This window comes from Streptomyces sp. NPDC001407 (assembly GCF_042895325.1).
Taxonomy (GTDB): Bacteria; Actinomycetota; Actinomycetes; order Streptomycetales; family Streptomycetaceae; genus Streptomyces.
Genome location: NZ_JBIAWF010000010.1, coordinates 1 through 56,824 on the forward strand (window position 1 = coordinate 1; position 56,824 = coordinate 56,824).

At 71.7% G+C, this 56,824-nt stretch carries 49 protein-coding genes, 1 tRNA gene and 1 pseudogene (1 of these 51 cut by a window edge); 27 read left to right on the plus strand and 24 right to left on the minus strand.

Translation table 11 applies throughout. The features are described 5' to 3' along the window. Positions 1-172: 172 nt before the first annotated feature. Positions 173-481: a hypothetical protein gene (locus ACFY1P_RS15580; RefSeq protein WP_361534071.1), complete on the minus strand. Its 309-nt coding sequence runs from the start codon at positions 479-481 to the stop codon at positions 173-175. A 1,035-nt stretch (positions 482-1,516) separates the two neighbouring features. On the opposite strand from ACFY1P_RS15580, the gene ACFY1P_RS15585 reads away from it, so the two are divergent. Then, a complete protein-coding gene (locus tag ACFY1P_RS15585) occupies positions 1,517-2,293 on the plus strand; it encodes an alpha/beta hydrolase (RefSeq protein ID WP_361534074.1) in 777 nt (258 codons plus the stop codon). A gap of 30 nt (positions 2,294-2,323) precedes the next feature. Here ACFY1P_RS15585 and ACFY1P_RS15590 read toward each other — a convergent pair whose 3' ends face one another. Then, positions 2,324-3,706, minus strand: a complete 1,383-nt coding sequence (locus ACFY1P_RS15590; RefSeq protein WP_390750864.1) for a DUF2993 domain-containing protein — start codon at positions 3,704-3,706, stop codon at positions 2,324-2,326. Positions 3,707-3,931: 225 nt separating this feature from the next. Between ACFY1P_RS15590 and ACFY1P_RS15595 the strand changes: the two genes are divergently transcribed. Next, on the plus strand, positions 3,932-4,606 hold the full coding sequence (locus ACFY1P_RS15595) for a hypothetical protein (RefSeq protein WP_361534080.1): 675 nt from the start codon (positions 3,932-3,934) through the stop codon (positions 4,604-4,606). A 152-nt stretch (positions 4,607-4,758) separates the two neighbouring features. On the opposite strand, the gene ACFY1P_RS15600 is transcribed toward ACFY1P_RS15595, so the two are convergent. Then, positions 4,759-5,610: an oxidoreductase gene (locus ACFY1P_RS15600; protein WP_361534083.1), complete on the minus strand. Its 852-nt coding sequence runs from the start codon at positions 5,608-5,610 to the stop codon at positions 4,759-4,761. 205 nt (positions 5,611-5,815) lie between these two features. Between ACFY1P_RS15600 and ACFY1P_RS15605 the strand changes: the two genes are divergently transcribed. After that, positions 5,816-6,682: a helix-turn-helix transcriptional regulator gene (locus tag ACFY1P_RS15605; protein ID WP_361534086.1), complete on the plus strand. Its 867-nt coding sequence runs from the start codon at positions 5,816-5,818 to the stop codon at positions 6,680-6,682. Positions 6,683-7,404: 722 nt separating this feature from the next. On the opposite strand, the gene ACFY1P_RS15610 is transcribed toward ACFY1P_RS15605, so the two are convergent. Further along, entirely contained in the window at positions 7,405-8,181 is a 777-nt protein-coding gene (locus tag ACFY1P_RS15610) for a hypothetical protein (RefSeq protein ID WP_390750865.1), read from the minus strand. Between the two features lie 729 nt (positions 8,182-8,910). Between ACFY1P_RS15610 and ACFY1P_RS15615 the strand changes: the two are divergent. Continuing rightward, positions 8,911-9,075, plus strand: a pseudogene (locus tag ACFY1P_RS15615) (UTRA domain-containing protein); the annotation flags it as partial. On the opposite strand, the gene ACFY1P_RS15620 reads toward ACFY1P_RS15615, so the two are convergent. The 4 genes from ACFY1P_RS15620 to ACFY1P_RS15635 form a co-directional block, all read right to left on the minus strand. After that, a complete protein-coding gene (locus ACFY1P_RS15620; RefSeq protein ID WP_390750866.1) occupies positions 9,065-9,826 on the minus strand; it encodes a glycosyltransferase family 2 protein in 762 nt (253 codons plus the stop codon). The pseudogene ACFY1P_RS15615 and the gene ACFY1P_RS15620 overlap by 11 nt on opposite strands. 5 nt (positions 9,827-9,831) lie before the next feature. Beyond that, positions 9,832-10,620, minus strand: a complete 789-nt coding sequence (locus tag ACFY1P_RS15625) for a GntR family transcriptional regulator (protein ID WP_390750867.1) — start codon at positions 10,618-10,620, stop codon at positions 9,832-9,834. Positions 10,621-10,916: 296 nt separating this feature from the next. Continuing rightward, positions 10,917-11,003, minus strand: a tRNA-Ser gene (locus ACFY1P_RS15630). A 71-nt stretch (positions 11,004-11,074) separates the two neighbouring features. Continuing rightward, positions 11,075-12,700 (minus strand): S1C family serine protease, encoded by a 1,626-nt coding sequence (locus tag ACFY1P_RS15635; RefSeq protein WP_390750868.1) that lies wholly within the window; start codon positions 12,698-12,700, stop codon positions 11,075-11,077. Positions 12,701-12,940: 240 nt separating this feature from the next. On the opposite strand from ACFY1P_RS15635, the gene ACFY1P_RS15640 reads away from it, so the two are divergent. From ACFY1P_RS15640 to ACFY1P_RS15650, 3 genes are all read left to right on the plus strand, one after another. Next, entirely contained in the window at positions 12,941-13,765 is an 825-nt protein-coding gene (locus tag ACFY1P_RS15640) for a glycerophosphodiester phosphodiesterase (RefSeq protein ID WP_390750869.1), read from the plus strand. Between the two features lie 181 nt (positions 13,766-13,946). Beyond that, positions 13,947-14,420 (plus strand): ATP-binding protein, encoded by a 474-nt coding sequence (locus ACFY1P_RS15645; RefSeq protein WP_361519537.1) that lies wholly within the window; start codon positions 13,947-13,949, stop codon positions 14,418-14,420. 441 nt (positions 14,421-14,861) lie between these two features. Continuing rightward, positions 14,862-15,830 carry a DUF5926 family protein gene (locus ACFY1P_RS15650; RefSeq protein ID WP_361519219.1) on the plus strand — a complete coding sequence of 323 codons (969 nt, stop codon included), beginning with the start codon at positions 14,862-14,864 and terminating at the stop codon, positions 15,828-15,830. Positions 15,831-16,400: 570 nt separating this feature from the next. Here ACFY1P_RS15650 and ACFY1P_RS15655 read toward each other — a convergent pair. Together ACFY1P_RS15655 and ACFY1P_RS15660 are read right to left on the minus strand one after the other, a co-directional pair. Further along, positions 16,401-16,997, minus strand: coding sequence for a hypothetical protein (locus ACFY1P_RS15655; protein ID WP_361519222.1), 597 nt, complete (start codon positions 16,995-16,997; stop codon positions 16,401-16,403). A gap of 357 nt (positions 16,998-17,354) precedes the next feature. Then, the gene (locus ACFY1P_RS15660; RefSeq protein WP_361519225.1) at positions 17,355-18,086 is read right to left on the minus strand and encodes a bifunctional DNA primase/polymerase; all 732 of its coding nucleotides are present in this window, start codon (positions 18,084-18,086) and stop codon (positions 17,355-17,357) included. 834 nt (positions 18,087-18,920) lie between these two features. Here ACFY1P_RS15660 and ACFY1P_RS15665 point away from each other — a divergent pair. Further along, positions 18,921-20,453 carry a PP2C family protein-serine/threonine phosphatase gene (locus ACFY1P_RS15665; protein ID WP_390750870.1) on the plus strand — a complete coding sequence of 511 codons (1,533 nt, stop codon included), beginning with the start codon at positions 18,921-18,923 and terminating at the stop codon, positions 20,451-20,453. A gap of 135 nt (positions 20,454-20,588) precedes the next feature. Next, the gene (locus ACFY1P_RS15670) at positions 20,589-22,049 is read left to right on the plus strand and encodes an aminopeptidase P family protein (protein WP_390750871.1); all 1,461 of its coding nucleotides are present in this window, start codon (positions 20,589-20,591) and stop codon (positions 22,047-22,049) included. 135 nt (positions 22,050-22,184) lie between these two features. Here ACFY1P_RS15670 and ACFY1P_RS15675 read toward each other — a convergent pair whose 3' ends face one another. Beyond that, positions 22,185-22,946, minus strand: a complete 762-nt coding sequence (locus tag ACFY1P_RS15675; protein WP_361519234.1) for an SDR family oxidoreductase — start codon at positions 22,944-22,946, stop codon at positions 22,185-22,187. A 99-nt stretch (positions 22,947-23,045) separates the two neighbouring features. After that, entirely contained in the window at positions 23,046-23,522 is a 477-nt protein-coding gene (locus ACFY1P_RS15680) for an ATP-binding protein (protein WP_390750872.1), read from the minus strand. A 212-nt stretch (positions 23,523-23,734) separates the two neighbouring features. On the opposite strand from ACFY1P_RS15680, the gene ACFY1P_RS15685 reads away from it, so the two are divergent. From ACFY1P_RS15685 to ACFY1P_RS15725, 9 genes are all read left to right on the plus strand, one after another. Beyond that, a complete protein-coding gene (locus ACFY1P_RS15685; RefSeq protein WP_361519240.1) occupies positions 23,735-24,529 on the plus strand; it encodes a hypothetical protein in 795 nt (264 codons plus the stop codon). A gap of 171 nt (positions 24,530-24,700) precedes the next feature. Further along, positions 24,701-25,429, plus strand: a complete 729-nt coding sequence (locus tag ACFY1P_RS15690; RefSeq protein ID WP_361519242.1) for a YcnI family protein — start codon at positions 24,701-24,703, stop codon at positions 25,427-25,429. 165 nt (positions 25,430-25,594) lie between these two features. Next, positions 25,595-26,248, plus strand: coding sequence for an SCO family protein (locus ACFY1P_RS15695; protein ID WP_390750873.1), 654 nt, complete (start codon positions 25,595-25,597; stop codon positions 26,246-26,248). Then, complete coding sequence (locus ACFY1P_RS15700) at positions 26,248-26,724, plus strand: copper chaperone PCu(A)C (RefSeq protein ID WP_361519248.1); 477 nt, start codon at positions 26,248-26,250, stop codon at positions 26,722-26,724. The genes ACFY1P_RS15695 and ACFY1P_RS15700 overlap by 1 nt, the downstream gene beginning before the upstream one ends. Before the next feature lie 6 nt (positions 26,725-26,730). After that, the gene (locus tag ACFY1P_RS15705; RefSeq protein WP_361519251.1) at positions 26,731-28,596 is read left to right on the plus strand and encodes a FixH family protein; all 1,866 of its coding nucleotides are present in this window, start codon (positions 26,731-26,733) and stop codon (positions 28,594-28,596) included. Next, positions 28,596-29,834, plus strand: coding sequence for an iron uptake transporter deferrochelatase/peroxidase subunit (efeB, locus tag ACFY1P_RS15710; RefSeq protein ID WP_361519254.1), 1,239 nt, complete (start codon positions 28,596-28,598; stop codon positions 29,832-29,834). Before ACFY1P_RS15705 ends, efeB begins: the two co-directional genes overlap by 1 nt. 104 nt (positions 29,835-29,938) lie before the next feature. Beyond that, entirely contained in the window at positions 29,939-30,883 is a 945-nt protein-coding gene (gene pheA, locus ACFY1P_RS15715) for a prephenate dehydratase (RefSeq protein WP_361519539.1), read from the plus strand. A gap of 630 nt (positions 30,884-31,513) precedes the next feature. After that, entirely contained in the window at positions 31,514-32,791 is a 1,278-nt protein-coding gene (gene serS, locus ACFY1P_RS15720; protein WP_361519257.1) for a serine--tRNA ligase, read from the plus strand. A 112-nt stretch (positions 32,792-32,903) separates the two neighbouring features. After that, positions 32,904-33,710: an HAD family hydrolase gene (locus tag ACFY1P_RS15725; protein WP_390750874.1), complete on the plus strand. Its 807-nt coding sequence runs from the start codon at positions 32,904-32,906 to the stop codon at positions 33,708-33,710. Here ACFY1P_RS15725 and ACFY1P_RS15730 read toward each other — a convergent pair. Further along, positions 33,703-34,380: a rhomboid-like protein gene (locus ACFY1P_RS15730; RefSeq protein ID WP_390750977.1), complete on the minus strand. Its 678-nt coding sequence runs from the start codon at positions 34,378-34,380 to the stop codon at positions 33,703-33,705. The two genes, ACFY1P_RS15725 and ACFY1P_RS15730, sit on opposite strands and share 8 nt — an antisense overlap. A gap of 119 nt (positions 34,381-34,499) precedes the next feature. Here ACFY1P_RS15730 and ACFY1P_RS15735 point away from each other — a divergent pair, with 119 nt between their 5' ends. From ACFY1P_RS15735 to ACFY1P_RS15745, 3 genes are all read left to right on the plus strand, one after another. Beyond that, positions 34,500-35,210: a FadR/GntR family transcriptional regulator gene (locus tag ACFY1P_RS15735; protein WP_361519263.1), complete on the plus strand. Its 711-nt coding sequence runs from the start codon at positions 34,500-34,502 to the stop codon at positions 35,208-35,210. Positions 35,211-35,264: 54 nt separating this feature from the next. Further along, positions 35,265-36,551: a CynX/NimT family MFS transporter gene (locus ACFY1P_RS15740; RefSeq protein ID WP_390750875.1), complete on the plus strand. Its 1,287-nt coding sequence runs from the start codon at positions 35,265-35,267 to the stop codon at positions 36,549-36,551. A gap of 61 nt (positions 36,552-36,612) precedes the next feature. Further along, positions 36,613-37,569: an aminoglycoside phosphotransferase family protein gene (locus tag ACFY1P_RS15745; RefSeq protein ID WP_390750876.1), complete on the plus strand. Its 957-nt coding sequence runs from the start codon at positions 36,613-36,615 to the stop codon at positions 37,567-37,569. Positions 37,570-37,692: 123 nt separating this feature from the next. Here ACFY1P_RS15745 and ACFY1P_RS15750 read toward each other — a convergent pair whose 3' ends face one another. The 4 genes from ACFY1P_RS15750 to ACFY1P_RS15765 are packed head-to-tail and all read right to left on the minus strand — an operon-like array spanning position 37,693 to position 41,256. After that, entirely contained in the window at positions 37,693-38,412 is a 720-nt protein-coding gene (locus ACFY1P_RS15750; RefSeq protein ID WP_390750877.1) for an ABC transporter permease, read from the minus strand. A 16-nt stretch (positions 38,413-38,428) separates the two neighbouring features. Continuing rightward, positions 38,429-39,340, minus strand: a complete 912-nt coding sequence (locus ACFY1P_RS15755) for an ABC transporter ATP-binding protein (RefSeq protein ID WP_361519274.1) — start codon at positions 39,338-39,340, stop codon at positions 38,429-38,431. Positions 39,341-39,389: 49 nt separating this feature from the next. Further along, positions 39,390-40,289 carry an ABC transporter permease subunit gene (locus tag ACFY1P_RS15760; RefSeq protein ID WP_361519276.1) on the minus strand — a complete coding sequence of 300 codons (900 nt, stop codon included), beginning with the start codon at positions 40,287-40,289 and terminating at the stop codon, positions 39,390-39,392. Further along, positions 40,279-41,256: an ABC transporter ATP-binding protein gene (locus ACFY1P_RS15765; RefSeq protein WP_390750978.1), complete on the minus strand. Its 978-nt coding sequence runs from the start codon at positions 41,254-41,256 to the stop codon at positions 40,279-40,281. Before ACFY1P_RS15765 ends, ACFY1P_RS15760 begins: the two co-directional genes overlap by 11 nt. Before the next feature lie 273 nt (positions 41,257-41,529). On the opposite strand from ACFY1P_RS15765, the gene ACFY1P_RS15770 reads away from it, so the two are divergent. The 4 genes from ACFY1P_RS15770 to ACFY1P_RS15785 all read left to right on the plus strand — a co-directional run bounded on the left by ACFY1P_RS15770 (position 41,530) and on the right by ACFY1P_RS15785 (position 46,423). Continuing rightward, positions 41,530-42,378: a M24 family metallopeptidase gene (locus ACFY1P_RS15770; protein ID WP_361519282.1), complete on the plus strand. Its 849-nt coding sequence runs from the start codon at positions 41,530-41,532 to the stop codon at positions 42,376-42,378. Beyond that, positions 42,375-44,195 carry an SDR family oxidoreductase gene (locus tag ACFY1P_RS15775; protein ID WP_390750878.1) on the plus strand — a complete coding sequence of 607 codons (1,821 nt, stop codon included), beginning with the start codon at positions 42,375-42,377 and terminating at the stop codon, positions 44,193-44,195. The genes ACFY1P_RS15770 and ACFY1P_RS15775 overlap by 4 nt, the downstream gene beginning before the upstream one ends. Positions 44,196-44,219: 24 nt before the next feature. Then, on the plus strand, positions 44,220-45,134 hold the full coding sequence (locus ACFY1P_RS15780) for a metal-dependent hydrolase (protein ID WP_390750879.1): 915 nt from the start codon (positions 44,220-44,222) through the stop codon (positions 45,132-45,134). An 83-nt stretch (positions 45,135-45,217) separates the two neighbouring features. After that, positions 45,218-46,423, plus strand: a complete 1,206-nt coding sequence (locus ACFY1P_RS15785) for a MerR family transcriptional regulator (RefSeq protein WP_390750979.1) — start codon at positions 45,218-45,220, stop codon at positions 46,421-46,423. 49 nt (positions 46,424-46,472) lie between these two features. Here ACFY1P_RS15785 and ACFY1P_RS15790 read toward each other — a convergent pair whose 3' ends face one another. Further along, positions 46,473-47,030, minus strand: a complete 558-nt coding sequence (locus tag ACFY1P_RS15790) for a hypothetical protein (RefSeq protein ID WP_361519293.1) — start codon at positions 47,028-47,030, stop codon at positions 46,473-46,475. Between the two features lie 123 nt (positions 47,031-47,153). Here ACFY1P_RS15790 and ACFY1P_RS15795 point away from each other — a divergent pair, with 123 nt between their 5' ends. After that, positions 47,154-47,684 carry a PadR family transcriptional regulator gene (locus ACFY1P_RS15795; protein ID WP_390750880.1) on the plus strand — a complete coding sequence of 177 codons (531 nt, stop codon included), beginning with the start codon at positions 47,154-47,156 and terminating at the stop codon, positions 47,682-47,684. A gap of 18 nt (positions 47,685-47,702) precedes the next feature. On the opposite strand, the gene ACFY1P_RS15800 is transcribed toward ACFY1P_RS15795, so the two are convergent. The 3 genes from ACFY1P_RS15800 to ACFY1P_RS15810 form a co-directional block, all read right to left on the minus strand. Further along, on the minus strand, positions 47,703-48,290 hold the full coding sequence (locus ACFY1P_RS15800; RefSeq protein ID WP_390750881.1) for a hypothetical protein: 588 nt from the start codon (positions 48,288-48,290) through the stop codon (positions 47,703-47,705). 123 nt (positions 48,291-48,413) lie between these two features. Then, entirely contained in the window at positions 48,414-49,316 is a 903-nt protein-coding gene (htpX, locus tag ACFY1P_RS15805; protein ID WP_361519302.1) for a zinc metalloprotease HtpX, read from the minus strand. A 140-nt stretch (positions 49,317-49,456) separates the two neighbouring features. Beyond that, positions 49,457-50,356 (minus strand): LLM class flavin-dependent oxidoreductase, encoded by a 900-nt coding sequence (locus ACFY1P_RS15810; protein WP_361519305.1) that lies wholly within the window; start codon positions 50,354-50,356, stop codon positions 49,457-49,459. Positions 50,357-50,507: 151 nt separating this feature from the next. On the opposite strand from ACFY1P_RS15810, the gene ACFY1P_RS15815 reads away from it, so the two are divergent. Continuing rightward, complete coding sequence (locus tag ACFY1P_RS15815; protein ID WP_361519307.1) at positions 50,508-51,377, plus strand: Cof-type HAD-IIB family hydrolase; 870 nt, start codon at positions 50,508-50,510, stop codon at positions 51,375-51,377. Between the two features lie 35 nt (positions 51,378-51,412). On the opposite strand, the gene ACFY1P_RS15820 is transcribed toward ACFY1P_RS15815, so the two are convergent. The 3 genes from ACFY1P_RS15820 to cydD all read right to left on the minus strand — a co-directional run. Beyond that, a complete protein-coding gene (locus ACFY1P_RS15820) occupies positions 51,413-52,540 on the minus strand; it encodes a peptidoglycan DD-metalloendopeptidase family protein (protein ID WP_390750882.1) in 1,128 nt (375 codons plus the stop codon). Positions 52,541-52,645: 105 nt separating this feature from the next. Next, on the minus strand, positions 52,646-54,334 hold the full coding sequence (locus ACFY1P_RS15825) for a GAF domain-containing protein (RefSeq protein WP_361519313.1): 1,689 nt from the start codon (positions 54,332-54,334) through the stop codon (positions 52,646-52,648). A gap of 182 nt (positions 54,335-54,516) precedes the next feature. Beyond that, a protein-coding gene (cydD, locus tag ACFY1P_RS15830; RefSeq protein ID WP_390750883.1) for a thiol reductant ABC exporter subunit CydD crosses the window boundary here: on the minus strand, positions 54,517-56,824 show its 3' portion. It continues 1,280 nt past the right edge of the window; only the last 2,308 of its 3,588 coding nucleotides appear in the window; the start codon falls outside the window, past its right edge — the gene reads right to left on this strand; the stop codon is at positions 54,517-54,519.

Genomic DNA, 56,824 nt, shown 5'->3' on the forward strand with positions numbered 1-56,824 from the left:
CGGTGTTGACCGCACGCTCCTCACTAAAACCGGGGCGGGCCCGGGGGGGGGGCGGGGGGGCCCCCCCCGCGCGCCCGGCCGGGGGGCGCCCCGGGGGGGGGCCCCCCCCGCGACCATCACCAGACCCTGTCCACTCTCACCCGCCGGTCACGGGTGTCGCCCTCTCCAGGGGCTACCAGAGGTTCGTGAAGGTCACGGAGACGTTGTCCTGGCGGATGGCGGTGTCGTGGGAGTTGTTGACGCTCGCCGTGGCGGCCTGGTTCGAGGCACCGGAACCCGTGGCCTGCTGGAGGCCCGTCGTGGAGTTTCCGTTGTTGGTGTGCCCGACACCGCTGCCCACGATCGCGGCAGCGGCCACGTTGGATCCCCGGTTCGCCAGCTGACCGCCGTCGTCGGCCGAGGCGATGCCGGTGAACAGCAGTGCGGCCATCGGGAGAGCGGCAACAGCGGCGAGGACGCGAGCAGTGCGGGTGCTTGCCATGTCAATTCCTCCAGAACGCAGAACGGAACTACTGCTTAGTGCCGGGCAGTTGGCCTGCCGCCCGGCGGTGTCGCCGACGTCGCTGATGAAGATGTGCCCACCGAATCCCCGGCGAACCACCCGCCCCTTCTCATTCCCTCGCAAGCATGACCGCTCCCGAATAAACCCTGACACTCCACTCGGCGTGCGCCCGGCGCTTCCCGGGGGGCTCTTCCGACGCTTCTAGCCGTTGCGCCCCATAGGGAGAACCGTTCCGGCTTTTTTTCGGGCGGGTTCGGTCGGTTGGGGTCGGATTCGGGTGCGTTGCCGCCTGCGGCGGGGCGGCCGTTGTCTTGTGCGGGTTCCGCTGGGTGCGGGGGCGGTTTTTGGGTGCGGGTTGTGTGCGCCTGCGGCGGGACGGTTTTTGGGTGCGGGTTGTGTGCGCCTGCGGCGGGACGGTTTTTGGGTGCGGGTTGTGTGCGCCTGCGGCGGGACGCCCTGCGGGCGTGGCCTCAAGCGCCGGCCAGGCTTGGGTGGTGGTGGGTGCGGGGGCGGCGCCTCCGGGCTGGGAACCTGGAACGCGGTGCGGGCACCGTCCTGCGTATTGGGTGCCCTGATACACGCACCGCGTTCCAGAACCCCACCCTCCGACCCCACCCCCTCCCGCAGGTGGGCAAGTGCGGGCCCGTCCGGCTTCGGGGTACGCATTCAGCCCGTTGGGGCACCTCTGGGGGCACCCCCGGACGGCATCTGGGGGAGGCAACGGACGTGCAGGTCGGGGTCTGGGGCAGCGCCCCCCACGCGGCGGAGCCGCACATCAGACGCAGCCGGGAAGGGGCGGGGTGGGGGAACAAAGCCCGCCGCAGGCGGCGAACCGACCCGCAGCCGGGGGCCCGGGGCGCGTGCCCCCACGCGGCGGGGCCGCACATCAGACGCAGCGGGAAGGGGCGGGGTGGGGGAAGAGCCCGCCGCAGGCGACAGCAACCCGCACCTGACACCCGCAAGCCCACCCCGCAAGGGTGGTGATCTCGGGTGCGCCCCCACCAGACTGAGGTCATGGAACTCATGGCGCCGGTAGACGGCGGCGAAGTATGGGCAGAAGACACCGGCGGCCACGGCCTCCCCTTGGTCCTGCTGCACCCCGGAGTCGGGGACTCCGCCTTCTGGGATCCGATCCTGCCGCGCCTCACACAGCGGCACCGCGTGATCCGATACGACGCACGCGGCTACGGCCGCTCACCGAAGCCCACCACGGCCTTCTCCCTCGCCGGGGACCTCACCGCGGTGCTCGACCACTTCGCGCTGGACCGGGCGGTCCTGGCAGGCTCCAGCATGGGCGGCTCGGCCGCGCTGAACGTCGCGCTGGACTCCCCCGCGCGGATCGCGGGCCTCGCCCTGGTGGGCCCGGGCGTCACCGGATACGAAGGGCTGGTCTCCCCGGATCTCATGGCCCGGATCGAGGTTCTGGCCAAGGCCGGGGACATGGACGGACTGATCGCCTTCAGCCTGCGCACCTGGGGCGCACTGGGCAAGGACGGCGACCCGCAGGCAGTGGCCCAGCTCCGCTCGGCGATCCCGGCGTGGTTCTCCAACTTCCCCCTTCTCACCCGGGACGCCCCCGCTTTCGACCGCCTCGGCGAACTCCGCGTCCCCTGCGTCCTGGCCCTCGGCGAGCACGACCAGCCCGAAGTCGTCCGCTGCAACGAGGAAATGGCGGAACGCATCCCCGGCTGCCGCCTCGTAAGGCTCACGGAATCGGACCACTACGCGCCCCTGCGCGAACCGGAAAAGGTTGCCGACCTGATCATGGAACTCTGCGCCGGCCTGACCTGACCGCTGCCGACGGGCCTGCCCCGGTCCGGGCTATCCGTTCTTGCCGACCGCCAGTTCCATTCCGGAAAGGCTCACGCGGATACCGTCCTTCTCGACCTTCACGCCGCGCAGCTGAAGCAGCCGCGCCTCCTTCGGCAGGGAGAAGGAGAACGACAGGCGGTCGGAGAGCTCCGGCGGCCGCATATGGATCAGCCCATTGATCAGCTTCGGATCGATGCCGATTTTCGAGAGCAACCACGGCCGGTCGACGACGACATCGACGAGATTGACATGGGTGAGCTGCTCGACGAACTTCGGCGCCCCCGTCAGCTCGTGCAGCTTCTCCTCGTCCCGCAGCGCCTCCGCGACGACATCCGCCGGCACCCCGAGCCGTTCGACCACCGCGGGCACCGAGAGCAGCGCCTTCACGCGGGCCGCGTCCCGGCTGATGCGTTCGGCCGTCTCGCGGTGCAGGGTCAGGCCGCGGCCCCGCCCCGGGCGGTAAGTGGCGATGCCGGGCACGTCGAGGCTCATGCCGTCGACGTCGGTGGACAGCTCCCGGTTGTCGACGAGCCGGAGCTGCGCCTCCGCCCGTACGCGCAATTCCTGCCCGGCGATCACGAGCTTGCCGTCCGCGCTGACGGAATTTTCGTCACGACGGCTGAATTTCACCTGGGAAGCGGCGAGTTCGCGGTTCATGTCGTCGAAGGACATCACGACTTCGCCGTCCAGATTCCCGACGACCGCGCCACGGATGTCGGACGGCAGATCGCCGGTCAGCCGGATGTCGTGCGCACTCGCCCGGACCTTCGCGAGCGACACCCGGTCCGCGGCGACATGCGGCACGGTGACGTCCACCCGCTCCAGGCGCTTGTCGAGCACCTGCGTGAGGAAGGGAAACCCGTGGATGTCCACCTGCGGGGCGGCCACCAGATGAAGCTGGTCCTGGAGCGTCCGCTGCGCCTTCTTCTCGGCGTACATCGCCGCGCACCGGTCCGCCAGCACGAGAAATCCGGTGCAGACGAGAAGCGCGAACAGCAGCTTCAGCGCGCGCGGCACGGCCGCGAACGGCCCCCGGCGCCGCCGCCGGCTCCGCTTGGCACGCCGCCCTTTCCCGGCCCGGCGGTGATCGGGCGGCGACCACGGCTCGTCACGTTCGATCCGCAGCGGAAGGACGGTTTGCGCAGATGTCGGGCAATCCCCCGGCACGCCCTCCGGTATCGGCATCTCCTGGGTCACTTCGCCGAGAAGCGGGTCGGGGTCGGCGAGCGCGGCGAGTTCGTCGTACGGATTACGAGGGCGAGGTTGCATGCGTATGGGGGTTCGCATCGCCTTATCCCACCATGCGCGAGCCCCCGACACGCAAGTGAGTTCTGTTAGCGCGTCGTAAAAACGAGGCAACGCGGCATGGACCTTTGGGTGAATACCCGTCATCCGATGGCCTCTTGCGGCTGCCGCGTGCCCGTGCAACCGGCGGCGGCCCCGGAAAGGGATGCCTTGTCACGACACCGTCGTGTAAATCGGAGATCCTGCCGGGTGATCTGCGACACATGAAGAAGCGATCGCTCACGAGAGGTCGTTTTTGCGCCAACCGTCCGCCTGTTACTCCGGGTACGGTCCCCTCGCATTCATCGATCCACAGCAACGGGGAATCACACGATGAACGGAATCGACACCGTCAAGGCCGCTCGGAGACTCGGCGGGCTCATCGCCGTCGGGGCGCTCGCCCTGACCGGGTGCGGCCCCGACGGCAGTCCCGCCCACCCCGCTTCCTCCGCGTCGGCCGCCAGGCCGAGCACCTCCGGCGGCGACAGCGCGACGAGCGGGCCGAACTGGCCGAACAGCGCGCCCACCGGGACGGCCGACGGCGGAGGCGGGGCGGACGCGAAGTCCGGACAGCAGCTCAAGCTCGGGGAGGCGTCCAAAGTCCCTTTCACCTATGGGAAGTCGAAGGGCGAGATCTCTTTGACCGTCACCGCGATCGAGCAGGGCGACGCCGCCGACCTGGCCTCGCTGAACCTCGGCGACCAGGTCAAGGGCAAGGTTCCTTATTACATCCGCTATTCGGTCACGAACGCCGGTACCAGCGACCTTTCCTACAGCGCCGTGAACCACATGAAGGGCCATCTGCCCGACGGCACCGAGGCCCAGGACCTCATGGTCATCGGCGACTTCGACAAGTGCAAAGGCGATTCCCTCCCGAGCGGCTTCACCGCGGGCAAGACCGCCCAGGGCTGCGCGGTGGCCCTCGCCCCGACGGCCTCGGTGAAGGTCACCTCGGCCGAATACTGGGGCGAGCCGTTCACCCTGGGCAAGGGCATCACCTGGAAGTGACCGGGGAGCGATCCTGATGACCGGGCCCGCCCCGTAATTCCCTGCGGGCCGGGCCCATTTACCGCCCCGGTCGGTGGACTCTCAGGAGGACATGAGGAGCCCCCCGATTCCTCTCCTGATGAGGGCACTCCAGCTGCCCGAATCATCCGCCGTCAGGCGGACCGGCTGACGTTGTCGAAGTCGGTGGAGGCCGACAGCTCGGCCCATGCCTGCATGTCGCGCTCGAAGGCGTCCCGACCGGCCTGGACGAGCCGGAGCGCGTCGGGGCCGAGCAGCAGGCGCGTCGGCGGCTGGTCGGCCGCCACGATCCGCAGCACGGCGGCCGCGGCCTTGTCCGGGTCGCCCGGCTGGTGCCCGTTGCCGCGGGCGCGCCGGGCGCGCAGCGGCTCGAACAGCTCGTCGTAGTCGGCGATCGCACGGGGTGCGCGGGTCATCGAGCGGCCGGCCCAGTCGGTCCGGAAACTGCCCGGCTCGACGGCGGTGACATGGATGCCGAAGTCGGCGACCTCCTTGCCGAGCGTTTCGAGGATGCCCTCCACCGCGAACTTGCTGCCGTGGTAGAAGCTCAGGCCCGGCATGGTGATCAGCCCGCCCATCGAGGTGACGGCGATGATGTGGCCCGAACGGCGCTTCCGCATGTGCGGCAGCACGGCCTTGATCACCGCCACGGTTCCGTAGACGTTCACCTCGAACTGACGGCGGAGGTCATCCATCGACGACTCCTCGAAGAGGCCGTCATGGCCGTACCCGGCGTTGGCGACGAGTACGTCGACCGGGCCCAGCTCGCGCTCGGTCCCGTCCACGACCGCGTCCACCGCGTCGTGATCGGTCACGTCCAGGATGCGGGCGTGCGCGTCGCCGGCGAGCGCCTCGAAGGCCCGTGCGTCGGCGGGCGTACGCACCGTGCCCACCACCCGGTGGCCCGCGGCCAGCGCCGCGCGGGCGAGTGCGCGGCCCAGGCCGGTGCTGACGCCGGTGATCAGGAATGTCTTGGTGTCCGACACAGGAGTTCCCTTCGTGCGATGCGAACGGGGGCCGACCGGGGCGGCTGGGCCCCGGTCGGTCTCGACGCGTTCCACTTCAGCACCGGAATCGGCCGCTGACCGGCTTCCAGGGGGTCCGCTTCGCCCCGGGGACGGCCGGGCCGGGGGACTGCCAGTCCCCCCTTCGCGGGCCGTCGGGGCGATCTTGAGCCCTATCGTGAACGGTATGGACCGCAACACAGCTCTCGGTGAGTTCCTCCGCTCCCGGCGGGCGCGGATCACCCCGCGCCAGGCGGGCCTGCCCGACGACGGCGGCTCCCGGCGAGTGCCGGGACTGCGCCGCGAGGAGATCGCGCAACTGGCGGGCGTGAGCGTCGACTACTACGTACGCCTGGAACGCGGACGCCGGCTGAACGTCTCCGAGACCGTGCTGGACGCCATCTCCCGCGCGCTACGCCTCGATCCCGTCGAACGCACCCACCTGTTCCAGCTCGCCAAGCCCGCCGCAGGCAGGCCCCGCCGCACGGCGACGCGTCCGCAGCCGGTCCGCCCGGGACTGCGCGACCTGCTCCGGATCCTCGAGCACACCCCCGCCCTCGTGCTGGGGCGGCGACTGGACGTACTCGCGTCCAACCAGATGGCACGTGCGCTGCTGACCGACTTCGACGCGCTGCCGCACCGCGAGCGGAACCTGGTGCGGTTCATGTTCTGCGACGAGACCGCCCGTTCGCTGTACACCCACTGGGACACCCACGCCCAGGACCTCGTCGCCTCGCTCCGGCGCGACGCCGGACGCCATCCCCACGATCCGCTGCTGGCCGAACTCGTCGGCGAACTCTCTATCGCGGACGAGGACTTCCGCCGCTGGTGGGCCGACCAGAACGTCTACCGGCACACGCACGGCAGCAAACACTTCCACCACCCGATCGCCGGCCGGCTCACCCTCAACTACGAGTCCCTCACCCTGCCCGCCGACCCGGACCAGCGACTGAGCGTCTACACCGCCGAGGCAGGCTCCAGCTCCGAGGAGGCGCTCCGGCTGCTGGCCACGTGGATACGACAGCCCTCGCAGGGGCAGCACGCGGACCATTGACGCCGGTCGGTCCGCGAGCCCACCGCCAGGCATCCCAACGCGAAAGGGGCGCCCCCAAATCGGAGCACCCCTTCCCACCTGGCCGAACGGCCACAACGCGGAGGCTGAGGGATTTGAACCCTCGGTGCCCCTGCGCGGCTAGGGCTTGGGGCCTGCGCCTCGACACGGTCTACAGCACCGATGGCATTCGGCCGCCACATGGCGCCCGCCTACTGGCTGGCTGATGTGCGACCCGCGCGGGCGCACTTCACCAGGTGCGTTCCCTGCACCACGCCGATCCCCCAGAAGATCACGGCAGGCCAGGCGATAAGCGGCTTGGCTCCTGCACCGAGTGCGGCCACACACACCACGATCGCGACCACAGCACCGGCGGCGAGCGAGGCCTTGTCACGCCACACGGGATCTATCGGGCGTCCTAGAAAGAACATGGCAGCGACAGAGAGAACTAGCGCAGCCGCTCCGCTGTATATGGGCCACATGGGTGGTAACTCCTGACCCCGCACTGTCGTCGGGCACGTTAGCCGGCAGGTGGTCTGGTCCGGGAGGCCTTCGGATTCTCCGAGGCGAAGTGATCTGTCAGAGCCTCTGAGTGTCAGAGGAAGGAACTTGGGTGAAAAAGCGTATCCGTTCGATGTCCGCGCCGTAGATCCCGTCCAGGCCCCAAGCGCAGTGCTGTGACGGCCCAGCAGGCCCTCACAGCGCCACAGAGTGCCACGCCCTATTTACTTGCAGCCACCGGAGTACTCGCCCGGGATGAACAGACCAGCCGCGAACTTGATCTTTATGCAGTTGCCGGCGCTGTGCGCCTTGATCGCCGTGGTGGTGATGGCGGCCGCGTGCGCGGAGACATAGATGTTCAGCCCCGGGGGAAGCGCCCACGTGCCCATAGCGGTGAGTGCACCGTTCTGAGCGATCGCCTTCGTCTCACTCTTGGTGAAGTAAGCGGTGCCGGTCACGTTGCCCCAGGTGATCTTGGGGTCGGCCACGACGGGGAACGCGGTGTTCTTGTTCGTCTCGACATGTTGGACGAGCTGGTTGCCGTCGAGCTTGTAGTGGGTGGCCACCGGCTTGCCGTTGGCGTCCTTGGCCCAGGGCGCCTCGATGGCCCCCACGGTCACGGTGGTGCCCTCACCCGGCTTGACGACCGCGAAGCCGCCCTTACCGTCGGGGATGAGCCCTGCGCCCTTCGGCAGGCTGAGGTTGAAGCGCTGGTCATTGGAAGCCGAGCCGTCCTTGAGCGTCACCAGGGTGCGCGCCCCGCCGTCGGTGGTCGGCTGCACGGCGAGGTCAGTGGACTTGGCAACCTCGGAGTACACGACGGTGCCCGAGCCCGCCTTGACCCCTGTCACCGTCTTGGTGCCCGCGAGCCCGAGCCCGAGGGAACTCCCGTCGGCGGCAGTCGTCTTGACGTTCCCGGTCGAGACATGCGGCGCGAGTACGGTGACGCTGCCCGCTTCAGTGCTGGTGGTGGCCTTGGCGGGGCCCTCGGAGGAGCTCACGGAAGGAGCGAGGTCCCCAGTGCCGGTCGCCTTCTCCACGACCGAGGCCGCACGCAAGGCCTTATCGGCCGGAGCTTGGTCAGCGAAAGCCGGCGCGGCAGCGCTCATGAGGGCGACAGTTGCTGCAAGGGATACGCCGGACATGACGAAACGGGCGGGAGCTCTCCGGGCGGTAGGCACAAGTTACTCCAGGTTCTTGACGTCGCAAACCATTCGTAAGGCACCCGGCGAGGGGCGCCTGGCTTGCTTTGGCGTCAAGAAACTAGATGCAACATGCAGGCATACGCAAAGCTCCACAAACGGGTCTGCGTCACCATTCACCCCACCCTTGAAACCGGGACACTCTTGCACAGAACACCCCCCGCACCACCAAGGATCACGAGCACGGAACCCACCCCCGACCAGGGGCCACGTTTGAGTAACTTGCCGCCCACTTTACCTACTTGATAGTCGGCGTTGACCCGTACTGACGTCCCGTCCTGGCGGGGCCGCATGAGCCTTCCAGGAGCCGACCCATCCCTGCTCTTGGCTTGAAACCGGAGCTCAGACTCAGCGTCACGACTCAGCGAAAAAGGAGGCGCACAACAGCCTTGGCACTCAAGGTAAGTAGCGGTAAAGCCTTCGCTTGCGTCCGCGCCTGCATTGTCTATCGCCTGTCTGTTTGGCCGACGACAGTCATGGTGTTCAACTTTCAGGACGGCGGCCCCGCTGTCGGCATTCACGCCAACCTCGAACGCCGAGGAGGCGACCCTCCTCGGCGTTCAACGCGGCGCGCTCGTCACGCGCATCCAGCGGACGTACTACAGCGACGACGGACGGCCGGTCGAGACTGCGGACATCGTCGTGCCCGCCGCCCTCGGTGAGATCGTCTATGAGGTGCCGGTCAACCCGTAGCCGGGTACTGCCACCGGGAGTACGCCAGCGCCCGTGCCCGTGCCTCGACGACGGCCATGCGGGTGTCGCGCTCGTCGGTGTCCGTGTGGGCGGCCTGCCCGGTCGCCTGGCCCTCCCACTTGCGGTAGAGGAGCCCGACCTCGCGCGTGAAGTACCCGCGGCTGACGGCATCCAGGGCGAGCAGAAGGCCCGTGTCCTCGGATGCCGGGAGTGCCATCCAGCCGCCCAGAGCGAGCAGCAGATCCCGGCGGACGAACAGGGTCGCCGGATGCACCTGGGCACGGTAGTCGTGCTCCCGCCAGTGCTTGAGCACCGCCCCGCGCTCTATGGGACCGCCCTCCGGGTCCTGGTCGAAGCCGACGAGCTGCCCGTCGGGCATCAGGTCCAGCACGCGGGACGTCGTCCAGCCGAGACTGGGATCCCGTTCGAGGACGGCCAGATCGCGGGCCAGCGCACCGGGAGGAAGCTGGTCGTCGGCGTCCAGGATCTTGACGTACTCACCGTCAGCGTGCGCGAGGGCCAGCGTCCGGGCGACGCCCGGACCGCCGCGCCGCCCCTGCCGGAAGGTCACCCGCACGTCATCGGCGGGGACGTGCGGAGCGACCTCGTCGCCCTTCCCGTCCTCCTGGATGACCCAGTGCCACTCCCAGCCTTCCGGAAGCTCCTGCTCGCAGAGGGACTTGTAGGCATCCGGCAGGTGGTGAGCGGCCGGTCCGTGCACTGCGGTGACGATGATGACGCGCCGACGCACGGCACTCACCACCTTTCGAGGTGAGTAGTGAACGTCATTTCCGTGCGGTCGCCCGGCAGCGTGATGTCCGACAGCTCCACGACACGGTCATCGGTGTCGTACGAGGTCTTCCGGAGCAGGATCACCGCGGTGCCGGGCTCCAGCTCCAGTTCGTCCGTCTCCTCCGGCGTCGGCGGGCGGGCGGTGACGCGCTCCTCGATGCGGGCCAGTTCGATCCCGACAGTGAACAGCTGGTTCTGCGTTCCGCCGGGCCAGGGCTCGTTGGCGGCATCCAGGAGAGCCGGATTCTTCGCGACCATGTCGCGCACGAGGTAAGAGGTCACCAGGGCGAAGGGAGCGCGCTCGGCGGCATACCGCGTCCGGTACGTGCGCTCGACGAGGCCCGTGCCCTGCGGCATCCCGAAAGCCTCCGCGATCTCCTTGTCCGCCTCGACCTCGCGGTAGGCGGCGCGAAAGACGAGATCGCCCACCTGGAGGCCGGTGTCGCGCTCAGTGGCCCCGGTCGCGGCCCGCTCCGCCTCCGGTTCGCGGGCCCGGTTCTTCTCCCACTGATGCCGGAGGTTGCTCCGCAGCACAGCCGTACGGGCCTGGCGGACGAAGTTGCCGCGCCCCTGCTGCTTCTCGATCAGCCCCTCGGACCGCAGAAGCCGGAGCGCGTCGCGGACGGTCGGAACGCTTCGGCCGTACTGCTCGGCGAGCGTCGTCTCCGACGGCAGGCGCTCACCCGGCACGAGCTGACCTGACCGGATGGACGCGCGAAGCTCGGCCGCGATCTTCTCGTACGCGTTGGCCATGAGTGCCCACCGATCTGTCGCCTGACGGAGCTCAGCATATGACTCATGAAGATGTCTTCACGAGTTGCCGAGGCGCCAACTTCCGGGAGTCGCCGACCCACTGGAGCGGAGGCGAGCGCCTCACCGCCCCGGGTGTTCGTGCGCATGATTCGCGAGCACGCCGGCATCTCGCCGGCGTATGACCCACAGGCTGGTCGGAGGCGGGATACCGGCGACTCACGGTGAGACAGAGCAAACACGGAAGGGGCGCCCCGAATCAGAGGCACCCCTTCTCACCTGGCCGAACGGCCACAACGCGGAGGCTGAGGGATTTGAACCCTCGGTGACATCGCTGCCACGACGGTTTTCAAGACCGTTCCCTTAGGCCGCTCGGGCAAGCCTCCCCGCACCGCCCACCTGGAGCGATGCGGGAACAGACTACCGTCTGGGCATTTGGCGTGTGGAGGGCCCGGCTTCAGTTGCGGTCGCCCTCGCGCTGGCCCAGGGTGATCTGCGTCGTCGCCTGCTTGCCGTCGCGGGTGTAGGTGACCGTGACCTTGTCGCCCGGGCGGTGGGTCCAGATCTCGCTGATCAGGGTGGCGCCGCTGTCGATCGCCGTGTCGTCGAGCTTGGTGATGACGTCACCGGCCTTCAGGCCCGCCTTGTCGGCCGGGCCGCCCGGGGTGACGGCCGGGGCGCTGCCGTCGCCGCCCGAGGCGATCTTGGCGCCGTTGCCGGACTCCCGCGTGTTCAGGGTGGCCGAGATGACCGGGTAGACCGGCTTGCCGGTCTTGATGAGCTGGTCGGCGACGTACTGGGCCTGCTTGATCGGGATCGCGAAGCCGAGGCCGATGCTGCCCGCCTGCTGCTGGCCGCCGCCGAATCCGCCGCCGCTGTTGGCCGACTGGATGGCGGAGTTGATGCCGATGACCGCGCCCTGGGCGTTGAGCAGCGGGCCGCCGGAGTTGCCCGGGTTGATCGACGCGTCGGTCTGGAGGGCGCTCATGTACGAGGCGTTGCCGGTGCCGCCGCCGTCGCTGGAGGCGACCGGCCGCTTCTTGGCGCTCACGATGCCGGTGGTGACCGTGCCGGACAGGCCGAAGGGCGCGCCGATCGCGATCGTCGCGTCACCGACCGCCGTCCGGTCGGAGTCGCCGAGCGGGATGGGGTTGAGGGTCGCGCCGGCCGGGTCCTTCAGCTTGATGACGGCCACGTCGTAACCCTGCGCGCGGCCGACCACCTCGGCGTCGTACTGCTTGCCGTTGGAGAACGTCGCCGTCAGCTTGCCGCCACCCTGTGCCGCCGACGCGACGACGTGGTTGTTCGTCAGGATGTGGCCCTGCTTGTCGTAGACGAAGCCGGTGCCCGTGCCGCCCTCGCCGCCGCCGCTCTGCGCCTCGATGGTGACGACGCTGGGCAGTGCCTTGCTCGCGATGTCCGCCACGGAACCGGGCGTACGGCTCTCCGTCTTGGGGTCGCCGGAGGCGGTGAGCGTCGTCGACGACTCGCCGCTGGTGCGGTCCGCCGCCCAGAAGCCGATGCCGCCACCGACGCCACCCGCGACGAGGGCCGCCGCCAGGACGGCGGCGACGAGGCCGCCCGCGCGCTTGCGCGGCGGGGGGTACGCGCCGGGGGCACCCCATACGCCGGTCGGGCCGCCGGGGGCGGCGGGCGCGCCACCGTACGGCTGCTGCTGCGGGCCGGGACCGCCGCCGTACCAGCCGCCCTGCGCACCGGGCTGAGGCTGACCGGGCGCCGCGCCCGGCATGCCCGCCTGCGCGAACGCGGCGGTCTGCTGAGGCTGCTGAGGGGCGGCGGCCTCGGGAGCCGGCTGAGCCGGAGCGGCCGTGTTCTCCTCGCCTGCCCCCACGGCCGGAAGCTGCGCCGTCTCGGCCGGAGCCGGAGGCTGCGGGGCGGAAGCCGGAGCGTCGGCCGGGGCGGAAGCCGGAGCCGGAGCGGCACCCTCACCGGTCGCGGGCGGAGCACTCGGCACCGGCGGTACGGATGGAACGGGGCGCTCCGGCTCGGCTGCCGACGCCGCAGGCGTCGTACCCGGGCCGGGCGCAGGCGGAACGGCAGCGCCCTCGTTCTCGGTGCTCACAGCTCTCTCCTCATCACGTGCATCGTCAGGTGCACATCAGTGTCATGCGCGGCGTCCGGCCTTGGCTACGGCCACGCCCCTGTGCTCATGCCATGGATCCGGTCTGCTGCCAGCTTTTCCCATGACACGTCAGACCACCGTAAGCGGAGCCTGTGCTCGGCCCTGTAGCCCTTTACTCCGGGGCAAACAAGACAAACGGCGCGCATGCGCGATTGTGTCAGGCGGTGGCACCATAACGCGGTGACCTATGCGCACCCGGCCCGGGACCTCCGCCCCGAGCGCCACCCGCCCGCCGTCATCGCCCACCGCGGAGCCTCCGAGGACGCTCCGGAACACACCCTGTCCGCCTATCGCAGAGCGATCGAGGACGGCGCCGACGCGCTGGAGTGCGACGTGCGCCTCACCGCCGACGGGCACCTGGTCTGCGTGCACGACCGCCGCGTCAACCGCACGTCCAACGGCCGCGGCGCCGTCTCCTCCCTCGAACTGGCCGACCTCGCGACCCTCGACTTCGGGTCATGGAAGGGCATGGCCGCCGACGACGAGGAGCCCGATCTGGACGCCACCTCCGTCCTCACCCTGGAGCGCCTCCTCGAACTCGTCGTCGACGCGGGCCGCCGCGTCGAGCTGGCCATCGAGACCAAGCACCCGACCCGCTGGGCGGGCCAGGTCGAGGCGAGGCTGCTCGAACTGCTGGGCCGCTTCGGCCTCGCCGAGCCACCGCCGTGCGAGCCCTCACCGGTCCGGGTGATGAGCTTCTCGGCGCGCTCCCTGCACCGCGTCCAGGCGGGCGCCCCGGGCATCCCGACCGTCTATCTGATGCAGTTCGTCTCCCCGCGCCACCGCGACGGCCGGCTGCCCGCGGGCGTACGGATCGCGGGGCCGAGCATCCGGATCGTACGGAAGGACCCCGGCTACGTGGCCCGGGTGCACCGCGCCGGGCACCGGGTGCACGTCTGGACGGTGAACGACCCGGCCGACGTCGAACTGTGCGTCCGTGCCGGAGTGGACGCGGTCATCACGAACCGGCCCAAACAGGTGCTTTCGCAGCTCGGCCGGCTGTAGCTCCATTACATGGAGTGCACCGGCGCGTTCGGTGCGTGTTCGACCTCCCCGAGTGCCCCACCGTCTCCGGGATGGCCGGTTTCCGGTCCAGTCCATTGGGGCATCCATCCCCTGACGTGGGGCAAAGGAGGTCTCGGGGGTGGCGTTGGTGGTGGCACAGGAGGTGCCCACGTCGTCGATCATGGCCGTACCCCATGGTCCAACCGGTGTGGGCCAGGCAAGACACCGGATGCGTGAGGATCTGCGCATCAGCGGGGTTACGGATTCGGTCATCGACGACGCCGTATTGATCCTTTCGGAGCTGCTCAGCAATGCGTACCGGCACGGTCGCCCGCTGAGCCCGGAGAACGGCGACAGAGACGGGGAGAAGGACGGGGGGATACGTGCGGCCTGGAGACTCGACGCGCACGGCCGGCTCACGGTCGAGGTCACGGACGGGGGAGGCCCGACCCGGCCACTTCCGGCCACACCTTCGGTGACCGCGCGCGGGGGCCGCGGCCTGAACATCATCAGCGCCCTCTCCCAGGACTGGGGCGTACGGGACGCCTGTGGCGAGGTGACCGTATGGGCCTGCCTGTCGGCGCGTGACAGCTTCACGACGCGGATGGAGCTGGCGCCCGAGATGGCGTTCACGGATATCGACGAGCTGGCATGACGACGACGCGACGCGCGTAGACCAGCGCGGATCGTCATGACCGGGCGCGCTTCGGACGCGCCTGTGCAGGGCCGGTGTGCCCCGCGGAGCGGACGTGAGGCGTCCGCGGATCCGCGGCACCCCATCACCACCGGCCGGGGCCTCGCCGACGCACGGCCCGCACCCGACACCCGGTGTTCCCTGAGCCCCACCGCGGCCCGTTCTCGCTGCCTGCGAGCGCGCGCAGGGGCGTGAGCTGGGGCGACCAGCCCGTTCGAGCCGACGGGCAGACGGCCACAGTGCGGTTCGGCAGCGCCCCGAAGGGGCGCGAGCCTGTTTCGATATACGGCTCCGCCGCGTGGGCGCGACCAGCCACGCCCCACCCGCAGATCACACACCGCACCCCAGCGGAGCGTCTAGGCTCGCCGCAATATCCGCACCCCAACGGGAGACCCGCTCACCATGGCCAAGAAGCGCCGCCCCCAGACCAAGGCCGCCACGCCGTCGGCCGTCGACGGCCCGATCCCCGTCGTCGGCGCCCGCGAGCCCTGCCCGTGCGGGTCGGGGCGGCGCTACAAGGCGTGCCACGGCCGCGAGGCCGCGCACGCGGTGGCCGAGCTCGTGCAGCGCCCCTTCGAGGGGCTGCCGGGCGAGGCCGACTGGGTCGCGCTGCGCGAGCTCGTACCCGCCGCGACCGTGGAGCTCACCCTCAAGGGCGGGCTGCCGGAGGGCGTGCCGTCGGTGACGCTGGCCACCGTGCTGCCCATGGCCTGGCCCGCGCTCCGCCGGGACAACGGCGCCGTCCTGCTGGGCCTGCAGAACGACACCGCGTCCGGCGACCTCAGCCGCGACCTCGCCCACACGCTCCAGCGCGCCCTGACGGCGACCCCCGGCAGCCCCGTGGCCGCCGAGCGCACCGGCACGGACGGACCGCGCCTCCAGGACCTGCTGGAGACGGAGGGCCCGTTCGAGCCCGTCGTGCACAAGGGCTTCGACTTCTGGGTCGAGAACGCCGAGAACGCGACCGGCGAGGTCGCGGCCTCCCTGGACCGCGCCAACGCCGCCGCCATCCCCACGGTCCGGCTGTCCGGCGTCGACGCCGCCTACTGGTGCGAGACCCCGGAGAAGAACCACCTGCGCTGGGTCATGACCCAGCCGGAGGAGAAGCTGCTGGACGCTCTGGCCCGGCTGCACGCCGCGGGCACGTCCTCGCTGGGCGAAGGCACCCGCCTGGTGGGCTCGTTCCGCGCGCACGGCCTGACCGTGCCGGTGTGGGACCTGCCGACCACGATGCGCGCGGAGGACGTCGAGAAGCCGGCCGCCGCGTTCGCGGAGCGGCTGGCCACGGCGCTCGCCGACGACGCGCCGCTGACGGCCGAGGAGCGGCGCGCCCGCGGCGGCCTCACCAACCGTCAGATCACCTTGAACTGACCGGGCTCCGGCCCTCACGGACGGGCTCGGCCGCGGGACGCTCCCGCGGCCGGGCCCGTCCGGCCGTTCCGGTACGGCCCGCCGCCGGAGGCACCGGGTCCGCCAACACGAGCGCACCGCCCGCACGCCGACAACGAGCGTGCGCCGGTCCGTCATCCGTCCGCGCCCCCTCCGCGCATCCGTCCACCCCCCGGTCGACACATCGACCGCACGGAAGCCGCCGCAGTCGCCGGAGTAGTTGATTCCGGTGCGCCGGGGGCGCCATTTACGTGACTCCTGTCACAACTCCCGCTGTCAGCCCGGAAATACGCGTCCGGAAACCCGCGATCGAATTTGCGAACGGCCGATCTCTTGTTACCGTTCTAGGAGCCCGGTCGCTGGTGCATCCCCCGTCGCCAGCGACCGGGCGTTTCCATGCCCTTCCGCCGTGTCCGGCGGATCTTGGCGTCGGTCCTGCGGGTGGTTCCGTCCCCGCACCACCGCCGCGCGGCGGTGTCCTCAAGCGCCGGACCGGCTGACGCGAGTGCGTGACCTGAGGTCCCGCCCCGGAAAGAGCCCGCCCGACGAGCCCTAATCCGCCCCGCCGTCCGCCGAGTTGCTGCCCGACCGCAGCAGCATCCGCCCGTCCGCCGCGGCGATCTCCGCCACCGCGGAGTACGCGTCGCGCTGCCGCGGATCACGCACGGTCCGGCCGTGCGGCGTCTCGCACCCGCCAGGGTCGTCCGAAGGCCCCATCCGGCACTCCACCTCGACCGTCCGGCCCGTCGGGTCCATGAGGGTGAGTACGGCCGTCAGCGGGCCGCCTGTGGCGTTGCGGTAGTACGTGCGCGCCCACGTGTCGCTCCCCTGCCGCAGGACGCAGGTCTGCGCCTCCACGCCTTCGGGCGCCGCGAGTTCGGGGCCGCAGCGGGTGGAGTCCCGGACGGCGTCCTCGCCGGAGCCCGCGCTCTCGTCGGCCGCGGGGGCGGGCTCCGGGCCCGGCTCCCGGGCGTCCGGGGCGCCGGCCACGGCCGCGAGCGGCGCCGCGGTGCGCGCCCGCCCGCCCTTGGGGCCGTTCCCGGCGCGGCCACGGGCCTTCTCCGGGCTCGTCGTTCCCGCCGGGCCCGCCGTGGCGGCGGCCAGCGGCAGCACGATCGCCAGGGCGACCACGCTCGCGAGCGCGATCATCCGGAGACCGGCCCCCCGCTGACGGGACGCACTGGGCTCTCCGGGCACACCGGACCGACGCTCCATAAGGACCACCTGCAACTCGCCGCGAACGCTGAAGACGCGGGGACGGCTTCCGACACCCCGCCGGGCCGACGGCGCCCGGCAGAACATCCGGCGCAGGCCCGCACCCGAACATAGCGGGCAGGACGGCCCCGCCCGGGCGGCCGCGCGGCGGTAACCGCACTTCTCGGAGCGGCTTACACCCGTAAGAGTGAGAGCGCGTGCGTCTCCCGTCCGTACGCGCTCTCTGCTTCCCTCACCGGCGGCCCCACAGGGCAGCCGCTCCTCACTTACGTCCGCGGCCCGTGAGGCCGGTCAGTAGGCGAGCTTGCTGCCGCCCCCGGGCGTGCCCGCGCTCTCGGCGACGAGGACGTCGACGACGGTGGAGATGTCCGGCAGCCACGGGCGCGCGGACACCGCCGCACGCCCCCGGTCCGCGCGGAGCGTCCGGGCCGTGCCACCGGTGGCGCCCGCGGACTGCGGCGCCCGCTCCCAGCGCACCCGGCCGGCTCCCGTGGGCGACGGTGGCAGGGCCACATAGCCGCCCTCCCCGTGGAAGCGCAGCGAACCGGGCACCCAGTCCTGTTCGTGGAGCAGCTCGCCGAGCACCTCCAGGGAGTAGGGCGCGACCAGCAGCGCCCAGCGGCTGGGGGTGGCGACGACGGGCCCGAGGCGCACGCCCGCGCGGTCGAAGGCCACCAGCGCGCGGGCGCCCGCGACGGCCGGCAGGCTCACGGCACAGGGCGCGCGCCCGCCCGTGGCGAGCACGACGGGGGCGTCGGGACGGTTGGTCCACCACCAGCGGACCATCCGGGCGTCCGTGGTCGCCGCGAGCAGGCCGGGGTCGAACGGGTGGGCGCCGGGGGCGGCGCAGTCGGGGTGCGGGCAGGCGCATTCGCGCTCGCGGCCGCCACCGGACCGCAGCCCCACGCCCGGGAGCACGGGCCACTGCCACTCCGTGGCATAGGCCAGGGCCGCGGTGAGCACCGCGGACCGGCCGCTCCGCCGAAGCGAGAGCTTGCGTCGCCTTCCGAGGATCTCGCGCATGAGCGCTCGTTCCTTTCCGTGAACGCCGAAGTTGGGGCCCCTGTCGGAGACAAGGGTCGTATCGCACTGCGTGAAACTGACTGAACTGCGTGAGCTGACCGAACCAGCGGTACTGCGTGAACTTGCCGGGCACTGCGAGGAGCTGCCGGACTGCCTGGGCCGTACGGACTGCGTGGCATTGCGGTGGCACTGCGCCGGGCCGCGACCGGTTTCCATGGCACTACGGCTCCGACCTCACGCGCTGCTCAACACGCCGTGGCCCTTTCGAGGCCGGCACACCACGTGGATCAAAAGTCACTGCATCTACAACGCAGCGCATCACGCCACGGCCGGAGCGTGAAACCTGGCGGGGGGTGGCGCGCGCATGGCGCTTTGTGCCGAGCCTCTGCACCCCACGTCCGCGGCACGGATTGCCCCACGCCCTCGGGGGCGGGCGCGGCCTTGCCGGGGAAGACGCTCGGGTCCGCCGCGGGGTTCCCGGGGCGGCCCCAACTGCCCCTGCCCTTCTCCGAGTACGTACCCACCGGGGTGGATATGACGCGCTGTCGAGCAACGCCAGTCGACCTCAAATCCATGCCCCCGGGACCATTTTCCGGCCAACTTTGAAACCCCATAGACACCACCAATCCCACCGGCCCGATGCTGGACATCGGCTTACCCGGGCGTGTACATGTGGAGCACTGATAGCGCGCAACACGACAGGGGGTTTGCGATGCTATTGACGAAAAAGCACAGGCCAACCAGCTGGTCAAGAGGATGCGACGAGACGCCGCGCGCGGCTTTCCGGAGCATGCTCCACCGCATCGCCGCGCGGCCCGCCCCGGGCAGACGGCCATGACGACACCGCATCTGCCGAAAGTGGCCGGAATCAACCCTCCACTTCCCGCTCCCTCGCACACTCCTCCCCCCTCGTCCGCCGCCCCTTCCGGCGATCCCGCCACTGTGGACCCCTCCGGACCGGCCGACCCCGCCGACCCCCACGGCCCGGCCGCCCCGGACGCCCTGCCCCCGCCCGCGCCCAATGCCCTCGTGCAGGACCGGCTCGCGGGCTGGATCTCCGACCTGGTCACCCTCCAGGAGCTCACCGAGCGGCTCGCGCGCACCGCCACCCTCGACGCGGCCCTGCACGAGGTGCTGCGCGCCGGATCCTCGCTCGTCGGCGCCCGCCGGGGCCTGGTCACCCTCCAGCCCGGCCAGGACCCCCCGACCACCGTCGGACTCGGGCTCGGCCACGCCGACCTCGGCCACATCGAGACCATCCCGCACGAGACACCCGCCCACCCGGACGGAGGCGAACTCCCCGCCCCCGACTCCTACGGCCGCCTCTTCGACGACCTCCCACCCGCCGGTTCCCGCGCCGGCGTCGCCCACCCGGACATCGCCGCCGAGGAGGGCCTCACCCCCCGCCACCGCGAGGTCGCGGCCCGCCTCGGCTACGGCGCCAGCTACGCCCTCCCCCTGGAGTCCGAGGCCGCGGGCCGCATCGGCGCCGCCGTCTGGCTCTACGACGAGCCCGCCGAGCCCGGCGACCGCCAGCGGCACCTGATCGGCCTCTACCGCGACTACGCCACCGAGCACCTCGCCCGCCACCTCGAACTGGCCGCGGCCCGGGACACCGTGACCACCCTCCGCGAGGAGCTGCTCCCCAGCCGGCTGCCCCGGATCGCGGGCGTCCGGCTCGCCGTGCGCCACCGGTCCGGGCCGCGGGGCGGGGGCGACTGGTACGACGCGCTGCCGCTGCCCGAGGGCGCGCTCGGCCTGGCGGTCGGCGGAGTGACGGGCTCCGGCCCCAGCGCCGTCGCCGCGATGGGCCGCCTGCGGGCCTCCCTGCGGGCGTACGCCGTGATGGAGGGCGAGGATCCGGTCGCCGTGCTCTCCGACCTCGAACTCCTGCTGCGGCTGACCGAGCCCGCGCGCGCCGCCACCGCCCTCTTCGCCTACTGCGAGCCCGCCGGGGCCGACCGTCCGGCTAGCCAGGGCGGCAAGGTCGTGCTGGCCGGCGCCGGCCACTGCCCGCCACTGATCATCGGCGAGCACCGCGCGGAGTACGTGGAGACCTCTCTGTCCGCACCGCTCGGCATGCTCGCCTGCTGGGAGGCGCCGAGCGTCGAGATCGAACCCGCGCCCGGCGAGACGCTGCTGTTCTACAGCGATGGCCTGCTGCACCGCACCGGCGACACGATGGACCGGGCGTTCGCCCGGCTGCACTCCGCCGCGGCGAGCGTCCCGCGCGCCGCGCTGCGCGACCCGGACGCGATCGTGGAGCACGTACTGCGGGCCATGCTTCCCACCACCGGTGACGGCGCCGAGGCGGACGGGAGCGACGGCGCGGAGGACGTCGTCCTGCTGGCCGCGCATTTCGAATGATCTTGTTTGGCGCGTGATTGTCCCGATCGGCGACCTGCCTTCTGCGCGCGTTCCGGTTCAAACCTTCGCTGCCGACCTTCTCCCTCACTTTTCCTCGCACATACGATGGAAACGCCCCGTCCGAGGAGGAGAGCAGTGACCGAGCAGCAGCCCGCGCCCGAGAACCCCGAGGGTGACGAGCCCATCAAGCAGCGGAAGAACGGTCTGTACCCCGCCGTGTCCGACGAGCTTGCCGAGAACATGAAGTCCGGCTGGGCCGACACCGAGCTCCGTGACCTGGAGCCGATCACCCAGGCCCCGGACACCGCCCGCCGCCGTGCCGAGCTCTCCGCCCGCTTCCCCGGCGAGCGCCTGGTGATCCCCGCGGGCAATCTGAAGACCCGCTCCAACGACACGGAGTACAGCTTCCGCGCGTCCACGGAGTACGTGTACCTCACCGGCGACCAGACCCAGGACGGCGTGCTCGTCCTGGAGCCGGCCGGGGCCGAGGGCCACGAGGCCACGCTCTATCTGCTGCCCCGCTCCGACCGTGAGAACGGCGAGTTCTGGCTCGACGGCATGGGCGAGCTGTGGGTCGGCCGCCGGCACAGCCTCACCGAGGCCGAGCGGCTCTACGGCATGCCGTGCGCGGACGTGCGCGAGCTCGCCGCCGCGCTGCGCGAGGCCACCGGCCCCGTCCGCGCCGTGCGCGGCCACGACGCCGGGATCGAGGCCGCTCTCACCGACAAGGTCACCGCCGAGCGGGACGAAGAGCTGCGCGTCTTCATCAGCGAGCAGCGCCTGGTGAAGGACGCCTTCGAGATCGGCGAGCTGCAGAAGGCCGTCGACTCCACCGTGCGCGGCTTCGAGGACGTCGTGAAGGTCCTCGACAAGGCCGAGGCCACGTCGGAGCGCTTCATCGAGGGAACGTTCTTCCTGCGCGCCCGCGTCGAGGGCAACGACATCGGCTACGGCTCCATCTGCGCCGCCGGCCCGCACGCCACCACCCTCCACTGGGTGCGCAACGACGGCCCGGTCCGCTCCGGCGAGCTGTTGCTCCTGGACGCGGGTGTGGAGACCCACACGCTCTACACCGCCGACGTCACCCGCACGCTGCCGGTCAACGGCACGTACACCGCGCTCCAGCGCAAGATCTACGACGCGGTGTACGAGGCGCAGGAAGCCGGCATCGCGGCGGTCAAGCCGGGCGCGAAGTTCCGCGACTTCCACGACGCCGCCCAGCGGGTGCTCGCCGAGAAGCTCGTCGAGTGGGGCCTGCTCGAGGGCCCGGTCGAGCGCGCCCTGGAGCTCGGCCTCCAGCGCCGCTGGACGCTGCACGGCACCGGCCACATGCTCGGCCTGGACGTGCACGACTGCGCGGTGGCCCGCACGGAGGCGTACGTGGACGGCGTGCTGGAGCCCGGCATGGTGCTGACCGTCGAGCCCGGCCTCTACTTCCAGGCCGACGACACGACCGTGCCGGAGGAGTACCGCGGCATCGGCGTCCGCATCGAGGACGACATCCTCGTCACGGAGGGCGGCAACAAGAACCTCTCCGCGGGCCTGCCGCGCACGTCGACCGAGGTCGAGGCGTGGATGGAAAACCTGAAGAAGTAACACGGCGGAAGTACGCGGCTTCCCTGCGCCCCAGAAAGGGGCGCAGGGAACTGCGCGCCCAGCCACAACACACCGGCAGCCGCCGCACCACAGCACGCGGCAGACGCGTGGGCGCCCCGCAACCGCAGCGGAGCGCTACCGCGTCGTGTAGCCGCCGTTGATGAAGAGCGTCTGGCCGTTCAGCCACCAGCCGTCCGTGAGCAGGAACTTCACGTACGGCACGATGTCCTCGATCTTGGTCAGGTCCCCGTTCATCGCCGAGGACTTGTGGTATGCGATGGAGTCGTCCGTCTCGGCCGGGTAGAAGAAGCCGGTGTCCATCGGTCCGGGCGCGATGTTGTTGACCGAGATGTTCCGCCCGAAGAGCTCCTTCGACAGCGCCCGCGTGAAGTGCTCGACCGGCGCCTTGCTGCCCGCGTAGACGGAGTAGAGGCCGGTGTACGCGGCGAGCAGCGAGGTCACGATGGTGACGATCTTCCCGCCGTCCTGGAGCCGCTTGGCGGCCTCCCGCATCATGAAATAGGCCGCCTTGGAGTTGACCGCGAACATCCGGTCGTACTCCTCCTCCGTGACCTCCGTCATCGGCTTCTTGATCACCATGCCGGCGGTGTTGACCATGCAGTCGATCCTGCCGAACGCGCCCTCCGCGACCTCGAAGAGCCCCTCGACCTCGGGCACCTTGGTCAGGTCGGCCTCGTGGACGACCGCCTCGCCGCCCGCCTTCTCGACGTCGGCGGCGGTCTTCTCGGCCGCGTCCTTCGAGGAGGGGCTGTTGTAGTGGACGACGACCTTGGCGCCGTCCTTGCCGACTTCCCTGGCGATGAGACCGCCGAGATTCCTGGAGGCGCCGCCGATGACGACGACCTTGTCCTTGAGCGTGCGCGTGGGGCTGGGCATGGGCCTCTCCTGGAACGCGTGAATTGCCGGTATTGCCACGCTAGGAGCAGTTACCGGCACGCGCCCGTGGGCGGGGCCCACACGAGGGCCCCGCGGCGCTCACGACGCCCTGAGCAGCGCCGCGTCCTCCCGCCACTTGAGGATCTTGTCGAAGCTGACGACCGCGCCCTGGTGGCCCGGGCGGTTGTGGACCCGGACGTGGTCGGTCAGGGACTCGATAAGGAAGAGGCCCCTGCCATGTTCGTCATGGGCGGGGGCCACGGGCTGTGGGGCGTGATGGGCGGTGCGCGGGCGGCGCCGGTCGTGGCGGCGTGGCTGCTCCGGGAAGCCCGGCCCGGAGTCGGTGACCTCGATGCGGCAGGTGTCGCCGTCGATGAAGGCCGTCACCAGATATCCGGTGGAGGAGTCGCCGCCGTGCTCGACCGCGTTCGCACACGCCTCGCTGAGCGCCACCGACAGGTCGTAGGAGATGTCGGGATCGACGCCGGCCGTTTCCATCGTGCCGACCAGCAGTCTCCGGGCGAGCGGAACGCTCGCGGCCTCGCGCCGCAGATGGAGTGACCACCAAATGCTCATGCTCAGCCTCCTGGCCGCGGCTCGATATACCGATACGTATAGCCACCACCATCGACCCGTAAGCCTGTCGGATGTGTGAGACCGCTCATTCGGACGACGCGCCCGGCGGGTGCATCGGTGTATGGCGCTCGAACCCACGTGCGCCCATGCGCCCCCTGTGAGCGCCCCCTGCCGTAGGGAAGGAGTAAGTCCGATGGGATGATGGCGCGGCCATGCCTCATCCCGTCGCGCGCGCCGGCGCCGATCTGCGACTGTTCCGGGCCGCGGTGTTCACCGCGGTCTGTGTTCTGCTGTCCGCGGGCGGGCACGTGCTGGCTTCCTGCGCGAGCGTGCCGCTGTGGACGCTGGGCGCGGGCTTCGTGGCGGTGTTCGCGCTGGTCGTGCCGCTGGCGGGACGCGAGCGTTCGCTGCCGGGCATCGCGGCCGCGCTGGGCGCCGGGCAGCTCGCGCTGCACGCGCTCTTCGGGCTGGGCCAGCAGGGCGCCGGCACGGCGACCCGACAGGCGGGCGCCGAAGGCCGGTTGATCACTTTCGCGAGCCGCTTCATCTGCAACCAGCCGCACCCGATGTCGGCGGACGAGGCCCGTCGCGTCATCACGGACGCCGGGCTCGATCCGGCCGTGCACCCCGCGCGGATGGCCATGCCGCCGCGCATGCCGATGCAGCCGCCGTCCACGCTGCACGCCCTGCTGCCCTCGCTGCCGATGCTGCTCGGCCACCTGCTGGCGGCCCTCGCCCTGGGCTGGCTGCTGCGGCGCGGCGAGGTCGCGCTGTGGCGGGTGGTCGGGCTCTCGGAGCGCTCCGCACGCGGGGTCGCCGAGGCGGCGCTCGTACGCGCGCTGCGCGCCGCGTTCACGCTCGTGCGCGCGCTGTGGCACCAGGACGCCGCCCGCCCGGCGGTGCCCGCCCGGGGTGCGTACGGCGACGACGAGCGCCCGGTGACCGAACCGGCGCTCCAGCACTTCGTGATCAGGCGGGGACCGCCGCGCTTCGCCCTCGCGGCCTGACGACGCGACGCGCTCCAGCGATCCGGCATTCCGGCGGTCTTCCGTCCCGGCATGCACGGATTCCGACATCTCCGGGATAAATTCCGGCATTTCGGGCGGGAGGGTGGTCGCGCCGTGACCGCACGCGCGCCGTACTCCCCTTTTGTCCCCTCCTGCCTGTGGAGTGTTCCCATGAACGTCAAGACCGCTCGCCTGCGTCGCCTCCCCGTCGTCGCCGGCCTCACCGCCGGCGGTGTCCTGCTGCTCGCCGGCCCCGCCTTCGCGCACGTCAGCGTGCAGCCCGGCACCGCGGAGAAGGGCGGCTACAGCACCATCGCCCTCAAGGTGCCGAACGAGAAGGACAACGCCTCGACGGTGAAGCTGGAGCTCACCCTCGACCCGAAGCACCCGCTCGCCTCGGTGATGCCGCAGCCCGTGCCGGGCTGGGACATCAAGGTCGAGAAGTCCAAGCTCGACAAGCCGGTGCAGATGCACGGCGAGACGATCAACGAGGCCGTCACCAAGGTCACCTGGAGCGGCGGCAAGATCGACCCGGGCCAGTTCCAGCAGTTCCCGCTGTCGGTCGGCCAGCTGCCCACGGACACCGACGCGCTGGTCTTCAAGGCGCTCCAGACCTACTCCGACGACGAGGTCGTCCGCTGGATCGACCCCTCCAAGCCCAACGGCGAGGAGGCCGAGCACCCGGCGCCGACGCTGAAGCTCGTCGACAAGGCCGCCGCTGCGGGCGGCGCGAAGAAGGACGAGAAGAAGGACGACAAGAGCGGGACGACCGAGGCCGCGGCGGACAAGAACGACAGCTCCTCCGACACCACGGCCCGCGCGCTCGGCATCGCCGGCATCGTCGTCGGTGCCGCGGGCGTGGCCTTCGGCGTGCTCGCCGGACGCCGTCGCTCCGCCTGAGCCCGGGCCCGCGAGGGCACGAAGCACCCGACCGGACGCAGACCCGGACGTACGTGACCGGTCCGCCCTGCGTAGGTTCGCTACCGGACGCACGGACCGACCGGTGCGACGCTCCCGACGGAGCGCCGCACCCGTACCCCTGACCGACCCCTGGAGAAGAGCTCCATGCGCACCAAGACCCTGGGCACGGCGCTGGCGATAGCCGCCGCGCTCACCCTCACCGCCTGCGGCGGTGGTTCGGACGGCGGCGACAAGGCCGTCGCCGATGTCTCCGCGGCCCCCAAGAAGGCCGCCGCGATCACCCTGGACGCCCCGAAGGACAAGCCGGACCTGGTCCTGACGGACACGTCCGGCAAGAAGTACGAGCTGGTCAAGGAGACCAAGGGGCACCCCGTGCTCCTCTACTTCGGCTACACCTACTGCCCCGACGTCTGCTCGACCGTCGTCTCCGACATGGCCGCGGCCGCGAAGAAGCTGCCCCAGGCAGACCGGGACAAGCTGAAGATCGTCTTCGTCACCACCGACCCCGACCGCGACACCCCCAAGCGGATGCGCGAGTGGCTCGACGCGCAGGGCGGCCAGGACATCGTCGGCCTGACCGGTGACTTCGAGACCATCCAGGCGGCCGCCAAGCCGCTCGGCATCCTGGTCGAGAAGGCGAAGAAGGAGAAGGACGGCTCCGTCACCGTCAGCCATGGCGCCGAGGTCGTCGGCTTCTCACCGAAGGACGACGGTGCCCATTGGATCTACACCGCGGAAACCACCGCAGACCAGTACGCCAAGGATCTCCCGAAGATCGTCAAGGGGGAGAACCCGTGATGCGCAAGTCCACCGTCGCCACCGCCGCCGCCATGCCGCTCCTGCTCGCCGGGGGGCTGCTGCTGATCACCGGCTGCCAGTCGGAGAAGGACGCCCTGAAGTCCGACAAGGCCGACCTGTCCGTCAGCGGCGCCTACCTCCCGCAGCCCGCGATGACCGACATGGCCGCCGCGTACCTCACCGTCAAGAACGACGGCGGCACGGCCGACCGGCTCACCTCGGTCACCAGCCCGCTCTCCGGTGACATCACCATGCACACCACCGAGGGCTCGCAGATGAAGCACGCGGGCGAGCTGGAGGTGCCCGCCAATGGCGAGCTGAAGCTCGCCCGCGGCGGCGCCCACCTGATGCTCGGCAAGCTCGACCACAAGCCCCAGGTCGGCGAGAAGGTCGAGTTCACGCTGCACTTCGCCACCTCCGGCGCGGTGAAGGTCCAGGTGCCGGTCGAGTCCGCGACCTTCCGCCCCCAGGGCTGACGTGCGATGAGGACCCTGACCACCGGGCGGCTGCCGGCCCTCTTCGGCATGCTGCTGGCGGCGCTGCTGTGCGCGCTTGGCCCCGGTGCGGCCACCGCGTCGGCGCACGCCGCGCTGACCGCCACCGACCCGGCCGACGGTTCGGTGGTGCCGGCCGCGCCCCAGCGGGTGAAGCTCACCTTCTCCGAGGGTGTCCTGCTGAACGCCGACTCCCTGCGGGTCCTCGACCCGCAGGGGGCGCGCGTCGACGAGGGCAGGCCCGCGCACGTGGACGGCAAGTCCGACACCGCGGGCGTGGGCCTGCGGACGGGGCTCGCCAACGGCACGTACACCGTGGCCTGGCAGGCCGTCTCCGCGGACAGCCACCCGGTGGCCGGGGCATTCACCTTCTCCATCGGCGCGCCGTCGAAGACGGCGGCGAAGGTGGCGACGGCCAAGATCGACCCGACCGTGGACACGCTCTACGGCATCGGGCGCTACGCCGCATACGCTGGTTTCGTCCTGCTCGTCGGCGGCTGCGTCTTCGCCGGGGTGTGCCGCGCCTCGCGGGCCGTGCAGCGGATCGCGGTCGGCGGCTGGACCGCCCTCTTCCTCTCCACGGCCGCGCTGATACTGCTGCGCGGCGCCTATACGACCGGCAAGGGGCCGGGCGCCGTCCTCGAACTCTCGCTCATCAGCGACGTGCTGGCCACCAAACCGGGCGCCGCGCTGCTGTCGCGGCTGCTCCTGCTGAGCGCCGCGGCCGTCTTCCTCGCCGTCCTCTTCGGCTCGTACACCCGCGAGGACGACGGCCGCAGCCCCGGGGAGCGGCGGGACGTCGCCTACGGGCTCGCGATCGGCGGCGCCGTCGTCGCCATCGGTCTGGCGGCGACCTGGGCGATGGCCGAACACGCCTCGGCCGGACTCCAGTCGTGGCTCGCCATGCCGGTCGACGTGCTGCACCTGCTGGGCGTCGCCGCGTGGCTCGGCGGGCTGGCCGCGCTGCTGGTCACGCTGTGGACCGGCGAGACGATCCCCCGCGCGGCCGTGCGGCGCTTCTCCACGATCGCGTTCACCTCGGTGTGCGTGCTGGTGGCGACCGGGCTCTACCAGTCCTGGCGCCAGGTCGGCTCGTGGGGCGCGCTCACCGGCACGGAGTACGGGCGACTGCTGCTGGTCAAGGTCGGCCTGGTGGCCCTCCTCGTCGGGGTCGCGTACTTCTCGCGGCGCTGGACCGGGCGGCTCACCGACCGCGTGGAGCCGAAGAAGCCCAAGGCCACGGCGAAGAGCCCCAAGAAGCCCCGGAAGAGCGACGCCTCCCCCGAGCGCGCCGCCCAGCTCGCCCGGCAGCAGGCCGCGCTCGCGAAGGCCGCCGGACAGCGGCAGCGCGACGCGGACGAGGGCCGCAGCGGACTGCGGCGTTCCGTCCTGGCCGAGACCGGCGTCGCCGTCGTCCTGCTCGCCGTCACCACCCTGCTCACCGGCACCCAGCCGGGCCGCGCGGAGACCGAGCAGAAGGAGGCGGCGCGCAGCGCCTCCCCGGCGAACGCGGTCCCGGCCGAGGTGAAGATCCCGTACGACACCGGCGGCACGAACGGACGCGGCACGGCCACCGTCCGGATCGACCCCGCGCGCTCCGGCGTCAACACCGTCGGCGTCACCGTGACCGACCCCACCGGTCGCGCCGTCGAGGTACCGGAGCTGGAGGTGTCGTTCACGCAGCCGCAGCAGAAGATCGGCCCGCTGCGCACCACGCTCAAGCACATCGCCCCCGGCCGCTGGGAGGCCACCGCCTTCCGGCTGCCCATGGCGGGCGAGTGGCAGCTCACCCTGACCGTACGGACCTCCGACATCGACCAGATCACGGAGCTCAGGAACGTGAAGATCAACTGATGGCTGAACAGACCGAGATGAACGGAATGAGCCGCCGCCGGCTCCTGGGCACCGCCGGAGCGGCGGGTGCCGCCGGGCTCGTCGTGGGCGGAGCGGGCGGCGCGTTCGCCACCGAGGCCGCCCGCGACCGGCCGGCACCCCTCGCCGGGGTCGGCACGATGTCCGTCCCGTTCCACGGGAAACATCAGGCGGGCATCGCCGACCCCGCGCAGGCGTGCGGCCACCTGCTCGCCTTCGACCTCGCTCCCGGCGCCGACCGCAAGGCCGCCGCGGCCCTGCTGCGGCGCTGGTCGGCGACGGCGGCCGAGCTGACGGCGGGCAACGCGCCGAAGGGCGACGACACGGGCATCGCGCTCGACGCGGGCCCCTCCTCCCTGACCGTCACCTTCGGCTTCGGAGCCACGTTCTTCGACCGGACCGGGCTCGCCGCCAAGCGGCCCGCCGCGCTGGAACCGCTGCCCTCCTTCACCGCGGACGCCCTCGACGCCAAGCGCAGCGACGGCGACCTGTGGGTGCAGATCGGCTCCGACGACCCGCTCGTCGCCTTCCACGCGCTCCGGCTGCTCCAGAAGCAGGCCGCGGACACCGCCCGGATCCGCTGGCAGATGAACGGCTTCAACCGGACGCCCGGCGCCACGGCCAAACCGCTCACCGGCCGCAACCTGATGGGGCAGATAGACGGTACGAACAACCCCAAGCCGTCGGACTCCGACTTCGACACCCGGATCTTCGTGCCGGACGACTCCGGCGACTGGATGGCGGGCGGTTCCTACGCGGTCGTACGGCGCATCCGCATGCTCCTCGACAGCTGGGACCACCTGTCCCTGGAGCGCCAGGAGAAGGTGATCGGACGGCGCAAGTCGGACGGCGCGCCCCTGTCCGGCGGCACGGAGACGACGCCGGTCGACCTCAACAAGGTCGGCCCGGACGGCTCGTTGGCCATCGCCGGGGACGCGCACATCCGGGTGGCGGCGCCGGAGTCGAACCGGGGCGCGGCGATGCTCAGACGGGCGTTCTCCTACCACGACGGTTTCCTCGACGACGGCGCTCCGGACGCGGGCCTGCTGTTCATCGCCTGGCAGGCGGACCCGCGCAAGGGGTTCGTCCCCGTGCAGCGCAAGCTCGACCGGGGCGACGGCCTCTCGCGCTTCCTGCGCCACGAGTCGAGCGCGCTCTTCGCGGTGCCGGGCGGCTGCGCGGAGGGCGAGTACGTCGGACAGCGCCTGCTGGAGGGCTGACCCCGCGCGGCGTTGGGCGCCCCGGCTTCCTCCGGGGCACCCAAGGCGACCTGGGTAGTGTGGCGGGACCCGCCCCGTACCCACCGCGAGGAGTGCCACGCGTGATGCCGGCCAGCCGCTACACCTATCTCGGACCCGAGGGCACCTTCACCGAAGCCGCCCTGCGCACCCTGCCGGAAGCGGCCACGCGCGAGCTCGTGCCGATGGTCTCCGTGCCGGCCGCACTCGACGCCGTCCGTGGCGGCGAGGCCGCGGCCGCGCTCGTGCCGATCGAGAACTCCGTGGAGGGCGGCGTCACCGCGACCCTCGACGAACTCGCCACCGGCGCCCCGCTGATGATCTACCGCGAGGTGCTGCTGCGCATCGCCTTCGCGCTGCTGGTGCGCCCCGGCACCCAGCTGGCCGACATCAAGACGGTGACCGGCCACCCCGTGGCACAGCCGCAGGTGCGCAAGTGGCTGGCCGCGCACCTGCCGGACGCCGTGTGGGAGTCCTCCGCGTCCAACGCGGACGGGGCGCGCCTGGTGCGGGAGGGGCGCTACGACGCGGCGTTCGCGGGCGAGTTCGCGGCGGCGACGTACGGGCTCGAGCCGCTGGTCAAGGACATCCACGACGCGCAGAACGCGCAGACCCGCTTCGTGCTGGCCGGGCGTCCGGCGCGGCCCTCGGCGCGCACCGGCTCGGACCGTACGTCGCTGGTCGTCTGGCTCGGCGACGACCACCCTGGCGCGCTGCTCGAGCTGCTCCAGGAGTTCGCGGCGCGCGGGGTGAACCTGATGCGGATCGAGTCGCGGCCGACGGGTGAGGGCATGGGCCGCTACTGCTTCTCGGTGGACTGCGAGGGGCACATCACCGATCGCCGTGTGGGCGAGGCGCTGATGGGGCTCAAGCGGACGTTCCCGAAGGTGCGCTTCCTGGGCTCGTACCCCCGGGCGGGCACGGAGGCGACCCCGGCGCCGCGGCCCGGGACGTCGGACAGCGCGTTCCTGGAGGCCGCGGAGTGGCTGGCGCGGTGTGCGGACGGCGGGCTCGACGCCGACGGGGCTTGATCGTTCCGCGTATGATCGTCGATCTTCGGTGGCGCCCTCGGCGGCGGCCTTCGGCGAACCGGCCAAGATCATGATCCACAGGGTTATCCACAGGATCGCCCCACCCTGGGGATAAGTCGACAGATCGAGGCGTCCGAGCCTCGGTCGAGCCGGTCAAGGTCGACAAATCGCTCTAACCACAGGCTCGTCATCCACAGCGCCGAGCTCCACGCTGCGCGCACCAACACCCCTCGTTCGTCAGTCGAATACCGGCCGGCAACCCTTTAGAGCGAGGAAATACCACCCGATTGAGTGGCTAAGCGGGGTTTGGGCGGGCAATTCTTGGTGTCGACCGAAGCCGGATGGAACGTTCGATTCCGGCATCCACAGATTTCGCGCACAGCCTGTGGACAAAGAAAACGGAGGATATGGCTCCTGTGGACAACAACTCCGCCAACTCCCGCTCTCCACAAGGCCGATCACCTCGCCGGGCCGCCCCTATGCCCCATTTCGCCAAAAGCGCTGGAATTTCCCGGCCCGGCGGCGGGCCCGGTTATTCACAGCCTTTCCTACTCTCCCCAAAACGGGACAAAACGCAACGAAGAGGAATATCGCGTCGAGTGATCGCGCCCGCAACGGTAGCCTGGTGGGGTGATTGACCTTCGCCTGCTCCGTGAGGACCCCGACCGTGTGCGCGCGTCCCAGCGCGCCCGTGGAGAGGACGTCGACGTCGTCGACGCACTGCTCTCCGCCGACGAACGGCGCAGGTCGTCCAGCGTCCGTTTCGACGAACTCCGCTCCGAGCAGAAGGCGCTCGGCAAGCTCATCCCCAAGGCCGCCGGTGACGAGAAGGCCGAGCTGCTGAAGCGCGCGGGCGAGCTGTCCGCCGCCGTCAAGGCCGCCGACGCCGAGCAGGACGAGGCCGCCGCCGAGGCGCAGCGCCTCCTGCTCCGGATCGGCAACATCGTCCACCCGGACGTCCCGCGCGGCGGCGAGGACGACTTCGTCGTCCTGGAGACCGTCGGCACCCCCCGTGACTTCGCCGCCGAGGGCTTCGAGCCCAAGGACCACCTGGAGCTCGGCCAGTCGCTCGGCGCCATCGACGTCGAGCGCGGCGCCAAGGTGTCCGGCTCGCGCTTCTACTACCTGACGGGTGTCGGCGCGCTGCTGGAGCTCGCCCTCGTCAACGCCGCCATCGCGCAGGCCACCGCGGCCGGCTTCACGCCGATGCTCACCCCCGCGCTGGTCAAGCCGCGCGCCATGGAGGGCACCGGCTTCCTCGGCCAGGCCGCGCAGGACGTCTACCACCTGGAGAAGGACGACTTCTATCTGGTGGGCACCTCCGAGGTGCCGCTCGCGGCGTACCACATGGACGAGATCCTGGACGCCTCGCAGCTGCCCCTGCGCTACGCCGGCTTCTCGCCGTGCTTCCGCCGCGAGGCCGGCACGTACGGCAAGGACACCCGCGGCATCTTCCGGGTCCACCAGTTCGACAAGGTCGAGATGTTCTCGTACGTCGCGCCGGAGGACTCCGAGGCGGAGCACGCGCGCCTGCTGGAGTGGGAGAAGCAGTGGCTGAACAGCCTGGAGCTGCCCTATCAGGTGATCGACGTCGCCACGGGTGACCTGGGCTCGTCCGCCTCGCGCAAGTTCGACTGCGAGGCGTGGATCCCCACCCAGGGGAAGTACCGCGAGCTGACGTCGACGTCCAACTGTGACGAGTTCCAGTCGCGCCGCCTGTCGGTGCGGATGCGGGACGGCAAGACGGTCAAGCCGCTGGCGACGCTCAACGGCACGCTCTGCGCCGTTCCGCGCACGATCGTGGCGCTCCTGGAGAACCACCAGCAGGCCGACGGCACCGTGCGCGTGCCCGAGGTGCTCCGCCCGTACCTGGGCGGCCGGGAGATCCTGGAGCCCCTCGCGCGGTGAGCGACGCACGCGTGGCCGCCGGGCCGCGGACGACGATGGCCGCACCGCTGCGCCACGCGGGCGGTGGGGGTACCGCCCAGGCGTCAGCTCTGGGGGAGAACGGGAAGACACCGTGAGTGAGCCGCTGCCCTACCGCTTGATCGCGACCGATCTCGACGGCACGCTGCTGCGCTCCGACGACACCGTCTCGGAGCGCACCCGCGCCGCGCTCGGCCGGGTGACGGCGGCGGGCGCCTCGCACATCATCGTCACCGGGCGCTCCGTCCCGTGGACGAAGCACATCCTCGGCGCCCTGGACTATCAGGGCCTCGCGGTGTGCGGGCAGGGCGCGCAGGTTTACCACGCGGGTGAGCACAGACTGCTGACGTCGGTGACGCTGGACCGGCAGCTAGCCGGTCTGGCGCTCGCCAAGATCGAGGCCGAGGTCGGGCCGCTCTATCTCGCGGCCAGCCGTGACGGCATGGACGGCGACGTCCTGGTCGGCCCCGGCTACCGCATTCAGGAGGGCCCGCTGCCGGCCGTCCCGATCACGGACCCGGCCGACCTGTGGGCCGCGCCGCTGAACAAGCTCTACCTCCAGCACCCCGGCCTGGACGACGACGGCCTCGCCGAGGTCGCGCGCGCCGTCGCCGGTGACCTGGTGGGTGTGACCATGGCGGGCGCCGGGATCGTCGAACTGCTGCCGCTGGGCCTGAGCAAGGCCACCGGCCTCTCGCTGGCCGCGCGCCGCCTCGGCATGAAGGCCGCGGACACGATCGCCTTCGGCGACATGCCGAACGACATCCCGATGTTCGGCTGGGCGGCGCACAGTGTGGCGATGGCCAACGCTCATCCGGAGCTGAAGGCCGTGGCGGACGAGGTCACCGGTTCGAACGAGGACGACGGCATCGCGACGGTCCTGGACCGCCTCTTCACCTGAGGCCGGTCCCGCGCCCGCGGAGCGGCTCCCAGGCCCTCCGCAGGCGCTCGCGCCCGGCGGCGAGGTCCCACGGCGGGCGGCCCCGCGTCAGCGGCCCGCACGCCAGCCCGATCGTCAGCGCGATCGCGTGGCCGGCGTCCGTGTACGTCCCGCCGGTCAGCAGCGGCACCGCGAAGAAGAGCACCGCCCCCGCCAGATAAGGCCACCGCCAGGGCCGCGGCACGCGGTAGGTGAGGATCCCGGCCGCCGCCGCCAGCCCGTACGAGACGCCTATGTCGACAACGTGCTTCATCGAGCGGGGCAGCGCGTGGTCCTGGATCGACAGCAGCACGATCTCCTGGCTCACGAGCGTGGCCACGACGTGCGCGACGGCGACCGTGACGAGCCAGCGCAGGGTGCCGATCCAGCGCTCGACATTGGCGTGGAAGATCTCGAAGAGCGCGACGTAGAGCAGGAACGACGACGGGTTCTCGATCCAGAAGCCACTGATCAGCAGCGACTGCACGGGGTGCTTGTTCAGCTCGTGGATGTTGCTGCTGTTGCGGTGCAGCAGGAACGTCTCCAGGCCCTGGCTGGCCGCGGCGATGACGAGGCTGGTGACGCCGATGATCAGCAGCCAGATGTGGGTGCCGGGGGCCGACCGCACCCAGGCGGAGATCCGGGCGTACATCCGGAGGCAGGGTTCACCGCTGAACACCCTACGAAGGTAGCCCCGACCGGGCTTGCGCGCAGTTGTAGGATGACTGGGCAACCGGGTGAGTCCGAGAGAGTGGCAAGAGGAGCAGCGGAATGGCACTGCGTGCGGCGGGACGGCAGTCCCTGGTGGACACCGTCGTGGATCAGTTGCGCGCGCAGGTCGCCGCCGGCGAGTGGAAGGTCGGCGAGCGCATCCCGACCGAGCACGCGCTCGCCGAGCAGCTCCAGGTCGGGCGGAACACCGTCCGCGAGGCGGTCCGCGTCCTCGTGCACGCCGGAATGCTGCGCTCCCGCCAGGGCGAGGGCACGTTCGTCGTCTCCATGGCCGACCCCGCCGAGATCATGCGCGGAGTGCAGCGCGCGGGCGTCCGGGACGTCCTGGAGCTGCGCATCGCCCTGGAGGCCGAGGCCGCCCGGCTCGCGGCGCTCCGGCACGAGCCCGCCGACCTGGAACGAATGCGGGCCGCGCTGGAGGCACAGGAGGCATTCGAGGACGCCGAGGGCCAGCCCGACTCCGGGAATCTGGAGCTCTACGCGGACCACGACATCGAGTTCCACAAGGCCGTGGTGGACGCCGCCCACAACAGCGCCCTGAGCGCCACGTACTCGTGGTTCAGCAGCTCCGTGCGCGAGGCACTGGTCACCGCGCTCGGCGACCGCGAGATGCCGCGCATCCTCCACGGCGACCATCACGCCCTCATGACCGCCATCGCCTCCGGCGACCCGGACGCGGCGGCGCACGCCTGCCGCCTGCTGCTCGACCGCCCCAAGCAGGCAGTGGAATCACTGCTCGCGGAGAGCTGACCGCCCGCTCCCGCACGCCCCTCACGTACCACCGCACTCCCTGGAAAGGCCCCCATGTCCGGAACGAGGTCGCAAGCACCACTGACCGTCACGGAAGACGCCGTGGCCGCCGAGGAGTTCGCGCCACCCGCGGCCGCCGCCCGGCGGATGCGGGCCCACCCCCTGCTCGTCCTGCTGGGCATCGTCCTGGCCTCGCTCAACATGCGTGCCGCGCTGGCCGGGGTCTCGCCGCTGCTCGGGGAGATCGGCGACCACTTCCACCTGGCGGCGACCGCGAGCAGCCTGGTGACCACCATTCCGCTCGTCTTCATGGGGCTCGGCTCGATCCTCGCGCCGAAACTGGCCCGCCGGTGGGGCACGGAGACCGTCCTCTGCGGCGCCCTCGTCCTGCTGTGCGGCGGCATCCTGCTGCGCATCGCACCACCGGTCGTCGCGCTGTTCGTCGGCTGCGCGCTGGTGGGCACCGCGATAGCCCTGCTCAACGTCCTGATGCCCGGCCTGATCAAGCGGGACTTCCCGGAGCGGGCGGCGGGCATGACCGCGCTCTACTCGACCGCGATGATCCTCGGTGCCACCGTCTCCGCCGCCAGCGCCGTGCCCCTGGAGAACGCGCTCGGCGGCTGGCAGGGCTCCCTCGCCTCCTGGGCGGTGCTGGCGGCCGTCGCGGCCGCCGCGTGGGCCCCGCAGGCCGTCCTCGCCCGCGGCGCTTCCCGCCAGGCCGCTGCGGCGCACCAGGGGGCCACTGCGGCGCCCCGCCCGGCCGAGGACGGGCCGAAGCTGACCCGCATCCCGCTCGCCTGGCAGATCACCCTGTTCATGGGCTCGCAGTCGCTCGTGGCGTACGTCATCATCGCCTGGCTGCCGACGATCTTCACCGACCACGGGATGAGCAAGGCACAGGCCGGACTCGTCTTCGCCTTCAGCACGCTGGTGCAGGCCGTCGGCTCGTTCGTGGTGCCGATGCTCGCCGGCCGGATGCGCTCCCAGCGGGCGCTGGCGACCGGCGTCGTGCTGCTGATGGCGGCGGGCGTCGCGGGCCTGCTCGTGGCCCCCGTCGGCGGCGCCTGGCTCTGGGCGACGCTCCTCGGCGTGGGACAGGGCGGCGCGCTGGGCCTCGCGCTGACGATGATGGTGCTGCGCACCCGCGACGCGCACACGGCGGCCAGGCTCTCCGGCATGGCACAGACCTGGGGCTATCTGCTGGCCGCATGCGGCCCGTTCGCCCTCGGCGCCGTGCACCAGGCGACCGGCGGCTGGACCGTACCGATCGTGGTGCTGCTCGTGGTCTGCGCGGGACTGCTGGGTCTCGGGCTCGGAGCCGGGCGCGATCGGAAGATCTGAGACGTTGGGAGGGCAGGGAGGCCCCCGGGGTCTCCCACCCGTCACGAGGAGAGCGCCACCCATGTCCGTGCCTTCCCGGATCACCGTCCCCGCCGAACTCGCCGGTTTCCACGACACCTTCGACGGCGAGGTGGGCCGCGCCTGGATCGCCGCCCTGCCGGACCTCGCGGCGGACTTCCTGGACCGCTGGGAGCTGCGGCTCGACGGCCCCGCCTCGCACGGCATGGTCGCGCTCGTGCTGCCCGTGCGCCGCGCGGACGGCACTCGCGCGGCGCTCAAGCTCCAGCCGGTGACCGACGAGAGCGTCGACGAACCGGCCGCGCTGCGCGCCTGGGGCGGCGACGGAGCCGTCGCCCTCCTCGACCACGACCCGGAGAGCGGCACCATGCTGCTGGAGCGGCTGGACGCCGACCGCTCGCTGCTGTCCGTGCCGGACGCCGAGGACGCCGTCCGTACGCTCTCCGAGCTGCTCGCCCGGCTGTTGAAGACCCCCGCCCCGGCCGGGCTGCGCACGCTGACCGACGTCACCGCCGCGATGCTCGCCGAAGTGCCGTCCGCCCTGCCCGCGCTGCCCGACGCCACCGACCGCCGCGTGGTGGCCGACTGCGCCGCCGCCGTACGGGAAGTGGCCGCCGAGCCGGGTGAAGGACGGCTGCTGCACTGGGACCTGCATTACGCGAACGTGCTGGCGCCACTGCCCGGTTCCGGGCGGGAGCCCTGGCTGGCCATCGACCCCAAGCCGCTCGCGGGCGACCCCGGCTTCGAGCTGCTGCCCGCCCTGCACGACCGGTGGGACGACCTCGCCGCGACCGGTGACGTGACGCGGGCGGTGCTGCGCCGCTTCGACGTGATGACCGAGGTGCTCGGTCTGGACCGGCGGCGCGCGGCGCGCTGGACGCTCGGGCGGGTGCTCCAGAACGCCCTGTGGGACCTGGAGGACGCCGAGGACGGTGAGGTGATCGCGCTCTCGCCCGTGCAGCTGGAGATAGCGCGGGCGCTGCTGGAAGGGCGTGTGTGAGCCGCGACTTCGCGATGTGTGATGGGTGAGTGGGCGGCGCGATATGTAAGGGGCGGTCTCCCAGGGAGACCGCCCCTTACATCGTCCGTCCTGCGTCACTCCTCGCCCGTCACTTCTTGCCTGTCACTCCTCGCCGGCGAGCGTGAGGGTGCGCAGCTTCCGGCTCGCGTACCAGGTCGCCGCGACGGTGACGACGATCAGCAGGGTGACCGCGAGCGGCAGGCCGACGTCCGAGCTGATCGCCCCCTCCGCACCGATCTTCTGCGCGAGGGCGAGGGCCCACTGCTGGGCGCTGAGCGTGCGGGCGCCGGGGATGAGGCTGCCGAAGAGCGACTCCCACACCAGCGCGTAGACCAGGCCCGCCACGACGGCGTGCCGGGTGACGGTGCCCAGCAGCAGGAAGATGGCGCTGTAGGCGACGGAGGCGACCGCGGCCGCCGCCGCGTAGGCCACGGCGATCTGCTGGCTGTTGCCGTTCAGCACGAAGCCAGCGATCAGGGTGGGCACCGCCGAGAAGGCCACGGTGACGCCGATGGCGACGGTCAGCTTGGTGAGGATCACCGTGTGGCGCGGGACCGGCTTGGAGAGCAGATAGATCACCGAGCCGTCGTCGATCTCCGGGCCGATCGCTCCCGTACCGGCGATCACGCCGATGAGCGGCACCATGGTGGCCAGCGCGAAGCCGCCCAGGACGTTGGTCGCGGTGTCGTCGTCGGCTCCGGTCAGCACGCGGATGACGGCGGAGATGACGATCAGGAGGGCGGGCAGCGCGAAGAGGATGAAGGCACGGCGGCGGCCGAGGAGCCCCCGGTAGGTGAGCCGGGCGACGGTCGGGTGATACATGGCGTCAGGGCTCCTTTCAGGCCGCTACGAGATAGGAGAAGACCGATTCCAGGGACTCGTCGGAGGGCGAGACCGTCAGGAGCCGGATGCCGTGCGCGCGGGCGATCCGCGGCAGCAGCGTGGTGAAGCGGTCGAAGTCGACGGCCTGGACGCGCAGCGCGCCCTCCTGGACGTCCACCTCGATGCCCGAGGTCGACGGGTCGGCGATGAGCACGGCGGCCAGGGCCCGGTCGTCGCTGGAGCGCACCAGATAGCGGTGCGGCCGGTCCGTCATCAGCCGGCGGATCTTGCGGAAGTCGCCGGAGGCGGCGTGCCGGCCCGCGACGACCACCTCGATGTGTGCGGCGAGCTGTTCGACCTCCTCCAGGATGTGGGAGGAGAACAGCACGGTGCGGCCCTCGGCGCCCATCCGGCGCAGCAGTTCCATCAGTTGCATGCGCTGGCGCGGGTCCATGCCGTTGAACGGCTCGTCCAGGAGGAGCACGGACGGCTCGTGGACGAGCGCGGAGGCCATCTTCACCCGCTGGCGCATGCCCTTGCTGTACGTGTCGATCCTGCGGTCCTGCGCGTACTCCATCTCGACCGTGGCGAGCGCCCGTTGGGCTTCCTTGGCCCCCAGGCCGTGCAGCTCGGCGTTGGCGCGGACGAACTCCAGTCCGGTCAGGAAGTCGTACATCGCCTCGCGCTCGGGCACGAGGCCGATCTCGCGGTAGACCTGTTCGTTGCGCCAGATGGTCTTCCCGTCGAGGGTGACGGTGCCGGTGGAGGGCGCGAGGAAGCCGCCCATCATGTTGATGAGGGTGGACTTCCCGGCGCCGTTGGGGCCGAGCAGGCCGGTGACGCCGGGGCCGACGGTCATGGAGACGTCGTTGACGGCGACCACGTTGCCGAACCAGCGGGAGACGTTGTCGATATGGAGAATCGTCATGGGCGCAGCCCATTCCTTCGAAGGGTGGCGGTGGGCGACGGGAGGGCGGTCACAGCCCGGCCTTTCGGTAGCGGCGCAGCAGCAGCCCGAACGATCCGGCGATCAGCGCGAGCAGGACGACGGCGTAGACGACACCGGTTCCGGTGCCGGGGCCGTTGCCGCCGGGGAAGGCGGACGTGGCGGAGAGGAACGCCGTCTGGACCCCGTCGATGATGGTGATCGGCGAGAACAGGCCCATCCAGCTGATCGCCTCGGTGTTGTCGCGGGCGAGCGCGATGCCCTGCACGGTGGAGACCGCGCCGTAGGAGATCGTCAGCACGGCGATGACGGCGGCGACACCGAAGCCGCGGCGCGGTGTGACGGCGGCGACCACCAGGCCGAGTCCGGCGAAGAGGAGGGACAGCAGGGCCACGGAGACCAGTCCTTGCACGAAGCCCTCCGTCTGCGCGGTGAAGTCCAGCTTGGCGAGCAGGGCGCCCACATAGAGGATCAGCAGGGGCGCCGCGGTGAGGATGAAGAGGGCCGAGGCCATCGCCGCGAACTTGGCCACCACATAGTCGATCCGCTCGATCGGCCGCGAGAAGTAGAGCGGGATCGACTTGAACCGCAGGTCGCGCGAGACGGACTGCGGGGCCTGGGCCGCGAGGTAGAGGCCGATGACGGCCTGGAGGATGATCGCGTAACGCGTGTACTCCACCGGCAGCTTGGTCGCCTTCGTCGTCACGGCGACGGCGACCATGATGGCGGCGGGGACGCACATCACGCCGAACAGGATCATCGGCAGGACCTTGGACTTCGCCGAGCGGCCGAGGCCGTAGGCGCCGCGCAGGCTCTGCGAGAAGAGCGAGCGGCGGGCGTACGAACGGCCGAGGCGGGGCCCGGAGTAGTTGCGGTAGCCGATGTTGTGGATGACGTCCTGGGCGGGCGCCGTGATGCTCTCAGGCGGCATCGGAGCTGCCCCTTTCGTGTGCGCTGTCGGCGCTCTGGAAGACCTCGGCGATGCGGTGCCTGCGCTGTTCCATGCGGACCAGGCCGAGGCCGAGGTCGGTCACCGCGTCGCGCACGGTGTCGTAGGTGTCGTCGCCGGTGACGTCGACCAGGACGACGTGGCCGGAGCCGGCCGCGGCGAACTCGGCGGCGCGGCCCACGGGCTGGACCGTCAGCCCGGCCGCCGCCAGCGCGCCGATAAGGGCGGACGTGCCGTCCGGATGCGTGTCGGAGTCCGTGACCTCGACCGCGAGCGAGCCCGTGGCCTGGGTGAACTCGGCGGTGGAGGAGGACCGCAGCAGCTTGCCGCCGTCGATGACGACGACCTGGTCGCAGGTGCGCTCCAGTTCGCCGAGCAGATGGGAGGTGACCAGGACCGAGATACCGAAGTCGGCGTGCACCCGGCGGATCAGGGCGAGCATCTCGTCTCGTCCGACCGGGTCGAGGCCGTTGGTCGGCTCGTCCAGCAGCACCAGCTGGGGGTCGTGGACGAGCGCCTGGGCCAGCTTCACCCGCTGCTTCATGCCCGTCGAGTAGCCGCCGATGGGGCGGTACCGCTCCTCGTAGAGCCCCACGTGGCGCAGGGTGTCGGCCGTACGCTCCCGGGCGGCGCCGGCGGGCAGCCCGGACATCCGCGCCATGTGGACGACGAACTCGGTCGCCGAGACGTCCGGCGGCAGGCAGTCGTGCTCGGGCATGTAGCCGACGCGCTCGCGGATGGCGGCGCCCTCGGTCGCGACGTCGAGGCCGAGCACCCGGGCGCGGCCCTCGGTGGCCGGGGACAGGCCGAGCAGGATCTTGATCAGCGTGGACTTGCCGGCTCCGTTGGCACCCACCAGGCCGGTCACGCCCGGCGTGATGTCGACGGACAGCCGGTCGAGCGCGGTCACCCGGGGGAACCGCTTGCTGAGGCTTTCGGTAGCGATCACAGTCACGCCTTCGACGTTAGTGGCCTGCGCCACAGCAGTCGTCAGACCAGATGAGGGGATGCGCGTAGTCCTCGGGTCTGACACGCCCGTAGGGGGGGCGGGGGCGCCGGGAATCGACGCGGGCCGCGGCTCGGGAGTTACCGAAAGTTATCCACAGGCCGTGCACAACCCTTGACGCAGCCGCGGAGCATTGTCACATTCATCAGTGTCAAGTTGCGGACGCTCCTCCGGCTGCTGTCCGGGGGCCCCGGCAGGCGGGACGGACGGTTGACGATGACCTCAGCAGTGGCTCGGGAACTCACCGCGGAATTGCGGGGGTTCAGACAGGTGCAGCGCCTCGCGTACGACTGCGCGGAAGCGGTCGCCGCGCAGCTGCGGCCGGGGGTGACTGAGCGCGAGGCCGCGCGGATGCAGCGGGAGTGGCTGCGCGAGCGCGGCGTGCGTGACTGGTTCCACCTGCCCTTCGCGTGGTTCGGGGACCGCACGGCCTTCGTCGGCTTCCGGGTGCCGCTCCAGTTCTTCCCGACGGACCGCAGGCTGGAGCCGGGGATGCCGTTCATCCTCGACATGGCCCCGGTGCACGGCGGCTTCACCGCCGACATCGGCTACGCGGGCTGCCTGGGCCCCCACCCGCTGCACGACCGGATGACGGCGGACCTCCCGGCGTACCGCGAGCTGATCCTGCGCGAGGTGCGCGAGCGGCGCTCCCTGCGGGAGATCTACGAGAACGTGGACCGCCTCATGGTCCGCCACGGCTACGCCAACCGCCACCGCGCGTATCCCTTCGGCGTGATCGCCCACAAGGTGGGCCGGGCGCGGGAGCGCCGCTGGTCACCCCAGCTCTTCGGGTTCGGCACCCAGGCGCTCAAAGGGCTGGCGTCCGACGCCGTCCGGGGGCACCGGGAGGGCTGGTCACCGCTGTGGAGCCCGCACCGCTTCTCCGACCACCCGCCCCGGCCGGGCCTGTGGGCGGTCGAGCCCCACATCGGCTTCCGGGGCACCGGCGTGAAGTTCGAGGAGCTCCTGGTGGTCACCGACTCCCGGGATCCCGAGGAGAGCGCCTTCTGGCTCGACGACGATCTGCCGCACGTACGGCGCGCGCGAGGGGAGAGGGCCGCATGACCGGACACGACACCGGACTCGAGGGCGCGCGGGAGCGCCGGGTCCGCACGGGCGGGATCGAGCTGTGCGTCGCCGAGCTGGGGGACGCCGAGCGGCCCACGGTGGTGCTGCTGCACGGCTATCCGGACAGCAAGGAGGTCTGGTCGGCGGTCGCCGCCCGGCTGCGGGACCGCTTCCACGTGGTGCTGTACGACGTGCGCGGCTGCGGGCGTTCCACGGCGCCTCGGCCGCTGCGCGGCGGGTTCACGCTGGAGAAGCTCACGGACGACTTCCTGGCGGTCGCGGACGCGGTGAGCCCGGACGCCCCAGTGCACGTGGTCGGGCACGACTGGGGATCCGTGCAGGGCTGGGAGTTCGTGACGGTGCGGCGCACGGAGGGACGGATCGCGTCCTTCACCTCCGTCTCCGGCCCGGGGCTCGACCACCTCGCGCTCTGGTTCAAGAAACGCCTCACCCGGCCTACCCCGCGCCATGTGGCCCAGCTGCTCGGCCAGGGCGCCAGGTCCTGGTACGTCTCCGCGCTGCACACCCCGGCCGTGCCGGAGGCGCTGATGCGGGGGCCGTTCATGAAGCAGTGGCCGAAGATCCTGGAGCGGTCGGAGAAGATCCCTTCCGACGGCTATCCGACGCCCTCGCTGCCCGACGACGCGGCGCACGGCGCGTGGCTGTACCGCGACAACATCCGGCCCCGCCTGCGCAGGCCCCGCACCGACGCCTATGCCCACGCGCCGGTCCAGCTGATCACCCCCACCGGTGACGCCTTCCTCTCCGAGCGGCTCTACGACGACCTGGACCGGTGGGCGCCGGGCCTCGTCCGGCACACCCTTGCCGCGAAGCACTGGGTGCCACGGACCCGCCCCGATCAACTCTCGGCCTGGATCGCCGAGTTCGTCACCGCTCACGAACAGGGCGACGCCGAGGCCGCGGGCACCACCGGGGCACGGGGCCCGGTGGCGCGCGGGGCACGGCGGCCCGCGGACAACAGCCCCTACGCCCAGGCGTTCGGCGGCCGGCTGGTGCTGGTGACGGGCGCGGCAAGCGGCATCGGCCGGGCCACCGCCTTCGCCTTCGCGGAGGCGGGCGCGCGGGTCGTCGCGGTCGACCGCGACGCGGACGGCGCCACCCGCACGGCCGAGATGGCCCGGCTGATCGGCGCGCCCGAGGCCTGGGGCGAGTGCACCGACGTCGCGGACGAGCACGCGATGGAGAAGCTGGCCGCGAAGGTCGCCGCCGAGTACGGCGTGGTGGACGTGCTGGTCAACAACGCCGGCATCGGGCTGGCCGGCGCCTTCATGGACACCTCCGCGGAGGATTGGCGGAAGGTCCTCGACGTCAATCTGTGGGGCGTCATCCACGGCTGCCGGATCTTCGGCAAGCAGATGGCCGAGCGCGGGCAGGGCGGCCACATCGTCAACACCGCGTCCGCCGCGGCCTTCCAGCCCTTCAAGACGCTCTCTGCCTACAGCACCTCCAAGGCGGCCGTGCTGATGCTCAGCCAGAGCCTCCGCGCCGAACTGGCCGGACAGGGCATCGGGGTCACCGCGATCTGCCCCGGCCTGGTCAACACCAACATCACCGGGACCACGCGCTTCACCGGCGTCCCGGAGGAAGAGCAGCGGCGCCGCCGGGAGAGGGCGAGCCGGGCGTACGGCAGGCGCAACTACCCCCCGGAGAAGGTCGCCGACGCCATCCTGCGCTCCGTGCTCCGCGATCAGGCCGTCGTGCCCGTGACCCCCGAGGCGCACGGCATCCACTTCATGTCCCGTTTCGCACCGCGGGTGATGCGCGCCATCGCGCGGATCGACCCACCGCTGTAGCGGAACGCCCGCAGAGGAGCAGAAATGAACCACGGTCACACCGGCGGCCACCCCATAGCCCCGCGGCGCGTCGCCTTCGACTGGGACGAGACACCCCTGCACTGGATCCCGGACGAGCCCACCGCCACCCATGTCATCAACGTCCTGCACCTGCTGCTGCCCGCCGGGGAGCGGTGGTTCGTCAAGGTGTTCAAGGAGGCCCTGCCCCTCGTGCGGGACGAGGAACTCCTCAAGGACGTCAAGGGCTTCATGGGGCAGGAGGCCACGCACAGCGTCCAGCACGCCTATGTGCTGGGCCACCTCGCGCGGCAGGGCCTGGACACCGGCCCCTACACCCGCCACGTGGACTTCCTCTTCGACGCGCTGCTCGGCGACCGGCCGCCGCTCGGCCTCCCGGTGACCGCCCAGGAGTGGCTGCGCTTCCGGCTCTCGCTGATCGCCGCCATCGAGCAGTTCACCGCCGTGCTGGGCAACTGGGTGCTGCACGCGGACGGCCTGGACCGGGCCGGTCCCGACCCCGTGATGCTGGATCTGCTCCGCTGGCACGGCGCGGAGGAGGTCGAACACCGCTCGGTCGCCTTCGACATGTACGAACACTGCGGCGGGGCCGAGGCCGGGCGCTATGCCCGCCGGGTCCTGGGCATGGCCTTCACCGCCCCCATGCTGTTCTACCTGTGGGGATGGGGAGCCGCCTATCTGATCCGGCACGACCCCCAGCTCGCGGGGCGGCTGCGCTATTCGCTGCGCGAGCACAACAAGGCCGTGGACAAAGGGCTGCTGCCCAGCTGGCGGGAGCTCGGCTCGGCCGTACCCCGATACCTGCGGCGGTCGTACCATCCCTCGCAGGAGGGGTCGCTGCGCCGGGCCGTCGAGTATCTGGCGACCTCGCCCGCGGCACGGTCCGCGGCGGGCGCGATCGGTCGCGCGGCCATCTCGTAAGGAGCGCCTCTGTGACCACGAAGCACGTGCGGAGGCCGGAGTCCGGGCCGGCGCCGGTGCCGTCCGGGCCGGCCTCCGGGCCGGTGCTCGACCAGGCCGATGCGAGCGAGCGGTCCGGACGGGTGGCCGTCGAGTACCGGATCGACGATCTCGCCCACCACAGCGGGGCCACCGCCCGCACGATCCGCGCCTACCAGGACCGGGGGCTGCTCCCCCGTCCTGAACGGCGCGGCCGTGCCAACGTCTACGGCGAGGCCCATCTGGCGCGGCTCCACCGCATCGCCGGTCTCCTCGACCGCGGCTACACCCTCGCCAGCATCAAGGAACTCCTCGACGCCTGGGACGCGGGCCGCGACCTCGGCGGCGTCCTGGGGCTGGTCGCCGAGGTCGACGGCCCCTGGACCGACGAACAGGCCGAACGGATCTCTCGGACGGCGCTGGACGAGAGGTTCGGCGGCGCCGAGGACGACGACGCCGTCACCGAAGCCGTACGGCTCGGGGTGCTGGTCCCCGTCCCGGACACGCCGGACGAATTCCTGGTGCCGAGCCCCCGCGAACTCGCCGTCGCCGCCGAGCTCCACCTCGCCGGGGTGCCACTGCCCGCGATCTCCGGCCACCTGCGCGAACTGCGCGTCCACGTCGAGCACATCGCCGCCCGCTTCCTCGACTTCACGACCGAGCACGTCTTCCACCAGTTCCTCGACCACCCGCCGACGGACGAGGAAGCGGCCGAGGCCGCGGCCCTGGTCCGCCGCCTGCGCCCCCTGGCCCAGCAGACCGTGGACGCGGAACTCGCCCGCGCGATGCGCTCGTTGGCCACCAGCTACCTCCGCCGCAGCCTGGGCGAACACGGGGAACCGGAGCCGTTCGCCGAACCGACGGGGGATACGGCCACGTTCGCCGGACCGGCGGGGGGTCTGGCCACGTGTCCCGAACCGGCGGGCGGGCCGACTGCGGAACCGGCCGGGGGTCCGGCCGAGGGCCTGGGTACCGAACCGGCCGGGGATCTGGCTCCCGGTCCGGCCGGGGGTCCGGCCGTCGAAGCGACGTGGGATCCCGCCACACCGGCCATACCGGCCACATGCGCCGAACCGCCCGTGGTTTCCGCCGCTTCCCCTCTCCCCGCCCCCACCCACCCGCACACTTGTCAAAGCCTCCAACTGCCCGCCCACACCCTCGAAGCCGTGCGCGCTCTCGTCGGGGAGGAGCACGTCACAGCCTTTGTCGCCGCCGCCGCAGAGCGCGAGGTGCAGGCCCGGGTGATGGACGGCCTGCTCCCCCGAGACTGAGACTGTCGCTGGCACCGGCACCGGCACCGGCACCGGCACCGGATCGTCCTCAGTGGGCCGCCGCCATGAGCCGGGCGCGGACCCGGTCGGGGTAGCGGGCGGTGAACATCGCGGGGAGGACGAATCCGGCGGCCTGGACCGGGATGGACACCGCACTGCCGAGACCGGCGGCGGCGACCACGGTCATGGCCGCGGCGGTGAGGGCGAAGGCTCCGGCCCACACGGACGTGATCACGACGTTGATCCGGCGGAAGACCGGGCTGTCCCAGACCTCCGGCGGCGCCTGACGCTTGGCTATCCCGGTGGTGAAGGGCTGCCCGACGATCAGCGTGGCCCAGGCGGTGAGGGCCAGCCAGCCCAGCGAGAGTGCGCCGACGAAGTGCCGCAGGCCGCTGTGCGGGAGGGCGAAGGCCAGCGTGGTGAGCGCGGCGAAGAAGACGACCGTGCTGCGCTCAAGGATCAGTGAATCGGCGGCCACCCCGGCCCTGTGGTCCTGGACCAGCAGCACGAGACCCGCGACCAGTCCGACGGCCGCGCCCCACTGCCAGCCCCAGGACGAGACGACAGCGAGCGCGATCCAGGGAATGAACCCGCGCAGATAGTTCATGAAGCTCTCCTCAGCCGATGCGGTGTACCCCCGGTTGGCCGCCCAACCGATGTTCCAACTATGACATGTCAAAAGTGGAACGTCCAGCCTTGACGGGTCACCAGTGGAAGATAGAGTGAGGACATGAGCCTGAGACACGCGATGCTGGGACTGCTGGCCGATCAGCCGGCCAGTGGCTACGACCTGATGAAGCGGTTCGAGACCTCTCTCAGCAATGTCTGGCCGGCGACCCAGAGCCAGGTCTACGGCGAGCTGGGCAAGCTCGCGAAGAGTGGCCTGCTGGAGGTCGCGGCGGAAGGTCCTCGCGGCCGCAAGGAGTACGCCATCACCGAAGCGGGCCGCGCCGAGCTGCACAGCTGGCTCACCGAAGCCGCTCCGCAGCAGGCCCGCCGGAGCGACGCGCTGCTGCGCGTCTTCTTCCTCAACCACCTCACGCCGCTGGAGGCGACGGCGTATCTCCTCGGCGAGGCGGACCGCGCCGCGGGCCAGCACGGCGCGCTGGAGGAGCTGGAGAAGAAGATCGACTGGGGCGACGACCCCCTGTCGGTGAACGGCCGACTGGCCCTGGAGTACGGCCTGCGCTTCACCGCGATGCGCGAGGAGTGGGCCCGCTGGGCGGCCGAAGAGATCACGGCGCCAAAGGAGAAGCAATAAGGGCGATGTGACGCCCTGTCAGGTCATGCCGGGCGCACCCCACACGGGGAACCACCGCGCCAGGTCCTCCTCGATCCGGAGGTCGTTCGCCAGCAGCGCCCGGGCCTGGAGCTCCAGCGCGTTGTCCCGCTTGTCGCCCCCGCCCGCCAGCGGCGCGAAGGGGTAGAACGTACCGCGCTTGTAGAGATAGACAAGGGCCAGGGAGCGCCGGTCCTCGTCACGGAAGCCCAGCAGCGAGCACAGCAGTTGCGGCCCGAAACCACCTTCCTGGAGCAGGGTGTTGACGGCGTGCAGGTCGTTGACCAGGCCCGCCACGTCGTCGGGCGGGCGCCGCGCGAGCAGCCAGGTGTAGCCGTAGCTGTCCTGGCTGAACTCCACGGGTGCCCCGCCGTGCTCCGTATCGGTGTCCAGCAGCGCCCGCACGTCCTGATGGAGCCGGCTGAACGCCCCGCCCTCCACGCTCGCGAAGCACACCGAGCCCAGTCCCGTCGGGGTGAACCCGGCGCCGGCCTGGAGGGTGACGGCGGCGGAGGGCAGGGCGAAGAGCTGGTCGAGGTCCGGGCGGACCGGCTTGCTGCGGCCGAGGATGGCGTCCAGGAATCCCACAGGCGATAGCCCCTTTCCGAAGTTGCCGAGTTGCTGAAGTTGCCGAAGCCTCAGGAACCCCGAGGTAGCCGAGGCTTCCGAAGTTTCCGGGAGCTGCCGAAGTCCCGCAGGCCGTACAGCACCTCAGGCGCGGCCGAGCTCCGCCGAGATCCGGCCGAGCTGGTCCAGCCGCTGCTCCAGCGTCGGGTGCGAGGACAGCAGCCGGCTCATGCTGTCCTTGGAGAAGGCGGGCGCGAAGTAGAAGGCGTTGAACGGCTCGGCCTGCCGCAGGTCGCGCGTCGGGATCCGCGCCATCTGTCCGGTGACCTTGGTCAGGGCGGACGCCAGCGCCGAGGGCCTGCCCGTCAGCAGGGCGCCCGCGCGGTCGGCCGACAGCTCGCGATAGCGGGACAGCAGCCGCGTGAGCAGGAAGCTGATGGCGTAGACGACGGCGCTGACCAGCGGGATCAGCACCAGCAGGATCGCGGTGTTCTGATCGCGGCCGCCCGCGCGGCGGAAGCCGCCCCACAGCCCGATGCGGGTGATGATCCCGGCCAGCACGCCCAGGAACGACGCGATGGTCATCACCGCGACATCGCGGTGCGCGACGTGGGAGAGCTCATGGGCGAGCACGCCCTCCAGCTCCTCGGGCTCCAGTCTGCGCAGCAGGCCGGTCGTCGCGCACACCAGGGCGTTCTTCTGGTTGCGGCCGGTGGCGAAGGCGTTCGGCACGTCGCTGTCGGCGATGGCCACCCGCGGCTTGGGCATGTCCGCGAGCGCGCACAGCCGGTCGACGGCGCCGTGCAGCTCGGGCGCCTCCTGCGGGGTGACCTCCCGCGCCCCCATGCTGAAGGCGGCGATCTTGTCGCTGAACCAGAACTGGGCGATGAACATGCCGCCCGCGAGGATCAGGACGACAGGCCAGGCCCCGCGCAGCAGCACCACCAGCACGCCCACGAAGACGACGTAGAGCAGCCCGATGAAGAACATCGTGCTCACCATGCGGGTGGTCAGCCCCCGGTCGGGAGCGAATCGGGTCCGTGGCATGGGGTACCTCCAAGGCTCAGCGCGGTGTGCGCCCCCAGTGAGTGCCTCTGCCCTCGATTCTCCTCCTTCACCGGCTGTGCGCGGGGTAAAGAGAGCACGACCACCGCCACGGCCCGCCGCGCCCTCCTCAGGAGCCCGCCTCAGGAAAGCTGCGCGAGCCCGTCCGTCGCGATCTTCTCGAAGACCGCGAGATCGGCGGCGAAGACCGAATCGGCGATCGGCCAGTGCACCACGATCTCGTCGATGCCCAGCTCGGCGTGCGAGCCCGCGAAGTCGACAAAGGCGTCGAAGGAGTCCAGCGGCCGGTCCGGGGTGAAGCCCGTGAGCATGATCTTGTGGAGGTCCGCGGGGTCACGGTCGATCCCGGCGCAGGCCGCTCCGAGCCGTTCGATCTGCCCGGCGACGGCCTTCAGCGACTGCTCCGGCGTGCCCGTCTCGAAAAGCTTCGGGTCCCCCGTGGTGACCCACGCCTGCCCGTGGCGGGCGGCGAGCCTGAGCCCGCGCGGGCCGGTGGCGGCCACCGCGAAGGGCAGCCGGGGGCGCTGCACACAGCCCGGGATGTTGCGCACCTCGGACGCGGAGTAGTGCTCCCCGTCGTACGAGACGACGTCCTGGGTGAGCAGCCGGTCCAGCAGCGGGACGAACTCGGCGAAGCGGTCGGCGCGCTCGCGCGGGGTCCACGGCTCCTGGCCGCCCGTGAGCAGCGCGGTGGCGTCGAACCCGGAGCCGCCCGCGCCGATGCCGAGCGTGACGCGCCCGCCGGAGATGTCGTCCAGCGAGATGAGCTCCTTGGCGAGCGTCACCGGGTGCCGGAAATTGGGCGAGGTGACGAGCGTGCCCAGCCGCATCCGCGACGTCACGGTCGCGGCCGCCGTCAGCGTCGGTATCGCGCCGAACCACGGCCCGTCCCGGAAGGTGCGCCAGGACAGGTGGTCGTAGGTGTAGGCCGCGTGGAAGCCCAGCTCCTCGGCTCGCTGCCACGTCTGGCGGCCGCCCTCGGACCAGCGGCGGTCGGGAAGGATCACGGTGCTCAGTCGCATGACACCGAGCCTAAACGGTGGGTATGACAAAAGCCCATGCCTCCGGCACGGGCTCCGGCGTACGCGGCGGCCGCGGCCCGCCGGCCTGCCCGGCCGCACACCCTTGCGTACGCCTGTGCGACACCTGTGGTCCGTGGACGAGAATGGAGCCGTGACTTCAGCTATCGAGCAGCCCGAGACCCCGGCGGTCCACCGCCCAGCCGCCTTCCCCCGGCTGATCGCCACCGACCTCGACGGCACCCTCCTGCGCGACGACAAGACGGTCTCCGAGCGCACCGTCGCGGCCCTCGCCGCGGCCGAGGCGGCGGGCATCGAGGTCTTCTTCGTCACGGGACGGCCGGCCCGGTGGATGGACGTCGTCCGGGACCACGTGCACGGCCACGGGCTGGCGATCTGCGCCAACGGCGCCGCCGTCGTCGACCTCCACGACGGCGGCCGCTTCGTCGAGGTCCAGCCGCTGGAGCGCACCGACGCCCTCGCCGTCGTGCACGCGCTGCGTGCCGCCGCTCCTGGCACCTCGTTCGCCGTGGAGCGCACCGAGGGCATCCACTACGAGCCCGCCTATCCGCCCTTCTTCCTCGATCCGGGCGCGGTCGTCGCCCCCGCCGAGAAGCTGCTGGCCGAGGACTCCGGCTACACCGACCCCATCCTCAAGCTGCTCGCCCACCACCCCGAGCTGGAGCCCGACGAGTTCCTGTCCGTCGCCCGGGAAGCGGGCGGCGCGCACGGCGCGTTCACCCGGTCCAGCCCGACCGCCCTGCTGGAGATAAGCGGCCCCGGGATCAGCAAGGCCAGTACGCTCGCCCGGTGTTGTGCCGAGCGCGGCATCGCGCCCGAGGAGGTCGTGGCGTTCGGCGACATGCCCAACGACCTGGAGATGCTCGACTGGGCCGGCACCGCGTACGCGATGGCCAACGCCCATCCCGAGGTCCTCGCCGCCACCGCGCACCACACCGCGGCCAACACCGAGGACGGTGTCGCCGCGGTCATCGAGCTGATCCTGGACTCCCGCACCCGGTGAGCCCGGCGGCGGCCGCACCACCGTGCCGTCGCCGCCTACACCCGCACGCCGTGCGCGTTCAGCCACTGCACCGGGTCGACCGCCGACCCGAACTCGGGAGTCGTGCGGATCTCGAAGTGCAGATGCGGGCCGGTGGAGTTGCCCGTCGTCCCCGCCAGCCCGATCCACTGGCCGGCGCGCACCTGCTGGCCCGGCGCGACGAGCGCTGCCGACAGGTGCGCGTACTGCGAATACCAGCCGCCTTCGTGCTGGATCACCAGGCTGATGCCGAAGGCACCGCCGCACCCGGCGGAGACCACCGTGCCCGCGCCGACCGAGCGCACCGGTGTGCCGACCGGTACGGCGAAGTCCTGCCCTGTGTGACCGTTCGCCCAGTTCGCACCGGTGCCACCGAAACCCGCCGAGAGTTCGTACGACAGCACGGGCCGGGTCCACTCCTCGTGCGGATCGCCCGCCGCCCCTTCGGCGGCGGCGTCGCCGGCCCGCACGTCCTCCACGTCCAGCGGCTCGCAGCGGCCGCTCTCGACCGAGGTCTGGGAGATGGCGTTCAGCTGGTCGCGCGCGGCCGAGAGACGCGTCGTGAGCGAGTGCTGCGCGGCCTTCAGCCGTGCGCTGTCCTGCTCCAGCAGGGGCCGGGAGGCCGCCAGGGCCTGCCGCTCCGCCGTCAGCTTCCCGGCCAGGCGGCTGTCCTCGTCCAGCAGCCGCCCCAGTGCGGCCCTGCGGCGGACGGCGGGCTCCTGGAGCTCCAGCAGTTCGACCGGGTCCTCGACGTCCTCGGCACCGGCCTCGACGGTGAAGCCGCCGGTGCGGTACTGCGCGCGGGCGGCCGCCCCGGCGTCGTCGCGCAGGGCCGCCGTGACGACCTTGCGGCCCCGCAGCATCCGGTCGAGTTCCTCCGCACGCGCCTTCTGCCCCCTGGCCGCGTTCCGCGTCCGCTCGAACCGCTGCCTCACCTCCCCCGCCTCCTCCGCCAGCCGGAACACCTCGGAGGTGACCCGGGTGATCCTGTGCGGTGCCCTGCCCGCCGCCGAGAAGCCGGAGCCGAACGGCGGCCACACCACCGTGCACAGCGCGCACAGCACACAGAGCACGCGGTCCCGGGTTATCAGCGGTCCGCGCGATATACGAAACGGGCGGTACAGCGGGCGGTACAGGCGTCCCATGAACGCGATCGTGTCCCGCACCGCGGCCGCGCGCGCCCCGTGAGGGTCCGATCGGAGGACAGGGGAGCGTCACAGGACGGGCCCCGTGAGGCCCCCTGAGCGCCGCTACAGGGGCGCTTCCCACATCACCCGCGTGCCGCCCCCGTCCGGCCCCAGCCCCGGCCCGTACGAGCTGGAGCCGCCCAGCGATTCGGCCCGCTTGGCGAGGTTCCGCAGCCCACTGCGCCTGCCGCCCTCGGGGATGCCGACGCCGTCGTCGGCGACCGTGAGCCGCACCGCGTCCCGGCCGTCCGGCAGGGACGCCGTGACGTCGACGACCACCTCGATGCGGGAGGCCCGCGCGTGCCGGAAGGCGTTGGAGAGCGCTTCGCGCAGCGCGGCGACGAGGTTCTTGCCGGTGAGCTCGCCGACCTTCGCGTCGACCGCGCCGACGAAACTCGCGGAGGGCTGGAAGCCGAGCGGGACAGCGGCCGTGCCGAGCTCCCTCAGCACCCGTGTCCGCAGCCCGGCGGGCGCCTCCGCGGGCCCCTGCTGGAGCGCGAAGATGGCCGTACGGATCTCCTGGATGGTCACGTCCAACTGGTCGACGGCCTGGCCGACCTTGGTCCGCACGTCGGGCACCTCGGCGTTGCGCTGCGCGCTCTCCAGCATCAGCCCGGTGGCGAACAGCCGCTGGATCACGAGGTCGTGCAGATCCCTCGCGATGCGGTCGCGGTCCTCGTAGACGGCGAGCCGTTCCCGATCGCGCTGCGCCTCGGCCAAGACGAGCGCGAGCGCGGCCTGCGCGGCGAACTGGGCGGCCAGTGTGCGTTCCGCCGCGGTGAATCCCCGTGCTCCACGCGCGCGTGGCGTCGCGAGTGTGCCGAGCACGCGGTCACCGCTCTTGAGCGGCAGCAGCATGCTCGGGCCGAAGCGCGGGGCCACCCCGGTGATCATGCGCGGGTCGGTGGCCGAGTCGTCGATGAACACCGGTTCGCCGGCCAGCAGATGGGACACCACGGGGCTGTGCGGCGGCATCACCGTGCCCAGCAGCCCGGTGGGGTCGTCGGCGGAGACGGCGACCATCTCCAGCCCGCCCTCGCCGTCCGGCAGCAGCACGATGCCCGCCGCCGAGTCCGCGAGCCTGCGCGCCTGTTCGGCGACGACGGACAGCGCGTCCTCGGCGTCGCTGGCGGACAGCAGGGCCGTGGTCACGGCCACCGAACCGTCGATCCAGCGCATCCGCTGACGGCCCTCGTCGTACACGCGCGCGTTGCCGATCGCGATGCCCGCCTCCGTCGCGAGGATCTTCACCATGTTGAGGTCCGCGAGGCTGAACTCCCCGCCCCCGCGCTTCTCCGTGAGGTAGAGATTGCCGAAGATCTCCCCCTCCACCTGGATGGGCACTCCCAGGAAGTTGCGCATCGGCGGGTGTTCCGGCGGGAAGCCCGCGGAGCGGGAATCCGCCGCCAGGTCGGAGAGCATCACGGGCGCCGGCTGGTGGATCAGCGCGCCCAGCAGCCCGCGATGGCCGTCGGGCAGCGCGCCGATGCGCTCACGCTGTTCCTCGGTGACCCCATGGGTGATGAAGTCGGACAGCCCCTCCCCGCTGGCGTCGATGACGCCGATGGCGGCGTAGCGGGCGTCGGCCAGCTCGGCGGCGGTCTCGGCGATCCGGTCGAGCGTGGAGTGCAGTTCCGGGCCGGTGCCCACCGACCGCATGGCCTCCAGCAGCTGCGGGACGCGCGCGGTCAGCTCGGTGGACATCCCCTGGAGGCTGCGGGTGGCCTCGGTGGCGATGGCCAGCGGGTCCATCAGGCCCTGGGCACTTTGTGCACCCTGGGCGCCCCGTGCACCCTGAGGCGCCCGCGCGCCTGCCGGGCCGGAGGGGTCCTGCGGTCCGGAGGGTTCTGCCGTGGCTGCCATACCGCAGAGCCTAATAAGCACTATTTGTCATGGAAAGTGGTCTCGCCTGGTATCCCACTCCGCGGGGGCGCTCACCGGCCGGAGAGCGCCCCCACCCCCGCCTCCGCGCCCTCGGGCGCCGACGCCCCCGGCATCCCCGACACCCCAGCCGTCCCGCACACCCCGGCCGTCCCCCAGGCATCCGCCACCCGCTCCCGCTCCAGCATCCGCCGGAACGGCCCGTCCGCCGCCACCAGCTCCTCGTACGTGCCCCGCTGCACCGTCCGCCCGCGCTCCAGCACGATCACCTCGTCGACCGCCTCCAGCCCGGCCAGCCGGTGGGTGATCAGCACGCTCGTACGGCCCTCCGTGGCCGCCAGCAGATCTGCCGTGAGCGCGTCGGCCGTCACGAGGTCGAGATGCTCGGCGGGCTCGTCCAGCACGATCACGGGGAAGTCGGCGAGCAGCGCGCGGGCCAGCGCGAGCCGCTGCCGCTGTCCGCCGGACATCCGCGCCCCGTGCTCGCCGACCAGCGTGTCGAGTCCCTCCGGCAGGCTGTCGACCCACTCCAGCAGCCGTGCGGACCGCAGGACGGCCCGCAGTTCGGCGTCGTCCGCCCCGGGCCGCGCGAGCCGCAGGTTCTCGCGCACCGAGCTGTCGAAGAGGTGCGCGTCCTGCGCGCACAGGCCCACCAGCCGCCGCACGGCGTCGCCCGCCATGGGCCCGGCGTCCCGGCCCGCCAGGGTGTACGTCCCGCACTCCGCGTCCAGGAAGCGCAGCAGCACCTGGGCGAGCGTGGTCTTGCCCGCCCCGGAGCGACCCACGACCGCGACCCGGCGGCCCGGTACGAGCTCCATGCCGAACCCCTCCAGAGCCGGCGCGGACTGCCCCGGATACCGCGCGCCCAGCCCCGTCACCCGCAGCGGGAACGGGGACGCAGGGGCCTCGTCCGTGCCTTCCCGTACGGGCACAGGCGCGTCCAGCACCTCGTACACCCGCTCCGCGGACCGCCGTACGCGCTGCCGGTACTGCACGGCGAGCGGCAGTCCGGTCACCGCCTCGAACACGGCCAGCGGCATGAGCACCACCACCGCGAGCCACACACCACCCAGCCGGCCGTCGTGGATCGCGCTCACGCCCGCCCAGGCGGCGGCCGCCACGGTCAGGCCGCAGGCGAGGGCGGAGAGCCCGGAGCCGAGTGCGGTGGCGGCGGAGGCCCGGCGGGCGATCCCGGTGAGCACCCCGTCCGCCTCGCGCAGCCGCGTCAGCCGGGCGGGCAGGGCACCCGCGACCGTCAGTTCCGCCGTGCCCGCCAGGACGTCGACGACCTGGGTCGACAACGCACCGCGTGCGGGCGCCAGTTGCCGCTCCGCGCGCCGGGCGAACGCGCCGGACAGCGCGGGCACCGCCACTCCGGCGGCCAGCAGACCGAGGGCCAGCAGCAGACCGGCCTCAGGCAGCAGCCACGCCGTGAAGGCGACCGAGGCGATGCCCACGGCGACGGCCGAGCACACGGGCAGCAGCCAGCGCAGGAAGTAGTCCTGGAGGGCGTCCACGTCCGCGACGAGCCGCGAGAGCAGGTCGCCCCGCCGGGTGTCCCGCAGCCCGGCGGGCGCCAGGCGCTCCAGCCGCTGGTAGACCTCGACCCGCAGCCCCGCGAGGGCGCGCAGCGCGGCGTCGTGGGAGACGAGGCGCTCGGCGTAGCGGAAGACGGCGCGTCCGATTCCGAACGCGCGGGTTGCGGTGACGGCCACCATCAGATAGAGCACGGGCGGCTGTTGGGACGCCCGCGAGATGAGCCAGCCGGAGACGCCCATCAGGCCGACGGCGCTGCCGAGGGCCATGGCGCCCAGCAGCAGCGAGAGCGCGAACCGCGCCCGCAGCGGCTTCCCGGTGGCCCGCACCCGGGTCAGTGCCCCCGCGCCGCGTACGGGCAGGGGCTCGCCCGGCACGTCGTACGCGCCCGCGTCGTCCGCCACCGCGCTCTGGCGCTCAGGCCGTGCGGGCGGGGCCGCAGGGGCCACCGCCCGCCGCTCCACGGGCCGGGGATCGACGCGGACGACGCGGTCGGCGACCGCGAGCAGCGCCGGGCGGTGCACGACGAGCAGGACGGTCCGGCCCTCGGCGAGCCGGCGCACGGCCTCGACCACGGCGGCCTCGGTCTCGCCGTCGAGGTTGGCGGTGGGCTCGTCGAGGAGCAGGACGGGCCTGTCGGCGAGGAACGCCCGTGCCAGCGCGATGCGTTGCCGCTGACCGGCGGAGAGCCCGGCGCCGTCCTCGCCGAGGCGGGTGTCAGTGCCGTGGTGCAGCATGGAGACGAAGTCGAGGGCGCCGGCCGCGCGCAGTGCTTCGCGCACCTGCGCGTCCGTCGCCTCGGGCCGTGCCAGTCGTACGTTCTCG

Coding starts and splice junctions, on each gene's coding strand:
- ACFY1P_RS15655 (WP_361519222.1), bottom strand. CDS start 16,997: ATGATCGCGCTCGCGAGCGTGGTCGCCCTGGCGATCGTGCTGCCGCTG.
- ACFY1P_RS15825 (WP_361519313.1), bottom strand. CDS start 54,334: ATGGACCCGCTGGCCATCGCCACCGAGGCCACCCGCAGCCTCCAGGGG.
- ACFY1P_RS15705 (WP_361519251.1), top strand. CDS start 26,731: ATGAGGACCCTGACCACCGGGCGGCTGCCGGCCCTCTTCGGCATGCTG.
- ACFY1P_RS15595 (WP_361534080.1), top strand. CDS start 3,932: ATGAACGGAATCGACACCGTCAAGGCCGCTCGGAGACTCGGCGGGCTC.
- ACFY1P_RS15730 (WP_390750977.1), bottom strand. CDS start 34,380: ATGTACGCCCGGATCTCCGCCTGGGTGCGGTCGGCCCCCGGCACCCAC.
- ACFY1P_RS15760 (WP_361519276.1), bottom strand. CDS start 40,289: ATGCCGCCTGAGAGCATCACGGCGCCCGCCCAGGACGTCATCCACAAC.
- pheA (WP_361519539.1), top strand. CDS start 29,939: ATGCCGGCCAGCCGCTACACCTATCTCGGACCCGAGGGCACCTTCACC.
- ACFY1P_RS15790 (WP_361519293.1), bottom strand. CDS start 47,030: ATGAACTATCTGCGCGGGTTCATTCCCTGGATCGCGCTCGCTGTCGTC.
- ACFY1P_RS15780 (WP_390750879.1), top strand. CDS start 44,220: ATGAACCACGGTCACACCGGCGGCCACCCCATAGCCCCGCGGCGCGTC.
- ACFY1P_RS15755 (WP_361519274.1), bottom strand. CDS start 39,340: ATGACGATTCTCCATATCGACAACGTCTCCCGCTGGTTCGGCAACGTG.
- ACFY1P_RS15585 (WP_361534074.1), top strand. CDS start 1,517: ATGGAACTCATGGCGCCGGTAGACGGCGGCGAAGTATGGGCAGAAGAC.
- ACFY1P_RS15590 (WP_390750864.1), bottom strand. CDS start 3,706: ATGACGGGTATTCACCCAAAGGTCCATGCCGCGTTGCCTCGTTTTTAC.
- ACFY1P_RS15645 (WP_361519537.1), top strand. CDS start 13,947: ATGGCCGTACCCCATGGTCCAACCGGTGTGGGCCAGGCAAGACACCGG.
- ACFY1P_RS15675 (WP_361519234.1), bottom strand. CDS start 22,946: ATGCCCAGCCCCACGCGCACGCTCAAGGACAAGGTCGTCGTCATCGGC.
- htpX (WP_361519302.1), bottom strand. CDS start 49,316: ATGCCACGGACCCGATTCGCTCCCGACCGGGGGCTGACCACCCGCATG.
- ACFY1P_RS15680 (WP_390750872.1), bottom strand. CDS start 23,522: ATGAGCATTTGGTGGTCACTCCATCTGCGGCGCGAGGCCGCGAGCGTT.
- ACFY1P_RS15690 (WP_361519242.1), top strand. CDS start 24,701: ATGAACGTCAAGACCGCTCGCCTGCGTCGCCTCCCCGTCGTCGCCGGC.
- ACFY1P_RS15745 (WP_390750876.1), top strand. CDS start 36,613: ATGTCCGTGCCTTCCCGGATCACCGTCCCCGCCGAACTCGCCGGTTTC.
- ACFY1P_RS15750 (WP_390750877.1), bottom strand. CDS start 38,412: ATGTATCACCCGACCGTCGCCCGGCTCACCTACCGGGGGCTCCTCGGC.
- ACFY1P_RS15740 (WP_390750875.1), top strand. CDS start 35,265: ATGTCCGGAACGAGGTCGCAAGCACCACTGACCGTCACGGAAGACGCC.
- ACFY1P_RS15735 (WP_361519263.1), top strand. CDS start 34,500: ATGGCACTGCGTGCGGCGGGACGGCAGTCCCTGGTGGACACCGTCGTG.
- efeB (WP_361519254.1), top strand. CDS start 28,596: ATGGCTGAACAGACCGAGATGAACGGAATGAGCCGCCGCCGGCTCCTG.
- ACFY1P_RS15775 (WP_390750878.1), top strand. CDS start 42,375: ATGACCGGACACGACACCGGACTCGAGGGCGCGCGGGAGCGCCGGGTC.
- ACFY1P_RS15695 (WP_390750873.1), top strand. CDS start 25,595: ATGCGCACCAAGACCCTGGGCACGGCGCTGGCGATAGCCGCCGCGCTC.
- ACFY1P_RS15625 (WP_390750867.1), bottom strand. CDS start 10,620: ATGGCCAACGCGTACGAGAAGATCGCGGCCGAGCTTCGCGCGTCCATC.
- ACFY1P_RS15665 (WP_390750870.1), top strand. CDS start 18,921: ATGACGACACCGCATCTGCCGAAAGTGGCCGGAATCAACCCTCCACTT.
- ACFY1P_RS15810 (WP_361519305.1), bottom strand. CDS start 50,356: ATGCGACTGAGCACCGTGATCCTTCCCGACCGCCGCTGGTCCGAGGGC.
- ACFY1P_RS15580 (WP_361534071.1), bottom strand. CDS start 481: ATGGCAAGCACCCGCACTGCTCGCGTCCTCGCCGCTGTTGCCGCTCTC.
- ACFY1P_RS15700 (WP_361519248.1), top strand. CDS start 26,248: ATGCGCAAGTCCACCGTCGCCACCGCCGCCGCCATGCCGCTCCTGCTC.
- ACFY1P_RS15685 (WP_361519240.1), top strand. CDS start 23,735: ATGCCTCATCCCGTCGCGCGCGCCGGCGCCGATCTGCGACTGTTCCGG.
- ACFY1P_RS15795 (WP_390750880.1), top strand. CDS start 47,154: ATGAGCCTGAGACACGCGATGCTGGGACTGCTGGCCGATCAGCCGGCC.
- ACFY1P_RS15770 (WP_361519282.1), top strand. CDS start 41,530: ATGACCTCAGCAGTGGCTCGGGAACTCACCGCGGAATTGCGGGGGTTC.
- ACFY1P_RS15650 (WP_361519219.1), top strand. CDS start 14,862: ATGGCCAAGAAGCGCCGCCCCCAGACCAAGGCCGCCACGCCGTCGGCC.
- ACFY1P_RS15605 (WP_361534086.1), top strand. CDS start 5,816: ATGGACCGCAACACAGCTCTCGGTGAGTTCCTCCGCTCCCGGCGGGCG.
- ACFY1P_RS15660 (WP_361519225.1), bottom strand. CDS start 18,086: ATGCGCGAGATCCTCGGAAGGCGACGCAAGCTCTCGCTTCGGCGGAGC.
- ACFY1P_RS15820 (WP_390750882.1), bottom strand. CDS start 52,540: ATGGGACGCCTGTACCGCCCGCTGTACCGCCCGTTTCGTATATCGCGC.